31 protein-coding genes (1 of these 31 running past the window's edge) are annotated in these 57,671 nt (G+C 69.0%); 18 read left to right on the forward strand and 13 right to left on the reverse strand.

Annotated elements, in window-relative coordinates:
• From GH266_RS22550 to ileS, 3 genes are all read left to right on the forward strand, one after another.
• Positions 1–1,777: the final stretch of a beta strand repeat-containing protein gene (locus tag GH266_RS22550; protein ID WP_158195847.1), read on the forward strand. Its footprint begins 2,819 nt before the window's first position; 1,777 of the gene's 4,596 nt are visible here — the last part of the coding sequence; the start codon falls outside the window, past its left edge; the stop codon is at positions 1,775–1,777.
• Between the two features lie 145 nt (positions 1,778–1,922).
• Complete coding sequence (locus GH266_RS22555; protein WP_158195848.1) at positions 1,923–3,248, forward strand: nucleotide sugar dehydrogenase; 1,326 nt, start codon at positions 1,923–1,925, stop codon at positions 3,246–3,248.
• Between the two features lie 143 nt (positions 3,249–3,391).
• Positions 3,392–6,529 (forward strand): isoleucine--tRNA ligase, encoded by a 3,138-nt coding sequence (gene ileS / locus GH266_RS22560; protein WP_158195849.1) that lies wholly within the window; start codon positions 3,392–3,394, stop codon positions 6,527–6,529.
• Between the two features lie 940 nt (positions 6,530–7,469).
• Here ileS and iolG read toward each other — a convergent pair.
• Complete coding sequence (iolG, locus tag GH266_RS22565; RefSeq protein WP_158195850.1) at positions 7,470–8,468, reverse strand: inositol 2-dehydrogenase; 999 nt, start codon at positions 8,466–8,468, stop codon at positions 7,470–7,472.
• 164 nt (positions 8,469–8,632) lie between these two features.
• On the opposite strand from iolG, the gene GH266_RS22570 reads away from it, so the two are divergent.
• Positions 8,633–9,760: a Gfo/Idh/MocA family protein gene (locus GH266_RS22570; RefSeq protein ID WP_158195851.1), complete on the forward strand. Its 1,128-nt coding sequence runs from the start codon at positions 8,633–8,635 to the stop codon at positions 9,758–9,760.
• On the opposite strand, the gene GH266_RS22575 is transcribed toward GH266_RS22570, so the two are convergent.
• A complete protein-coding gene (locus GH266_RS22575) occupies positions 9,761–11,158 on the reverse strand; it encodes an aminotransferase-like domain-containing protein (RefSeq protein ID WP_158195852.1) in 1,398 nt (465 codons plus the stop codon).
• A 120-nt stretch (positions 11,159–11,278) separates the two neighbouring features.
• Here GH266_RS22575 and GH266_RS22580 point away from each other — a divergent pair, with 120 nt between their 5' ends.
• The gene (locus GH266_RS22580) at positions 11,279–12,139 is read left to right on the forward strand and encodes a DMT family transporter (RefSeq protein WP_158195853.1); all 861 of its coding nucleotides are present in this window, start codon (positions 11,279–11,281) and stop codon (positions 12,137–12,139) included.
• An 18-nt stretch (positions 12,140–12,157) separates the two neighbouring features.
• Here GH266_RS22580 and GH266_RS22585 read toward each other — a convergent pair whose 3' ends face one another.
• Positions 12,158–13,039 (reverse strand): LysR family transcriptional regulator, encoded by an 882-nt coding sequence (locus GH266_RS22585; protein WP_158195854.1) that lies wholly within the window; start codon positions 13,037–13,039, stop codon positions 12,158–12,160.
• A 188-nt stretch (positions 13,040–13,227) separates the two neighbouring features.
• On the opposite strand from GH266_RS22585, the gene GH266_RS22590 reads away from it, so the two are divergent.
• From GH266_RS22590 to GH266_RS22600, 3 genes are all read left to right on the forward strand, one after another.
• The gene (locus GH266_RS22590) at positions 13,228–14,727 is read left to right on the forward strand and encodes a CoA-acylating methylmalonate-semialdehyde dehydrogenase (protein ID WP_158195855.1); all 1,500 of its coding nucleotides are present in this window, start codon (positions 13,228–13,230) and stop codon (positions 14,725–14,727) included.
• 468 nt (positions 14,728–15,195) lie between these two features.
• Positions 15,196–16,389 carry an acetyl-CoA C-acyltransferase family protein gene (locus GH266_RS22595; protein WP_158195856.1) on the forward strand — a complete coding sequence of 398 codons (1,194 nt, stop codon included), beginning with the start codon at positions 15,196–15,198 and terminating at the stop codon, positions 16,387–16,389.
• Positions 16,390–16,527: 138 nt separating this feature from the next.
• A complete protein-coding gene (locus tag GH266_RS22600) occupies positions 16,528–17,526 on the forward strand; it encodes a ChaN family lipoprotein (RefSeq protein WP_158195857.1) in 999 nt (332 codons plus the stop codon).
• 18 nt (positions 17,527–17,544) lie between these two features.
• Here GH266_RS22600 and GH266_RS22605 read toward each other — a convergent pair whose 3' ends face one another.
• The 4 genes from GH266_RS22605 to GH266_RS22620 all read right to left on the reverse strand — a co-directional run bounded on the left by GH266_RS22605 (position 17,545) and on the right by GH266_RS22620 (position 22,513).
• Complete coding sequence (locus GH266_RS22605) at positions 17,545–17,856, reverse strand: hypothetical protein (RefSeq protein WP_158195858.1); 312 nt, start codon at positions 17,854–17,856, stop codon at positions 17,545–17,547.
• A gap of 118 nt (positions 17,857–17,974) precedes the next feature.
• Positions 17,975–20,086 carry a potassium/proton antiporter gene (locus tag GH266_RS22610; RefSeq protein WP_158195859.1) on the reverse strand — a complete coding sequence of 704 codons (2,112 nt, stop codon included), beginning with the start codon at positions 20,084–20,086 and terminating at the stop codon, positions 17,975–17,977.
• A 177-nt stretch (positions 20,087–20,263) separates the two neighbouring features.
• Positions 20,264–21,394: a saccharopine dehydrogenase NADP-binding domain-containing protein gene (locus tag GH266_RS22615; protein ID WP_158195860.1), complete on the reverse strand. Its 1,131-nt coding sequence runs from the start codon at positions 21,392–21,394 to the stop codon at positions 20,264–20,266.
• A gap of 114 nt (positions 21,395–21,508) precedes the next feature.
• On the reverse strand, positions 21,509–22,513 hold the full coding sequence (locus tag GH266_RS22620) for a helix-turn-helix transcriptional regulator (RefSeq protein ID WP_158195861.1): 1,005 nt from the start codon (positions 22,511–22,513) through the stop codon (positions 21,509–21,511).
• 248 nt (positions 22,514–22,761) lie between these two features.
• Here GH266_RS22620 and GH266_RS22625 point away from each other — a divergent pair, with 248 nt between their 5' ends.
• The 10 genes from GH266_RS22625 (at position 22,762) to GH266_RS22670 (ending at position 51,013) form a co-directional block, all read left to right on the forward strand.
• Positions 22,762–35,334 (forward strand): non-ribosomal peptide synthetase/type I polyketide synthase, encoded by a 12,573-nt coding sequence (locus tag GH266_RS22625; protein ID WP_158195862.1) that lies wholly within the window; start codon positions 22,762–22,764, stop codon positions 35,332–35,334.
• Between the two features lie 35 nt (positions 35,335–35,369).
• Entirely contained in the window at positions 35,370–42,020 is a 6,651-nt protein-coding gene (locus GH266_RS22630; protein ID WP_158195863.1) for a beta-ketoacyl synthase N-terminal-like domain-containing protein, read from the forward strand.
• On the forward strand, positions 42,010–43,134 hold the full coding sequence (locus tag GH266_RS22635; protein WP_158195864.1) for a Gfo/Idh/MocA family oxidoreductase: 1,125 nt from the start codon (positions 42,010–42,012) through the stop codon (positions 43,132–43,134). Before GH266_RS22630 ends, GH266_RS22635 begins: the two co-directional genes overlap by 11 nt.
• Positions 43,124–44,764 carry a thioesterase domain-containing protein gene (locus GH266_RS22640; RefSeq protein WP_158195865.1) on the forward strand — a complete coding sequence of 547 codons (1,641 nt, stop codon included), beginning with the start codon at positions 43,124–43,126 and terminating at the stop codon, positions 44,762–44,764. Before GH266_RS22635 ends, GH266_RS22640 begins: the two co-directional genes overlap by 11 nt.
• Positions 44,764–45,534, forward strand: a complete 771-nt coding sequence (locus GH266_RS22645; RefSeq protein ID WP_158195866.1) for a thioesterase II family protein — start codon at positions 44,764–44,766, stop codon at positions 45,532–45,534. The genes GH266_RS22640 and GH266_RS22645 overlap by 1 nt, the downstream gene beginning before the upstream one ends.
• 125 nt (positions 45,535–45,659) lie before the next feature.
• Positions 45,660–46,925, forward strand: a complete 1,266-nt coding sequence (locus GH266_RS22650; protein ID WP_158195867.1) for an MFS transporter — start codon at positions 45,660–45,662, stop codon at positions 46,923–46,925.
• Positions 46,922–48,940 carry a TonB-dependent receptor gene (locus GH266_RS22655; RefSeq protein ID WP_158195868.1) on the forward strand — a complete coding sequence of 673 codons (2,019 nt, stop codon included), beginning with the start codon at positions 46,922–46,924 and terminating at the stop codon, positions 48,938–48,940. The genes GH266_RS22650 and GH266_RS22655 overlap by 4 nt, the downstream gene beginning before the upstream one ends.
• 10 nt (positions 48,941–48,950) lie before the next feature.
• Complete coding sequence (locus GH266_RS22660) at positions 48,951–50,105, forward strand: FAD-dependent monooxygenase (protein ID WP_158195869.1); 1,155 nt, start codon at positions 48,951–48,953, stop codon at positions 50,103–50,105.
• A 78-nt stretch (positions 50,106–50,183) separates the two neighbouring features.
• Complete coding sequence (cueR, locus tag GH266_RS22665; protein ID WP_158195870.1) at positions 50,184–50,597, forward strand: Cu(I)-responsive transcriptional regulator; 414 nt, start codon at positions 50,184–50,186, stop codon at positions 50,595–50,597.
• Complete coding sequence (locus tag GH266_RS22670) at positions 50,594–51,013, forward strand: c-type cytochrome (protein WP_342354284.1); 420 nt, start codon at positions 50,594–50,596, stop codon at positions 51,011–51,013. The genes cueR and GH266_RS22670 overlap by 4 nt, the downstream gene beginning before the upstream one ends.
• Before the next feature lie 13 nt (positions 51,014–51,026).
• Here GH266_RS22670 and GH266_RS22675 read toward each other — a convergent pair whose 3' ends face one another.
• The 6 genes from GH266_RS22675 to paaN all read right to left on the reverse strand — a co-directional run bounded on the left by GH266_RS22675 (position 51,027) and on the right by paaN (position 57,393).
• The gene (locus tag GH266_RS22675; RefSeq protein ID WP_158195871.1) at positions 51,027–51,749 is read right to left on the reverse strand and encodes an ABC transporter ATP-binding protein; all 723 of its coding nucleotides are present in this window, start codon (positions 51,747–51,749) and stop codon (positions 51,027–51,029) included.
• Complete coding sequence (locus tag GH266_RS22680; protein WP_158195872.1) at positions 51,736–52,536, reverse strand: ABC transporter ATP-binding protein; 801 nt, start codon at positions 52,534–52,536, stop codon at positions 51,736–51,738. Before GH266_RS22680 ends, GH266_RS22675 begins: the two co-directional genes overlap by 14 nt.
• Positions 52,533–53,480, reverse strand: coding sequence for a branched-chain amino acid ABC transporter permease (locus tag GH266_RS22685; protein WP_158195873.1), 948 nt, complete (start codon positions 53,478–53,480; stop codon positions 52,533–52,535). Before GH266_RS22685 ends, GH266_RS22680 begins: the two co-directional genes overlap by 4 nt.
• Before the next feature lie 2 nt (positions 53,481–53,482).
• Positions 53,483–54,355, reverse strand: coding sequence for a branched-chain amino acid ABC transporter permease (locus GH266_RS22690; protein ID WP_158195874.1), 873 nt, complete (start codon positions 54,353–54,355; stop codon positions 53,483–53,485).
• Positions 54,356–54,479: 124 nt separating this feature from the next.
• Positions 54,480–55,580, reverse strand: coding sequence for an ABC transporter substrate-binding protein (locus tag GH266_RS22695; protein ID WP_244953857.1), 1,101 nt, complete (start codon positions 55,578–55,580; stop codon positions 54,480–54,482).
• Between the two features lie 151 nt (positions 55,581–55,731).
• Complete coding sequence (gene paaN / locus GH266_RS22700; protein WP_158195876.1) at positions 55,732–57,393, reverse strand: phenylacetic acid degradation protein PaaN; 1,662 nt, start codon at positions 57,391–57,393, stop codon at positions 55,732–55,734.
• Positions 57,394–57,671 lie beyond the last annotated feature (278 nt).

The following is a 57,671-nucleotide window of genomic DNA, read 5'->3' on the forward strand; positions in this document are numbered from 1 at the left end:
GAATGTGACGCTCCAGGGTACGGGCGACCTTTTTGCCGTCGGCACGGTGCAGGCGAACGTGATGACGGGCAATTCCGGGAACAATGCGCTTGATGGCGCGTCGGGCGCTGACACGATGATCGGCGGCGCGGGCAACGACATCTACTACGTGGACAATGTTGGTGACACGGTCGTCGAGCTTGCCGGCGAGGGGATCGACTGGGTTCGCAGCTCGGTGAGCTTTGCGCTGAATGCGCATGGTCAGCACATCGAGAACCTTGTTCTGACGGGTTCGGGCAACATCAACGGCACGGGCAATGGCCAGAACAATCAGATCACGGGCAATTCCGGCGACAATGTGCTGGACGGTGGCAACGGCTGGGACGTCCTGATCGGCGGCGCGGGCAACGATACGTTCAACGACTTTGGTGGCGGCGACCGGATGGAAGGCGGCACTGGCAACGACACCTATTATGTCGACAATGCGGGTGACCGGATCGTCGAGCTTGCCGGCGAGGGGACGGACAGCGTGTTCAGCTCGATCTCGATCGAGCTTTGGCGTCACAGCCAGCATCTTGAGAATGTGACGCTTCAGGGTACGGGCGACCTTTTTGCCGTCGGCACGGTGCAGGCGAACGTGATGACGGGCAATTCCGGGAACAATGCGCTTGATGGCGCGTCGGGCGCTGACACGATGATCGGCGGCGCGGGCAACGACATCTACTACGTGGACAATGTTGGTGACACGGTCGTCGAGCTTGCCGGCGAGGGGATCGACTGGGTTCGCAGTTCGGTGAGCTTTGCGCTGAATGCGCATGGTCAGCACATCGAGAACCTTGTTCTGACGGGTTCGGGCAACATCAACGGCACGGGCAATGGCCAGAACAATCAGATCACGGGCAATTCCGGCGACAATGTGCTGGACGGTGGCAACGGCTGGGACGTCCTGATCGGCGGCGCGGGCAACGATACGTTCAACGACTTTGGTGGCGGCGACCGGATGGAAGGCGGCACTGGCAACGACACCTATTATGTCGACAATGCGGGTGACCGGATCGTCGAGCTTGCCGGCGAGGGGACGGACAGCGTGTTCAGCTCGATCTCGATCGAGCTTTGGCGTCACAGCCAGCATCTTGAGAATGTGACGCTTCAGGGTACGGGCGACCTTTTTGCCGTCGGCACGGTGCAGGCGAACGTGATGACGGGCAATTCCGGGAACAATGCGCTTGATGGCGCGTCGGGCGCTGACACGATGATCGGCGGCGCGGGCAACGACATCTACTACGTGGACAATGTTGGTGACACGGTCGTCGAGCTTGCCGGCGAGGGGATCGACTGGGTTCGCAGTTCGGTGAGCTTTGCGCTGAATGCGCATGGTCAGCACATCGAGAACCTTGTTCTGACGGGTTCGGGCAACATCAACGGCACGGGCAATGGCCAGAACAATCAGATCACGGGCAATTCCGGCGACAATGTGCTGGACGGCGGCAACGGCTGGGACGTCCTGATCGGCGGCGCGGGCAACGATACGTTCAACGATTGGGGCGGCAACGACATCTTCACCGGTGGAACGGGTGCCGATACCTTCGTTTTCCGCACTGCCGGTGAAACCGACACGATCACGGACTTCGAGGCGGGGATCGACACGATTGCAATCGGCCTCGGGGTGACGCAGTTCTCGCAAATCACCGTGACGGATGTGGGGGCGGACACGCACCTGACCTTCGGCAGCAACACCGTCATCCTGCAGAACTTCGACCACACGCTGGTGTCGGAGAGCGACTTCAGCTTCGTGTGACCGGGGGATAGGGCGAGCGCCCGGCGGAGGAGAACTCTCGCCGCCGGGGCTTGCCGCGCTGCGACGCCTGTGCGACACGAAACGGCATGCGGAAGCTCTTCCGCATGCCGTTTCTCTTTCATCGAACCCTACCAGAGATCCGATCATGGCCGCGGACACCAATCACTCCGATGCCCTTGCCAGCCTGTGCGCCCGCCTTGCCGACCGCTCCGCCGTCATCGGCGTCATCGGCCTCGGCTATGTCGGCCTGCCGCTCGCCTTGCGCTTTTCGCAGATCGGCCACCCCATCGTCGGCTTCGACGTGGATCCGGCGAAGATCGCTCGGCTCAACGCGGATCGCGGTTTTCCCCGCTATGTCGGCAACCGGCGCGAGGAGGTGCGGTTCGCCGGCCCCTTCGAAGCGACGACCGACTTCGCCCGCGCGGCCGACTGCGATGCGCTGATCATCTGCGTGCCGACGCCGCTCGGGCGCTTCCACGATCCGGACATCGGCTACATTCTCGATGCCGCCCGCGCCATCCGCCCCTACCTGCGGCCCGGCCAGGTGGTCGCGCTGGAATCGACCACTTATCCCGGCACCACCGAGGACGACATGCTGCCGGCGATGGCGCGCGAGGACCTGGTGGTCGGCCAGGACCTCTTCGTCGTCTACTCGCCCGAGCGCGAGGATCCGGGCAATGCCAGCTTCGGCATCCGCGAGATCCCCAAGGTGGTGAGCGGCGTCACCCCCGCCTGCCTTGCGGCGGCGCAGGCGCTCTACGGGTCCGCCGTCGACCAGCTCGTGCCGGTCTCCTCGACCCGCGTTGCCGAGATGACCAAGCTGCTGGAGAACATCCACCGCGCGGTCAATATCGGCCTCGTCAACGAGATGAAGACGCTCGCCGACCGCATGGGCATCGATATCTTCGAGGTTATCCGCGCCGCCGCCACCAAGCCCTTCGGCTTCACCGCCTTCTATCCCGGCCCCGGCGTCGGCGGTCACTGCATCCCGGTCGACCCGTTCTACCTGACCTGGAAGGCGCGCGAATACGGCCTGCACACCCGCTTCATCGAGCTGGCCGGCGAGATCAACCGCTACATGCCGGACTTCATCGTCGAGAAGCTGATGGACGCGCTCAACGGCCACCGCAAGGCGCTCAATGGCGCCAGGGTGCTGGTGCTCGGAGCCGCCTTCAAGAAGAACATCGACGACATCCGCGAGTCGCCGAGCCTGATGGTGATGGAGCGGATCGTCGCGCGGGGAGGGGAGCTCTCCTATGCCGATCCCTTCGTGCCGCAGCTGACGCTCGAAAGCGGCGGCGCCTTCGCGGCCGTGGAGGCCGATGCCGAGACCATCGCGCGCCAGGACGCCGTCGTCATCGCCACCGATCACGACGCCTTCGACTACGCGATGATCCTCGACAAGGCGAAGCTGGTGGTCGACACCCGCGGCCGCTACCCGGCGAGCGAGCCGAAAGTGACGCGCGCCTGAGGCCATACAAGACGCCGGCATGCCCGCCATGCCGGCCGTGACGATTGTATTTTTCTTGCCGGTCGGCTAACCCACGCAACGACATGTTGCGGGCGGCGCAGCGGTTCCTCGCCCGGCGACCAATTCAGAACGGGACATCTGTGATGTACGAAGCCATCGATCCGAATCCCAATTTTCCCAAGCTCGAGGAAGACATCCTCAAGTTCTGGCAGGAAAACCGGATTTTCGAGATTTCGGTGGAGAGCCGCCGCAACCAGGACGGGGCGGGCGAATACATCTTCTACGACGGCCCTCCCTTCGCCAACGGCTTGCCGCATTACGGGCACCTGGCCACCGGCTTCGTCAAGGACCTGATCCCGCGTTACCGCACCATGCGCGGCGACTGCGTCGAGCGCCGCTTCGGCTGGGACTGCCACGGCCTGCCGGCGGAGCTGACCTCGGAGAAGGAACTCGGCATCTCGGGCCGCAACGAGATCCTCGAATACGGCATCGGCAAGTTCAACGAGCACTGCTCGGTCTCGGTCATGCGCTTCACCAACGAGTGGCGCTACTATGTCGAGCGGCAGGGCCGCTGGGTCGACTTCGAGAACGATTACAAGACCATGAACCTCTCCTTCATGGAGAGCGTGATCTGGGGCTTCAAGCAGCTCTGGGACAAGGGGCTGGTCTATCGCGGCTACCGCGTCGTGCCCTATTCCTGGGCTGTGCAGACGCCGCTGTCGAACTTCGAGACGCGCCTCGACAACTCCTATCGCGAGCGCCAGGACCCGGCGCTGACCGTCGGCTTCCTGCTCAAGGGCGAGCGCTTCGCCGCCGTGCCGACGCGCCTGCTCGCCTGGACGACGACGCCCTGGACCCTGCCGTCCAACCTTGCGCTGGCCGTGTCGCCGGATCTCGACTACGCGATCCTGGAAAAGGACGGCGTGCGGGTGATCCTCGCCGAGGCGGCGCTGGAGCGCTACGAGCGCGAGTTCGGCGAGTGGCAGAAGGTCGGCGCGCTGACGGGCGCGGAGCTGGCCGGCACCGCCTACGAGCCGCTCTTCCCCTATTTCAAGGGCACCGAGAACGCCTTCGCCGTGCTTGCCGCCGGTTTCGTCGAGGCGGGCGACGGCACGGGCTGCGTGCACATCGCGCCGGGCTTCGGCGAGGACGACTTCGAACTCGCGCGCGAGCGCGGCATCCCGCTGGTGGTGCCGGTGGACGAGGCGGGCAAGTTCACCGCCGAGGTCGCCGACTATGTCGGCCAGAACGTCATCGAGGCGAACAAGGACATCATCCGCGACCTCAAGGCGCGCGGCGATACCGTCTATCGCCACGAGACCTATCTGCACGATTATCCCCACTGCTGGCGCACGGACACGCCGCTGATCTACAAGGCGATCGACGCCTGGTACGTCGCCGTCTCGCAGTTCAAGGACCGGATGGTCGAGCTCAACCAGCAGATCGACTGGATCCCCTCGCATGTGCGCGACGGCCAGTTCGGCAAGTGGCTGGAAAACGCCCGCGACTGGAACATCTCGCGCAACCGCTTCTGGGGCTGCCCGATCCCGGTCTGGGTGAGCGACGACCCGAACCATCCGCGCATGGACGTCTACGGCTCGCTGGAGGAGCTGGAGCGCGACTTCGGCGTGAAGGTGGACAACCTGCACCGGCCGATGATCGACGAGCTGGTGCGGCCCAACCCGGACGATCCGACCGGCAAGGCGATGATGCGCCGCGTGCCGGAAGTGCTCGACGTGTGGTTCGATTCCGGCTCGATGCCCTTTGCCCAGCAGCACTATCCGTTTGAGAACAAGGAGCATTTCGAGCGGAATTTCCCGGCCGACTTCATCGTCGAATACGTCGCCCAGACCCGTGGCTGGTTCTACACCTTGATGGTGCTGTCGACGGCGATCTTCGACCGTGCGCCGTTCCGCAATGCGGTCTGCCACGGCGTGGTGCTGGACGAGAACAAGCAGAAGCTGTCCAAGCGGCTGCAGAACTATCCGGACCCGGTCGGCGTCTTCAACACCTACGGCGCCGACGCGCTGCGCTGGTACATGCTGTCCTCGCCGCTGCTGGTCGGCGGCGACCTGGCGGTGGCCAAGGACGGCCGCGGCATCGCCCAGGCGCTGCGCCAGGCGATCATCCCGATCTGGAGCGCCTATTACTTCTTCACGCTCTATGCCAATGCCGACCAGTACAAGGCGCAGGTCCGCTTCGACCAGAAGGGCCTCTTGGACCGCTATATCCTGGCCAAGACCCGCGAGCTGATCGAGCAGATCGAGGGCTCGCTCGATGCCTACGATATTCCCGCCGCCTATTCGCATGTGCCGGGCTATATCGACGCGCTCAACAACTGGTACATCCGCCGCTCGCGCGCCCGCTTCTGGGGCGAGGAGCTGAACGACGACAAGCGCGATGCGCTCGACACGCTCTACACGGTGCTGACGCACTTGATGCGCGTGCTGGCGCCGATGATGCCCTTCGTCAGCGAGCGCATCTACAAGGGCCTGACGGGCGAATTGTCCGTGCATCTGGCCGACTGGCCGGAGGCAGGCAAGATGCCGAGCGATCCGGATCTCGTGCGCCGCATGGACCTTATCCGCGACGTCTGCAACTCGGTCATGTCGCTGCGCGAGGCCAAGCGCCTGCGCGCCCGCCTGCCGCTGAAGACGCTGACCGTCGCCCATGCGGACATTGAGGACCTGCGCCCGTATTCGCAGCTGATCGCCGACGAGGTGAACGTCAAGGAGCTGGTGCTGGAGGCCGATCCGCTGTCGGTCGGCGAGCACAGCCTTGTGGTCAAGCCGCAGATCGGCAAGCGCCTGGGCCAGAAGATGAAGGAGGTGATGACCGCCTCCAAGACCGGCAACTGGACGCTGCGGCCCGACGGCATCGTCGAGCTGGCCGGCGTCGAGCTGCCGCCGGAAGACTACACCATGCGCGTCATGGCGCCGGAGGGCTCGGACACCGGCCTCTTCGATGCCAGCCGCGGCGTGGTGGTGATGGACACGCGGATCTATCCGGAGCTGGAGCGCGAAGGCTATGCCCGCGACGTGGTCCGCCTGATCCAGCAGACCCGCAAGGACGGCGGGCTGCAGGTGACCGACCGCATCCGCCTCAACCTGGTCCTGCCGGAGGCGCTGGTCCAGGCGGTGGAGGAGCACCGCGCCCGCATCGCCCAGGACACGCTGGCGCTGGAGCTGACCATCGGCGGCACGCTGGACGGCGCCTACCGCGCCACGCATGAGGTCGGCGGCAGCGAGATCGCCATCGAGCTCGTCAAGGCCGAGGCCTGATCGCGGGGACAGCACTGACGAGGCCACGGGGACAAGTGCCCCGCGGCCTTGAGCCTGGCGCAGTCCGAGGGCGGACCGCGAAAGCGGGGATAGACGGCGCAACGGGATCGAGAGCGGTTTCTCGAAATTTCGCCGAGCTGGTTGGGCTTTTTATTTTAAGTATTTGAAATAATTTTGTTATTCGGCGCGATGTGCTTGTGCAAATTTCGAGACGGATTTTGCAAAAACCGCTCTCGAAATCCGCTGAAATCGAGACGGCGAAGCAAATCGGCCGGATGGCTTGAGTTGCGGGCGATTGGCCTGCCCGGCGATTGACCTGCCCGCATCGGGTTCTCCCTTGCGCAAACCTCCCCGGCGTCTTCCCGGGCAAGGCGAAGCCGCGACCCGGGATCGGGGAGGCACGGCGGTCGTGGCATGGTTCCGGAGCGCACCTCATTTGCCCTCGGCTCGCCGATCCCGCATCGCCGCTGCGCTGCGTGCGGGATGACGCCGACGAGGGGCTGGAGCGCAGCGCTGGCGATGACCCGCCGACGCGACCCCACCTCTCGGCTGTCGTCCCGGTTTCGGCGAAGCCGAAGACCGGGAACCAGTAACCCCAGTCGCGCGGGTCGAGCCGAGGCGGGCGCCGGAAGGCCGCAGGCTGCCGCTTTCGCACAACCGCGCGACCCGGCGGATACTGGATACCCGCCTTCGCGGGTATGACAGCAGTGGGGGAGGCGACGCCGTCCCGCCTCAAGCCTGCCTCACTCACGCCCCTCTTTTCGTCCTCCCGGACGCAGGCAAAGCCGGAGATCCGGGATCGGAGAGCCGAGGGCCTGTCGGAGGCGCCCGGCCGTCCCCTCGAACGCTTGTGCCTCTCCGGTTCCGGCTCGCGCTTCGCTTGGCCGGAATGACGAAAAGAGAGGCTGGCGCAAAGTCGCCGGCCTCTTACGCCCCCCTCCTAAAGCCGGACCGGCTGGCCGCTTTGCGCGGAGAGCGTTGCCGCGTCGGCGAGCCGCTGCGCCATCAGCCCGTCATGGCCGCTCGGCGAGGGGGCGGTGGTGCCGCGCGCGCAGTCGATGAAGGCGGCAAGCTGCAGCCGGTAGGCCTGGGCGTAGCGCTCCAGGAAGAAGTTCTGCACCGGGTCGGCGGTGAAGCCCGAGGCGGTCGCCAGTTCCACGGTGGTCTCGTGCTGGTTGCCGGCGCGCAGCAGGCCGAGCGAGCCGTGCACCTCCACCCGCTGGTCGTAGCCATAGGTGGCGCGGCGCGAGTTGGAGATCTGGCAGATCTTGCCGCGCGCGGTCTTCAGCAGCACCGCCGCCGTGTCGACATCGCCCGCCTTGCCGATCTCAGGGTCGACAAGGGCGGAGCCGACCGCGTGCACCTCCACCGGCTCGTCGCCGAGCAGGAAGCGCGCCATGTCGAAGTCGTGGATCATCATGTCGCGGAACAGGCCGCCCGAGCGCTCGATATAGGAGACCGGCGGCGGGGAGGGATCGCGCGACAGGATCGTCACCAGTTCGACCTCGCCGATCCGCCCTTCGGCGATGCGGGCGCGCAGCGAGGCGAAATTCGGGTCGAAACGACGGTTGAAGCCGATGAACAGCGGCACGCCGGCCGCCTCGACCACCTCGAGCACGCCCTCGATGCGCTGCGCCGACATGTCGACGGGCTTTTCGCAGAAGATCGCCTTGCCGGCCCTGGCGGCGCGCTCGATGAAATCCGAGTGTGTGTCGGTCGGCGAGGCGATCAGCACCGCGTTCGAGCCTTTGCCCTCCAGCGCCTCGTCCAGCGAGATCACCGGCGCGCCGAGGCGCGTTGCAAGGGTCGCGGCGGCCACCTCCATCGCATCGCAGATGCCGGCCAGTTTGACGTCGTTGGTCTGTGCCGCGCGCGCGGCCAGATTGGCGGCATGGATCTGGCCGATCCGCCCCGCACCGATGACTGCTACAGACAGCAAGGCTCTCATCCTTTCAGGGAACGTTTATTCCATATTGACGCAATCATAGAATTTGCGTTTCATCCTTGCAAGATCATGCAAGGGCTGACCGCAGGGGATGCCGGGCGTTACGCACCGGTTTTTGCCCCTCGGGTCGGCAGGCACTGTCGCAGGGAGACGATGCGATGACCAGTCCGGACGGGTCCCTCGGTGTCGGCCTTATCGGCACCGGGTACATGGGCAAGTGCCACGCGCTGGCCTGGAATGCGGTGCGGGCCGTCTTCGGCGATGTCGCCCGCCCGAGGCTCGAAATGCTGGCCGAGGTCAGCGAGGACCTGGCCCGCCAGCGGGCCTCGGCCTTCGGCTTTGCCCGCGCAACGTCCGACTGGCGGGCGCTGGTGAACGATCCGGCGGTCGATGTGGTGTCGATCACGACGCCGAACGCGTTTCATCCCGAAATGGCGATCACCGCGCTGCAGGCCGGCAAGCATGTGTGGTGCGAAAAGCCGATGGCGCCGGCCCTTGCCGATGCGCAAGGGATGCTGGCGGCGGCGCGGGCGAGCGGGCGCATCGCGGCGCTCGGCTACAACTACATCCAGAACCCGGCCTTTCGCGAGATCGCCCGCATGATCGCGGACGGCGCCATCGGCGAGCCCATCCAGTTCCGCGCCGAGATGGACGAGGACTTCATGGCCGACCCGGAGCAGGCCTTCTATTGGAAGAGCGAGGCGAGTTCCGGCTACGGCGCGCTCGACGATTTCGCCGTGCATCCGCTGTCGCTGGCGCACCGGCTGTTCGGCAAGGCGGAGCGCGTGTTCTGCGACATGGCGAAACCCTATGCCACCCGGCCGCTGGCCGAGGGCGGCCGCCGCGCGGTGGAAACCCACGACATGGCCAATGTCCTGCTGCGCTTTCCCGGTGGGCTGCAGGCGAGCCTGCTGGTCAACCGTTCGGCCTGGGGGCGCAAGGGCCGCATCGCGCTGCAGGTCTTCGGCTCGAAGGGCTCGATCCTCTACGACCAGGAGCGGATGAACGAGATCGAGCTGTACAGCGCGACCGGCGATCCGGCCCGCCAGGGCTTCACCCGCATTCTCGCCGGGCCCGCGCACCCGCCCTATGGCAGCTTCGTGCCGGCGCCGGGCCATGGCCTCGGCTTCAACGATCTCAAGGTGATCGAATGCCGCGAGCTGATCCGCCTCATCAAGGGCGAGCCGGCGAGCCTGATCACCTTCGAGGAGGGGATCGAGATCGAGCGCACGGTCCATGCCGCCGCCCGCTCCTTTGCCAGCGGCGGCTGGGAGGAGGTCGGCTGATCAGTTGATCCCGCGGGCCTCGCTCAAGGCCTCTGCCAGCACGGCATCGACCTGCGGCCCGCCCATCTGGCTGACGTTGAAGCGCATGAAGGCAGGTTGCGTCTGCGCCGCGCTGAAGGCATTGCCGGGCGCCAGCACGATGCCCCGCTTCAGCGCGGCGCGGGCGACATCGGCCGCATCCAGCTCCTCCGGCAGCCGGCACCACAGGTAGAAGCCGCCGCGCGGCTCCAGCCAGGGGGTGATGCCGAGCGCGCCGAGCCGCAGGGCCGCCTGCCGCCGCGCCCGCGCAAGGCGCGTCTGCAGGGCGGCGACATGCTTGCGGTAGCCGCCATCGGCGAGCACTACGCGCAGCAGCTCGGCTGCCATCGGGCTCGGCCCGCCGAAATTCGTCGCCACCTGCAGGTCGATCAGCGCCGAGATCCAGTCGGGCCGGGCGGCGATATAGCCGCAGCGCGCCGAGGCCGACAGCGTCTTGGAAAAGCTGCCGATGCGGATCACCCGCTCCAGCCCGTCGAGCGCGGCAAGGCGGGGGGAGGGCTCCGGCTCGAAGGCGGCGAAGATGTCGTCCTCGATGATGGTGAGATCGTGCTGCGCGGCGAGCACCAGCAGCCGGTGCGCCACGGGAGCCGAGATGGTCGCGCCGGTCGGGTTGTGCAGGGCCGAGTTGGTCAGGTAAAGCCGCGGCCGCGCGCTCGCCAGCACTTGCGCGAACCGCTCCGTGTCCGGCCCCTGCGGCGTATAGGGAACACTGATGATCCGCACCTGATGCGCCCGCAGCAAGGCCTGGAAGTTGAAGTAGCAGGGATCGTCGACCAGCACCGTGTCGCCGGGGCGCAGCAGCAGCCGGCAGATCAGGTCCATTCCTTGCGTCCCCGAACCGGCCAGCAGGATGCGGTCGGGCGGCACCTCCAGCCCCTGCTCGGCAAGATCGCGGGCGATCAGCCGGCGCAGCTCGCCCTGTCCCTGCGCGCTGCCATAGTCGGCGAGCGTTTCCGCCTCCACCCGCGACAGGGCGCGCAGGGCCCGCCGGAGAGCATCGGTCGGCATCCACTCGGCCGGCAGCCAGCCGCAGCCGGGCTTGGGCAGGGCGGGATCGGCGTCCAGCGCCTGCCGCGAGATCCAGAACGGATCGATGGCCCGGTCGAGCCGTGCTCCCGTGGCGGAGATCTGCAGCGGCTGCGGCGTGTCCAGCACGAAGAAGCCGGAGCCGCGCCGGGCTGTGATCAGCCCGTCGGCGGCCAGCCGGTCGTAGGCCTCCACCACGGTGGACGGCGAGACCTGCATGGAGGCGGCGAGACCGCGGATCGAGGGAAGCCGCTCGCCCGGCGCCAGCGCCCGCGTCTCGATCCGCCGGCGGATCGCTGCCATCACGGTCTGCGTGCGGGTGCCGCGGGTCATCCTGTCGCCATCTGTATGGTTCGTTGCATCGATACAGTTTGGAGTGATTGTACTGGTCTGTACCTGTCTCCGCCAGCGCTCCTGCGCCACACATTGCGGATGACGGACAGGAACAGTGGCATGCACTCACCTCTCGCCGCCTGGGGCAACGGCCTTCTCGGCGTTCTGATCTTCAGCGGCTCGCTGCCGGCCACCCGCGTTGCGGTCGGCGGGTTCAGCCCGCTGTTCCTCACCTCGGCTCGCGCGGTGCTGGCGGCGCTGCTGGCCGGGGCGATCCTGCTTGCGTTCCGTCAAAGGCGCCCGGCGGCGAGCGATGTGGTGCCGCTGGTGCTGGTGGCGCTCGGCGTCGTCGTCGGCTTCCCGCTGCTCACCGCGATGGCGCTGGAGCATGTCACGGCGGCCCATTCCATCGTCTTCATCGGGTTGTTGCCACTGGCGACGGCGATCTTCGGCGTGTTGCGCGGCGGAGAAAACCCGCGCCCGCTGTTCTGGGCCTTTTCCGGCGCCGGTGCGCTGGCCGTCGCCCTCTTCGCCTTGCAGGGCAATGGCGAGATCTCGCTGGTCGGCGATCTGCTGATGCTCGCCGCGATCCTCGTCTGCGGCTTCGGGTATGCGGAAGGGGCGCGGCTGGCGCGCCGTCTCGGCGGCTGGCAGGTGATCTGCTGGGCGCTGGTGTTCTCGCTGCCGCCGATGCTGGCGCTGGCTCTGCTGGTCCATCCGCAGACCCTTGCCGGCATCGCGCTGCCCGCCTGGATCGGCCTTGCCTATGTCTCGGTCTTCTCGATGCTGGTCGGTTTCTTCTTCTGGTATCGCGGGCTGGCGCTCGGCGGCATTGCCGGCGTCGGCCAGTTGCAGCTGCTGCAGCCGTTTTTCGGCCTGCTGCTGGCCGGGCTGCTGCTCGGCGAGCCGGTCGCCCCGTCGATGATCGCCGTCACCGTCTTCGTGGTGGCCTGCGTCGTCGGCGCCCGCCGCCAGGCCTGAGGCCAGGCCTAAGGGAGGTCAGGAGAAGATCCCGCGCTCGCTCGCCACCGCCTCGGAAATGAAGTCGGCGACCACGCGCACGCGCCCAAGGTCGCGGACGCTCTCATGCAGCACCAGCCAGTAGCCGCGCGAGATCGTGCGCTCGGGCAGCACCTGCACCAGGTCGGGGTCGCTCCGGGCGATGAAGGCATGCAGGATGCCGATGCCCGCACCGGAGCGCACCGCCTCGGTCTGGCCGAGCGCGGAGGCGATCTCGAAGCGCGGCTGGAAGGCGCGGTCGATCTCCTCGGCATAGGCGAGCGCGCCGGAATAGACGAGATCCTCCACATAGCCGACCAGCGCGTGCGACTTGAGCTCGGCGGCGGTCTGCGGCGTGCCGGCCCGGGCGAGATAGTCGCGCGAGGCGTAGAGGCCGAGCGTGTAGTCGACCAGCTTGCGCGCCACCAGCCGGCCATGGTCCGGCCGCTCCACGGTGATGGCGATGTCCGCCTCGCGCCGCGACAGCGAGACCGCGCGGGGAACGGGGACGAGCTGCAGCGTCAGGGCCGGATGGCGCTCGGTCAAGGTGCCGAGACGCGGGGCGAGGAAGGCGACGCCGAAACCGTCGGGCGCGCCGATCCGCACGGTGCCGGAAACGGCGACATCCGCATCGCCGATCTCGGCGCGGGCCTCCAGCATCTCCGCCTCGATCCGCTCGGCGGTGGCGAGAAACCGCTCGCCGGCCGTCGTCAGCGCCGAACCGGTGGTGCGCCGGTCGACCAGCTTGACGCCGAGATCCTCCTCCAGCGCGCTGAGGCGGCGTGCGACCGTCGCATGGTTGACGCCGAGCGCCCTTGCGGCGGCGAGCAATTGTCCGCTGCGCGCCACGGCGAGGAAAATGCGTGTATCGTCCCAGTTCATGCGCGCTCTCCGAAAACCCTGGCTCAGGGCTAGCACGACTATAAATTTCGCACAACGGATGCGGCTTTCCGCCTATTGCGCGCAACAAAAAACGAAGGCATGACAGTGTCAGCCTCGAACGTGGCATCTGGCCGCGAAAAGGTGCGCGCTCCATCGTGCGGGCTGCGCCAAAAGGGAGAGAACGACCCATGAACACAATCGGACATTTCATCGGCGGCAAGCATGTCGAGGGCACCTCGGGCCGCTTCGCCGACGTCTACAATCCGGCCACCGGCGAGGTTCAGGCCAAGGTGGCGCTCGCCTCGCAGGCAGAGCTGCGCGCCGCGGTCGAGAACGCCGCCGCCGCCCAGCCGGCATGGGCCGCCCAGAACCCGCAGAAGCGCGCCCGCGTGCTGATGAAGTTCGTCGATCTGCTGCATCGCGACATGGACAAGCTCGCCGAGGCGCTGTCGCGCGAGCACGGCAAGACCATTCCGGACGCCAAGGGCGACGTCATCCGCGGTCTCGAGGTTGCCGAGTTCTGCATCGGCGCCCCGCACCTGCTGAAGGGCGAGTTCACGGAAGGCGCCGGCCCCGGCATCGACATGTATTCGATGCGCCAGCCGCTGGGCGTCGTTGCCGGCATCACGCCGTTCAACTTCCCGGCGATGATCCCGATGTGGAAGTTCTGCCCGGCGATTGCCGCCGGCAACGCCTTCATCCTGAAGCCGTCGGAGCGCGATCCGTCCGTGCCGATGATGCTGGCCGAGCTGATGATCGAGGCGGGCCTGCCGGCCGGCATCCTCAACGTCGTCAACGGCGACAAGGAAGCGGTCGACGGCGTTCTGGACGATCCGGACATCATGGCGGTCGGCTTCGTCGGCTCCACCTCCATCGCGGCCTATGTCTATTCGCGTGCCACCGCCAACGGCAAGCGCGCGCAGTGCTTCGGCGGCGCCAAGAACCACATGATCATCATGCCGGATGCCGACATGGACCAGGCGGCCGATGCGCTGATCGGCGCCGGCTATGGTGCTGCCGGCGAGCGCTGCATGGCGATCTCGGTTGCCGTCCCGGTCGGCGAGGAAGCCGCCAACGCGCTGATGCAGCGCCTGATCCCGCGCGTCGAGGCGCTGAAGATCGGGCCTTACACGGCCGGTAACGATGTCGACTTCGGCCCGCTCGTCACCGCCCAGGCGCTGGCCCGCGTCAAGGGTCTGGTCGACCAGGGCGTGAAGGAAGGCGCGACGCTTGCCGTCGACGGCCGCAACTTCACCATGCAGGGCTACGAGAACGGCTACTTCATGGGCGGCTGCCTGTTCGACAACGTCACCAAGGACATGTCGATCTACAAGGAAGAGATCTTCGGCCCGGTGCTCTGCGTCGTGCGCGCCAACGACTATGACGAGGCGCTCGACCTGCCGATGAGCCACGAATACGGCAACGGCACCGCGATCTTCACCCGCGACGGCGACACGGCCCGCGACTTCGCCAGCCGCATCAACATCGGCATGGTCGGCATCAACGTGCCGATCCCGGTGCCGCTCGCCTATCACACGTTCGGCGGCTGGAAGAAGTCGGGCTTCGGCGATCTCAACCAGCACGGCCCGGATGCGTTCCGCTTCTACACGCGGACCAAGACGGTGACCTCGCGCTGGCCGTCGGGCCTGAAGGACGGCGCCGAGTTCGTTATTCCGACGATGAAGTGAGCCCCGGTCGGGCGCAGCCCGAGCCATCGCCCCAGTGGGGCGATGGCAGGGGCGAACGCGGTCGAGTGTAAGCGGGCGTCAGCCCGCGTCGAGACCGCAACCCGGTCCGGCCCTTCGGGGCCGGATCGATCGTGCCGGTGGCATGATCGCGAGTGCACGCGGGCGCCAACCTGCGCCACGACCGCCACCCGGAAATATTGCGAAACCCGCTTCGGCCTGGCCGGGGCGGGTTTTTGTTTGCGCGAGGAGGGGAGCCGGCTGGCATGGCGCGGGAGCTTGAAAACGCTTCCTGATCCACCTGTCCGCCCGGCCTTCGGCGACACGTCCGCCTTGCTAAATATGCCGTGGCTTGTTTACCTGTCGCCCAGGGGCAAACTGGGCTGGCATCGGGGTCGGGAGGCACTCTCCTCGTCGTCGGCGACTGGACGGAAAATTCACAGGTCGGGCAATACGGAAGCGAGTAGATTGATGTCGAAGCGTGAAGTGGTGTTCCTGTCGGGTGTGCGTACGGCCATCGGGTCGTTCGGCGGTGCCTTGAAAACCGTGCCGCCGACGGAGCTCGGAGCCAAGGTCGCAGCCGAAGCGCTGCGCCGCTCTGGCGTTGCGCCGCAGGAAATCGGCCATGTCGTCTTCGGCCATGTCATCAACACCGAGCCGCGCGACATGTATCTGGCGCGCGTTGCGGCGGTGGATGCCGGCATTCCGGTGGAGACCCCGGCGCTGACGCTGAACCGGCTCTGCGGCTCGGGCGCGCAGGCCATCGTCTCGGCGGCCCAGTCGATTCTGCTCGGCGATGCCGACTATGCGCTGGCGGGCGGGGCCGAATCCATGAGCCGTGCCCCGTTCTCCAGCCCCGGCGCCCGCTTCGGCGTGAAGATGGGCGATGCGGTGATGCACGACATGATGCTCGGCGCCCTCAACGATCCCTTCGGCGGCGGCCATATGGGGATCACGGCGGAGAATGTCGCCGCCCGCTACAATATCAGCCGCGAGGCGCAGGATTCGCTCGCCGTGGAGAGCCAGCACCGGGCGGGGCTCGCCATCCGCGACGGGCGCTTCAAGGAGCAGATCCTGCCCATCGAGGTGCAGGCCGGGCGCACGGCCGTCACCTTCGACACGGACGAGCATGTGCGGGCCGACACCTCGCCCTCGACGCTCAGCGGCCTGCGCCCGGTCTTCCGCAAGGACGGCTCGGTGACCGCCGGCAACTCGTCGGGCCTCAACGACGGTGCGGCGGCCGTGGTGCTGGCCGACCGGGCGCTGGCGGAAGCGCGCGGACTGAAGCCGATGGCGCGGCTGGTCGGCTATGCCCATGCCGGCGTCGAGCCGGACGTGATGGGCATCGGTCCTGTCCCGGCGGTGCAGAAGCTGTTCGAGAAGACCGGCCTCACGGCGGCCGATTTCGACCTCGTCGAATCGAACGAGGCCTTCGCGGCGCAGGCCTGTGCGGTCATGCGCGAGCTCGGCTTCCCCTCCGACCGGGTCAACCCCAATGGCGGGGCCATCGCGCTCGGCCATCCGGTCGGCGCCACGGGCTGCATCATCACGGTCAAGGCGCTTTACGAGCTGGAGCGCACCGGCGGCCGCTACGGCCTCGTCACCATGTGCATCGGCGGCGGCCAGGGCATTGCGCTGGCGATCGAGAACCTCAACGCCGACTGATCGCACACCCTCTCGTGCCGGGGGCCTTTCCCTTTCCCTGAGAAGGCCCCATCTGCCCGTCAGACCCTATGTGTCGGTTCCTGCCCGCCGCGCCCATGGCGGGCAGGCCGATCATTGCCCGGCGATGGAAGCGAAGACATGACCCTGTCGGCCCTGCGGCTTGCCGCCGCCCTGTTGTTCGTTCCGCTTGGCGGCCTTTCGCCGGCGGGCGCCCAATCTACCGGTGCGCCGGCGGGCGGGTTCACCCTTGACGAGGGGGCGGACCATCCGCTGGCCGGTCGGGTCTGGTCGGTCTCAAGGTCCGCCTTCGTGCCGCCGGCCGAGGTGGAGACGGCGGTGGCCCGCGCACGCTTCGTCCTGCTCGGCGAGATCCACGACAACCCGGACCATCACGCGCTGCAGGCGCAGCTGTTGGCGGCGGCGACGGGGGAGGGCGGGCGCAAGCCCGCGGTGGTGCTGGAGATGCTGCCGCGCGACCGACAGGGCGATGTCGAGGCCTATCTCGCCAGCGGAACGGCAACGGCGGCAGGGTTCGGCGAGGCGCTCGGCTGGGCGGAGAGCGGCTGGCCGGACTATGCGATCTATCGGCCGGTGATCGAGGTCGCCTTCGAACTGGGGCTGCCCGTCATTGCCGGCGACACGCCGCGCGAGGAGCGCCGCAAGGTCGCAGCCGAAGGGGCGGAGGCTCTGGGCGCGGAGCGGATCGCGGCGCTGCGCCTTGCCGAGCCGCTGGGCGAGGCGGCCGATGCGGTGCTGCTCGACACCCTGTTCGACGGACATTGCGCGATGATGCCGCGCGAGGCGCTGACCCCGCTCGTCGCCGTGCAGCGGCTGCGCGATGCAACGCTTGCCGATGCGATGATCTCGGCCGGAGACGACGGGGCTGTCCTGATCGCCGGCAGCGGCCATGTCCGCAAGGATCTCGGCGTGCCGCGCTATCTCGAATGGCGGGAGCCGGATGCGGCTGTCGTTGCCGTCGGCTTCGTCGAGGTGACGGAGGGCGAGAGCGCGCCGTTGCTTTATGCCGGCGGGACGGCGGACGTGCCGCCGCCTTACGACTATCTCTGGTTCACGCCCCGCAAGGATCGCGGGGATCCTTGCGAGGGATTGAAAGAGCGCTTCGGCGGCAAGAACTGACGGCCGCCGGCGAAAGGCTCAGGGGGCCGGGGCCGTTGCTGCTCCGCTGGCGACCTTCGCGTCGTAGCACTGGCGAACTGCTTCCTTTTCGGCGTCGGTCATTTCGCGCTCGCCGAGCGCAAAGCTGTCGAACCCGAAGGGTGCGGCAACGCCGTTCGTGACGCTCACTCTCTGCCGGATCGTGGAGAAGCCCTCCAGCTTCGCCTCCTTGGTGCAATCCGAGAAGATGAAAAACTCGGGAGGAGGCCCCTGCCGCTTGGGTGCGGAGCCGCAGGCGGCAACCAGGGAGGCCGAGGCGATGACGAGGGCAAGCGTAGTCAATCGGTGCATGCTGAATGGTCCATGACATGAAATGAAAGACACTGTGACGGGCGCACCATAAGGGAGCGCTTCCACGATGTCTTTTCCCCAGTTCATGTTTTTTGCCCGCCTTCAGGCGACGGCTCGCTCAGCGGGACTGGTCGCTGCCGGCGGCGGCAAGGCGCGGCGGCGCGTCGGGCTCGTCGTCCCGGTCATCGCTCTTGCGCTTGGCCGGGGCCTCGTCCTCGTCGTCGTCCTGGATGCTCGCCTTCGTCGTCGCGCGCGCTGCCGCGGGCGGCGGGGCGACCGGTGTCGAGGCCGGTGTCGAGGCAGGTGTCGAGGCTGGGGACTTGGCGGTGTCCGCTGGCGGCGCGTCGGACGCAGGGACCTCCGTCGCCGCCGGCCGGTCATAGGCGTTCTTGCGCCGCGCGATCACCTTGGCGCGCGCCCGTTTGCGCCGGATGCGGCCGGTCACCCGGCGGGTGGCCTTGTAGATGTCCTCGCGCGAGAAGAAGAAGGGCAGGGTCGGTTCCGCCGGCTCGACATGTTCCACGGCAAGGCCGACGGCGGTGATGACGTGGTCGTCGTCGATCGCGCGCACCACCAGGTCGATGTCGCCATAGGCGACGCGGTCGGTCGGCTCCACGTCGTCGCCGAGCTCGCGCATCATGAAGGCGCGCAAGGTCAGGTCCGCATCGCCCTTGTTGACATGGAAGCCGTAGAGCGCACCGAGTTCCGCCAGCCGGGTCTCCGGGTCGAGGTCGAAGTCGCCGAACAGCGCCGGGTCGTTCTCCTCCTGCGTCGCGGCGGCGAACAGCGTGTCGAGCACCGGCACCTGGCGCGGGTTGGCGAGGATGTAGAGCCGGTCGCCGGGCTGCGGCTTGCCGGCCTTCTGCAGGCGGATGTTGCGGCCCTCGCGCAGGATCAGCACCGGCCGCGCCCAGCGGGGAATGCGCTCGCCTCTCGCGACCGGGCTCGCCGGATGGACGGTGTAGCCGACCAGCTCCAGGTCCTGTCCGCCGGGCAGCTCCAGCTCGATCCGGTCGACCGGTCCCATGCGCGCCGGCACGGTCAGCTTCAGCCAGCGCGCCATCGGGCGGATCGTCCAGCCCTGCAGCACCAGCGAGGTCAGCACGATCAGGAAGGTGACGTTGAAGATCTCCTGCGCGTTCGGCAGGCCGGAGATCAGCGGCAGGATGGCGAGCAGGATCGACACCGCACCGCGCAGGCCCACCCAGGACACGAAGGCGATCTCGCTGCGGGAAAAGCCGAAGGGCATCAGGCAGAGCCAGACCGCGAAGGGCCGGGCGAGGAAGATCAGCACCGCGGCAAGGCCGAAGCCCTGCACCGCCACGTCGCCGAACTGCGAGGGCGCGGCGAGCAGGCCGAGCGTGACGAACATGCCGATCTGGCTGAGCCAGGTCGTGCCGCCCTGGAACTTCTTGAGCGAAGGCTGCTGGCGCATGCGCACGTTGCCGCACAGGATGCCGGCGACATAGACCGCCAGGAAGCCGCTGCCGCCGACCAGGGTGGTCACGGTCATCAGGACCAGCGCCAGCGCCAGCACCAGGATGGGGTAGAGCGCGGCCTCGAGCTTGATGCGATTGACGATCTGCACGATGGCATAGCCGCCGGAAAGGCCGGCCAGCAGGCCGAGACCCATCTGGCGGACGAATTCCAGGATCATCTCGGCGCCGGCCGCCGCATCCGCTTCCACCGAGCCGGCGGTGATCATGCCGATCAAGGTCACCGTGAGGAAGATGGCCATCGGGTCGTTCGAGCCGGATTCGACCTCCAGCGTCGCGGAGATCATTTCGCGCAGGTTCACCCCGCCGACCCGCAGCAGGAAGAACACCGCGGCCGCGTCGGTCGAACCGACGATGGCGCCGAGCAGCAGGCCGTCCGTCCAGGCCCATCCGAACAGGTAATGCGCCGCCGCGCCGACGACGCCCGCGGTCAGGGCAACGCCGACGGTCGCCAGCGCCAAGGCCGGCGCGGCCGCCAGGCGGAACGTCGCCAGCCGGGTGCGGAACCCGCTGTCGAACAGGATGAAGGTGAGGGCGATGGAGCCGATGAAATAGGCGGCCCTGGTGTCGGAGAAGGCGATGCCGCCCGGCCCGTCCTCGCCGGCGGCCAGACCCACCACCAGGAACACCAGCAGCAACGGTGCGCCGATGCGGAAGCTCACCAGCGACGTGAACACCGAAAGGGCGACGAGCCCGGCGGCGATCAGGATCAGCAGGTTGAGCGTTTCGAACATCGGCAGGTATTCTCCGGGCGCGGTGCGATCGCGCCGTGTCTGGACCGTGACGACCTCTCGGTTATCGGCAAATCGCGCCCGAAGCGGGGCGGAACATGGATATTGTATTGATATGAGTTAAAAAAATGGCGGTGCCAGGCACCGCCAAGGGGTTTTCTTCGGCAAAATGTCCTGCCGTCACGCCGCCGCGCGTTGCGCCCCCGCCGGTGCGGCGCCGAGCGCGCCGCTGTCCTGTCCGTAGGCGCGGCCGAAACGGTTGGCGAGGAAGGCACTGAGCGGGATCGCCTCCTGCGTGACGAAGCCGCGTGCCGGCAGCGTTCCGTCGCGCAGCATGTCCAGCGTCGCGCAGATGCCCGATGCGGTGGTGATCTGGATCGCGCTCCAGGTCTCGCCGGCCACGTCCTGCGCGGTCACCCGGTACACCGCCGACATCTGCTCGCGCTGGTCGCCGCGCCGGCCCGAGGCGGTGATGAACACCAGCACCACGTCCTGCCGGGTGATCGGCACCGCCGTCTCCAGCACGTCGCGCATCAGGTCGCGGCGGTCCTTCAGGCCGAGATCGGTGAGCAGCAGCCGCATGATGTCGCGGTGGCCGGGATAGCGCACGGTGAGGTAGCGCAGGTTGCGCACCCGCCCCGCCAGCGTCTCGGCCAGCGAGCCGAGCCCCCCGGAAGTGTTGAACGCCTCGTAGTCGACGCCGTCCAGCGAGAAGGTCTCGTAGCCTTCCAGCGGCTGCAGCAGCGTCCGCTCGCCGTCGAGCACCGCTTCGCAGGGGTTGCAGTATTCGTTGATCAACCCGTCCGTCGACCAGGTGAGATTGTATTTCAGCGCATTGGTCGGGTAGCGGGGCAGGGCGCCGACCCGCAGGGTCAGGTTCTCCAGCGCGTCGAAGCGGCCGGCAAGGTCGTGCGCGGCGATGGAGACGAAGCCCGGCGCCAGGCCGCATTGCGGCGCAAACGCCGTCTGCGCGCCCTCGGCCAGCGCCTTCACGGCCTTGGTCGAGGCGACGTCCTCGGTCAGGTCGAGATAATGCGCGCCGGCGCGCTTTGCCGCGCGGGCAATGGTCTGGGTGAGAAAGAACGGGGCGGCCGACAGCACCGCGCGGTGGCCGGCGAGTGCCGCTACCAGCGCCTCCTCGTCGGCGACATCCACCTGCGCCACGGCAATGTCCGGGCGCCGTGCGGCGGCGAGCGCGGCCGCGTCCCGGTCGGCGATGGTCACGCGGTAGTCGCCGGTTGCGGCGAGCAGGGCGGCGATGGTGCGGCCGATCTTTCCCGCACCGACGATGAGCACTGGCCAGACAGTCATGTCGAAATCTCCTCTGGATGGTGTTTCCACGAGGATATCCCGGCCCATGTCCGGATATCAGGACACAGTGCGCCGAAGATGGCGCGGCTTCCGGTAATATGACGGAGTATCCGACTAAACGCCGGAGGCTTCCATCCGGTTGCGGCGCACGAAGTCGGAGGGCGTCATGCCGTATTCGCGCAGGAACAGCTGCGAGAAGCGGCTGGGATTCGCATAGCCGACCGCCAGCGCCGTCTCGGTCACCGTCGCCCCGTCGCGCGCCAGCAGCGTGCGCGCCTCCTCCATCCGCGACTTCTGCAGGAAGCTGTAGACCGGCAGGCCGAACTGCTGGCGGAACCCGTCCTTCAGCCGCTTTTCGCTGAGGCCGACGCAGGTCGCGAGGTCGTGGATCGTCCAGCTGCGGTCGAGCTGGCGCAGGAGCGTGTTCTTCGCCTCGTTGAGCTTGCGCGAGTCGCGCAGGATCTTGGTCTTCTGGCAGAACAGCGGCTCGCGCATCATCGAGATCGCGGCGGTGAGCAGGTCGAGGCAGCGCGCCTCGATGGCCAGGTCCTCGCAGCCGCGGTCGAGCCCGCTGGCGACCAGCCCGGCGGCCAGCGCGTCGATCATCTCCGTCGCCGGGAACCGGCCGACCCAGAACGAGCCGGTGGCGGCCACCGTCAGCGGATGCCCGCTCAAGGCCTGCTCGAACAGCGCCGTCGCGTCGAGCCGGCGCAGGAAGGCCTCGCTGGCGCGGATCTCGATGCCGCGGAAGCGCGTGTCCGCCGGCACGTCGTAGCCGCCGCTGAGCGGCGTCCTGGAAAAGATCATCAGCGCCGAGCGCGGATCGTAGTCCAGCCGCACGGCGCGCGGATCGCCGTCCAGCGCCCGCAGCATGCTGCTGCCGGTGGCGTGTTGCAGGATGACGATGGTCAGGCCCGGCGCCATGTTGGCTGTGCGGCGGAAACGGTCCTGCAGCTGCAGGTCGTAGACGGACAGTTCCAGCCCGAGGCGGATGCCGAAGCGACGGAATTCTCCGTCGACCGCCATCTCCGTCAGGCCGCTGTGGCTTGGCTGCCGCACCGCGAGGTCGAACTCGCTGGCAGCCTGGCTCAAAGGGCGCTCTTCGATGTTCAGAGCCATTCGAACCTCTCCCGGGGCTGTGCACCAGAAAAGTGCCTAGAGGGACTAGTGCACGCAAAAATAAGTATCGATTGGGGCCTTGCCGGCCCGGATCGGGGTAGCGGGCACGTCCATGATCTCCAATTCTTGACTGAAAAAGTCAACATTTAATCGCGCTCCCCCGAAACCCGCCTGTTCCTCGAAATGCGCCATTCGCCACGGGAAAACAGACGGTTATCGCACTGCGACAGGTTAGCTGGAGTTCATGCATGTCCGTTGTCTCGCCTGAGGTTCCTGCCGTCGAAACGCTGGTCGATGCCATTGCGCACTGGGCCGGGAAGCGGGGGGAGGAGATCGCGCTCGACTTCCGCGCCCGTACCGGCGCCGAGCCGGTGACGCTCACCTATGCGCAGCTTTCGGCGAGCGCCCGCGCGCTGGCTGCACGTCTGGCGCGCGAAGGGCATCGCGGCGACCGGGTGCTGATCCTGCTGCCCTCCGGCATCGACTATGTGGTCGCGCTTCTGGGCTGCATGCAGGCCGGCTTCATCGGCGTGCCCGTCAACCTGCCGGGTCCCTCGCGCGTCCGGCGGGTGCTCGGCAAGGTCGGGCCGATCGCCGCCGACTGCAAGCCCCGCTTCATCGTCACCACCGACGAGATCCGCCGCCAGTCGCAGGCCGACCTCGACGCCTTCGCGCAGCAGGCCGGCGCCCGCGTCCTCATCCTCGATGCGCCTTGCGAGCGGTGCGCGTGGCAGGGCGATCCCCTTCGCGGCACCGACACCGCCTTCCTGCAATACACCTCCGGCTCGACCGGCGAGCCCAAGGGCGTGATCAACGGCCACGCCCCCCTGATGCGCAACCTGCGCTTCATCTCCCGCCTGCTGGCACCGAAAGAGCGGCCCGTCGTCGTCAGCTGGCTGCCGCTCTATCACGACATGGGGCTGATCATGGGCGTCTTCGCGCCTCTGGTCGCCGGCGGCAAGGCGGTCGTCCTGTCGCCGACCTCCTTCGTCGCCGATCCGCTCCACTGGCTGGAGGTGGCCTCGGCGGAAGGGGCGGGCATGATGCCGTGCCCGGCCTTCTCCATGGATGCCTGCGTCGAGCGCTACGACGCGGCGCGCTGCGCTGCTCTCGACCTCAGCCGCCTGGAGAGTTTCATTCCCGCCGCAGAGCCGGTGCTGCCGCGCCAGGTCGCGGCCTTCCAGCAGACCTTCGCGCCGCACGGGCTGAGGCCGGAGGCGATCCGCCCGGCCTATGGCCTTGCCGAGGCGACGCTGCTGGTCACGACCGGCTTTGCGCCGGCCGGCCCGCGGCATCTTTCCATCGAGGCCGCCGCGCTGGAGGAGGGGCGGGCTGTTCCGGTCGAGGCGGGCGCTGCCGGTGCGCGCACCTATGTCTCCAACGGCGCCGAGACCGACGGCCAGGACGTGCGCATCGTCGACCCGGAAACGCTCCAGACCCTGCCCGAGGGCCGGGTCGGCGAGATCTGGGTCGGCGGCGACGAGATCGCCTGGGGCTATTGGGGCAACGAGGCGGCGACCGCCGCCACCTTCCGCGCCGTTCCCGCCGACGGGTCGGGAGAGGCCGCTCGGGGAGGGCCGTTCCTGCGCACCGGCGATCTCGGCTTCCTGCAGGACGGCCATCTCTATGTGACGGGCCGGCTCAAGGACATGATGATCCTGCGCGGCCAGTGCCACTATCCCAACGACCTGGAGGCAAGTCTCGTCGGCGCGCATCCGGCCATCGTCGGCGGCGCGGCGGCGGCCTTTGCCATCGATGACGCACAGGGGCGCGAGGCGGTCGTGCTGGTGCAGGAGGTGCGCCGCGACGGGTCGCTCGATGCGGGCGAGGTCGAAAGCGCGATCCGCGAGGTGATCGCGCGCGAACACGGGCTGGCGCTCGCCGATGTCGTGCTCATCCGCAAGGGCACGTTGAAGCGCACCACCAGCGGCAAGGTCCGGCGGGCGGAGATGCGCCGCGCCTATCTTGCCGGCGACCTGGTCCTCGCGGTAGCGCCCGTGGCCGAGGAGCCTGCTTCCCGACTGGCGCCGGCGGCCGACGGCTATCGTGCGCTGGTGGCGGAGATCGCCGCCGCAGCGCTCGGCCTCGGCTCGGCACGCCGGATCGACCCGCAGGCGAGCCTGTTCGCCCTCGGCTTCGATTCCCTGGCGGCGACGCAGGCGATTGCCGCCCTCGAGGGCCGGCTCGGCCGCCAGCTGCCCGAAGGACTGCTCTTCGACCATCCGACGGTCGCCTCGCTCGCCGACTGGCTGACCCGCAGCGAACAGGCAAGCGGCGAGGCGGCGGAAACGGCGGCTCCGTCCCGCGCCGATGCCCGAGCCGCATCCGGTTCCGCCCCGCGCGCCGAGCCGCTGGCGATCATCGGCCTGTCCTGCCTGTTTCCCGGCGGCGACGAGGACTTCGACGATCCCGCGCGCTTCTGGTCCTTCCTGATGCAGGGCGGCGATGCGGTGCGTCCGCTCAGCCCTGCGCGCTTTGCGCCGGAACCGGAGATCCCCGGCTTCGGCGCCTGCCTCACGCGCGTCGACGGGTTCGACGCCGCCTTCTTCGGCATGGGCGCCCGCGAGGCGATCAACACCGATCCGCAGCAGCGCCTGTTGATGGAGGCCGCCTGGCACGCGCTGGAGGATGCCGGGATTCCGCCCTCCCGCCTTGCCGGCACGGATACCGGCGTCTTCATCGGCATCGGCACCGGCGACTACGGCCACATTCCCTTCGCCACCGGCGACCGCTCCCATCTCGACCCCTATTACGGCACCGGCACGGCCTTCGCCGCCGCCGCCGGCCGGCTCTCCTTCTTCTTCGACTGGCACGGGCCGAGCCTTGCCGTCGACACCGCCTGCTCCGCCTCTCACGCGGCGGTTCACAACGCCTGCCAGGCGCTGCGCCTTGGCGAATGCGGGGTGGCGCTGGCCGGCGGCGTCAAGCTGCAGATGCTGACCGAGATCGACCTGGTGCTGGCGCGCGCCGGCATGCTGGCCGCCGACGGGCGGTGCAAGACCTTCGATGCCTCGGCCGACGGCTATGTGCGCGGCGAGGGGCTCGGCATGGTCGTGCTCAAGCGCCTGTCCGACGCGCTGCGCGACGGCGACCCGATCCGCGCCGTGGTGCTGGAGAGCGTGCTGGCGCAGGACGGCGCCAGCGCCGGCCTCTCCGCGCCGAATGCCGCCGCGCAGCGCCGGATGATCGACACCGCCTTGAGGCGTGCCGGCCTGACGCCGGGCGACATCGACTATCTGGAGCTGCACGGCACCGGCACCCGGCTCGGCGATCCCATCGAATATCGCGCCGTGCGCGACGTCTTCGCCGGCCGGCCGAAGGACGACCCGCTCTATCTCGGCTCGGTGAAGACCAATATCGGCCATCTGGAAGCCGGCGCCGGCATCGCCGGCCTGATCAAGGCGGTGCTGGCGGTGGAGGCGGGGCAGGTGCCGCCGCATCTCCATCTCAATGAGGTCAATCCGGAGATCGGCCTGGGCGAGATCCCCGCCGTGGTGCCGGACCGGGCGACCGACTGGCCGCGCCGGGGCTCCCTCCGGCGGGCCGGCGTCACGTCCTTCGGCTTTGCCGGCACCATCGGCCATATCCTGCTGGAACAGGCGCCAGAACAGGCGCCAGAACAGGCCGCCGGGCAGGCGGCCGATGGCCCGCCGCCGCCGCTGCTGCTCGCCTTCTCCGCCCGCAGCCGCGAGGCGGCGGACAGCCTGTGCCGCGCCTTCGCCGAGCGCCTGTCGCAGCCGGGCACGGATGCCCGCGCGCTGGTCAATGCGGCCGCCCATCACCGCGACCATGAGGCCGGGCACCGGGTTGCGGTTGCTGCCGGCGATGCGGCGGGGCTCGTTGCCGAGCTGGAGCGGGCGGTCTGCGAGGACCGTCCGGCCAAGCCTGCCCGCATCGCCTTCCTCTTCACCGGGCAGGGCGCGCAATATCCGGCCATGTGCCGGGGGCTCTACGACGCCGAGCCGGTGTTCCGCGAGGCCTTCGACCGCGCCGACGCGGCGCTGCTGCCGCATCTCGGCCGATCCATCCGCGATCTCGTCTTTAATGCCGGCGAAGAGGAGCTGCGGCGCACGGAATTCGCCCAGCCGGCGCTCTTCGCGGTGCAGTTCGCGCTGGCGCGGCTGTGGCGCGCCTTCGGCGTTGAGCCCGCCGCCGTCATCGGTCATTCCATCGGCGAGTTCGCCGCCTTCGTCCATGCCGGCATGCTGGAGCTCGATGATGCGGCCCGCGTCATCGCCCGCCGCGGCCGCTTGATGCAGGAACTCCCCGAGGCCGGCGCGATGCTCGCCGTCCGCCTGCCGCAGGACGAGGCGGAGGCGCTGGCCGATCAGCACGGCCTGTCGCTCGCCGCCGTCAACTCCTCCGCCGATGCGGTGCTGGCCGGCAGCGAGGACAAGGTGGAGCGGCTCGCCGCGCTGCTGGAGCGGCAGGGCGTCAGCGCCCGCCGCCTGCATGTCTCGCACGCCTTCCACTCGGCCCTGATGGAGCCGATGCTGGCGCCCTTCGCAGAGGTGACCGCGGATATCGCGCTTACCGAGCCGCGGCTTGCGGTCTTCTCGACCGTCACCGGCGCGCAGCTTCGCCAAGCGCCCGGCGCCGACTACTGGGGCAACCAGGCCCGCCGCACCGTCCGCTACGCCGAGGCGCTGGGGCGCGCCTTCGAGGCCGGCTGCGACACCTTCGTCGAGATCGGCCCGCGGCCGGTGCTCACGATGCTCTCCCAGCGCGAGGCCCAGCACCGCGATCTGACCGGCGCGCTGTTCCTGGCGAGCGCCGCGCCGGACGATGCGGGCGGCCTGATGCTGCGCCGCAGCCTTGCCGCGCTCTACCGGCGCGGCGTCGACGCCAATCGCGCGGCCGTGTTCCGGGGCGAGCGCGCGCGTCCCTCGCAGCTGCCGCTCTACCCCTTCGTGCACACGTCCTACTGGCTCGACTACGGCGCCTCGCAGCCGGCCCGCGCCGCCTTGCCGGCCCCTGGTCGCGACAGCTCCGGCGTGCTGCCGCTCTACCGCGTCGAGTGGGATGAGGTCGAGCTGCCCCCCGTGGCCCCGGCATCCGCATCTGTCCCCGCCACGCCCCTGATCACCGTCGGCGGGTCGCCGGACCTTGTCCGCGCCCTTCGCGAGGCCGCGCCGGGGCGGGAGATCGCCGCTTGCGGCAGCGATGAGCAATTCATCGGAAATCCCGAACAGCCGATCGTCTGGCTCGATGGGTTCGAAGCCGAAGGGGAGGACGCAGCGCCGAATGTCTCGGTCTTGTGGAGATTGATACGCCTTTCCCAAAAGTTGCAGTCGCGTTCGCAAAAATTCCGCATCCTGCTCCCCACCCGTGGCGCGCAGGGCGAGAACGGCACGGATGCGCCATTTCAGGCCGCGTTCTGGGGCGCGGCGCGTTCGCTTTCGATCGAATGCCCGGACCTGCAGATCCTGCTCGTCGACATCGCTCCGGACTGCGATCCGGCCGGGATATTCACGGAGCTGCTGCCGCGGCTGGAGGCCGTTTTCGAAGAGCAGGACATGTTGCAGGCGCGCGCCGACGGCTGGTTCTCGCCGCGCATAACCGCACTGGAAGCACCGGCTCCGCAAGAGGCTGCGAGCCTGCCGGTCGACGGGGCATATCTCGTATGCGGCGGAGCCGGCGCGACCGGTGCGCATGTGGTCGAGTGGCTGGCCGCAAAGGGCGTCCGGCATATCGTCGTCACCGCCCGCAGCGCGCCGGGGCCGAGGGCGCGCGCCGCCCATGAGCGCTTGCGGCTTGCGGGCGTCGACATTCGCCATGTCGAGGCGGATGTCGCCGACGAGGCGGCGATGGCCGCCGTCCTTGCCGGCATCGACGGGGAGAACGTGCCGCTGCGCGGCGTCTTCCATTGCGCCGGCATCGGCCTTTTCGACACGCTGGAGGAGCTGGGTGAGGAGAATTTCTCGGCCGTGCTGCGCTCCAAGCTGCAGGGCTCTGCAGTGCTGCACCGCCTGACCGAGCACCGCACCGACCTTGCCGCCTTCGTGCTGTTCTCCTCCATCTCCGGCGTCTGGGGTTCGCGGCTGCAGATCCATTACGGCGCCGCCAATGCCTACCAGGATGCGCTCGTGCGCTCGCGTCGCGCCCGCGGTCTGCCGGGGTTATCCATCGCCTGGGGGCCATGGGGTGGCAAGGGCGGGCTCTCCGACCTGGAGGATAACCTCCTCGACCTGCTGCGCCGCGCCCGCATCCACAAGTTCGAGCCGGCGCGCGGCATTGCCACGTTGGACCGGCTCGTGACGGGACCCGGCGGCACTGTCGTCGCCGTCGATGTGGAGTGGCCGGCCTTCGCGCCGCTCTACCGCGCCTTCGGGCGCAGCGACCTGCTGGCCCGTGTCGCGCCGGCGCTCGCCGGGCCTGTCGAGGGCGAGCGTCCGGACTGGTCCCGCCTGTCGGAAGACGAGCGCCGCCAGACGGTCGGCGCCTTCGTCGACGCGGCGCTGCGCGAGGTTCTGAAGGTCGATGCCGGCGTGTTGAGCGACGAGGCGGACCTCATCGGTCTCGGCCTCGATTCCATCCTGGTGATGGATCTCGCCCGCGTCATCGCCCGCGATCTCGGCCTTGCCTGCCCGCTGCGGGCGATCTTCGAGAATGCGACGCCCGGACGCCTGCGCGCCCATCTGGTCGCGCTCGCCGGCGAGGCCGAGCCTTCGGAAAGGAGCGGGGATATTTCGGCCGGCAGCGGCGGGCAGGGCCTGATCCTTGCCGATGCCAATGCCCGCCACGAGCCGTTCCCGCTCACCGAACTGCAATACGCCTACTGGGTCGGCCGCGATCCCCGACATGTCCTCGGGGGCATCGCCTGCCACGCCTATCTTGAGACCGAGCCGGATACCCCCTTCGACATCGCCCGTCTGGAGGAGGCCTGGAACCTGCTGATCGCCCGCCACGACGCGCTGCGGCTGGTCGTCGACGATACGGGCCGCCAGCGCATCCTCGCCGAGGTGCCGCGCTACCGCATTGACGTGACGGACCTTTCCGAGGCGGATGCGGACCGCATCGCTTATCACCTGCTGGAGATGCGCGACACCCTCTCGCATCAGGTGCTCGATCCCTCGGTCTGGCCGATGTTCGACATCCGCCTGACGCGCATGCCCGGCGGCCGCGACCGCCTGCACATTTCCATCGACATGCTCATCAACGATGCGATGAGCAGCCAGATCCTCTGGCAGGAATGGCAGGCGATCTACCTTTCCGGCTCGGCAGAGGCCGCCGGCCTGCCGCCCTTCACGATCTCCTTCCGCGACTATGTCCTGGCCAAATCGGCCCCGGATGCGGAGCGCCAACGCCGCTTCGAGACCGACCGAACCTACTGGCTGGCGCAGCTCGACGAGCTGCCGCAGGGACCGCAGCTGCCGCTGGCGCGTGCGCCGGAACATATTGGTGCACCGCGCTTTTCGCGGCTGCAGGCCGGTCTCGACGCAGCTCGCTGGGAGGCGTTGAAGGCGCAGGCCCGCAAGGTCGGAGTGACGCCTGCCGGCCTGCTGGTCGGCGTCTTCGGCGAGGTGCTCGCCGCCTGGAGCGATCAGGCGCGCTTCTCGCTCAACCTGACGATCTTCGACCGCCTCGCCCTGCATGAGGACGTGCCCCGGCTGGTCGGCGACTTCACCTGCCTGACCCTGCTCGCCCTCGATTTCGAGGCGGCGATGCCGCTCGGCGAGCGCCTGCGCGACGTGCAGGGACGCATGTTCGAGGCGCTGGAGCACCGGACCTTCAGCGCGGTCGACGTGTTGCGCGAGTTGAACCGCGGCGAGGCCGGCCGGCAGTTCGCAGCGCCGGTGGTCTTCACCAGCCAGCTCGGCATGCAGGACCCCACCAAGGGGACCTCGGAGGGCGATGTGCTCGGGCGGCTTGTCCACGGCATCACCCAGACGCCGCAGGTCTGGCTCGATCATCAGGCGGGCGAGCAGGACGGGGCGCTCGTCTACAACTGGGATGTGGTCGACGGCCTGTTCCCCGCCGGCCTCGTCGAGGGGATGTTCACGGCCTACGGCGCCCTGCTGGAGCGGCTGGCCGATGAAGCCAAGACGTGGCACGAACCGGTCGGCGATCTGCGGCCGGAGAGCCAGAGAAAGGTGCGCCGCGCGGTCAACGAGACGGCACGGGAGCTGCCGCTCGACCTGCTCGATGCGCCGTTCTTCCGCAAGGCGCAGGCGATGCCGCAAGCCTTGGCGCTGGTTGCCGGGGGGAGGTCCTACTCCTACGGCGAACTGGCCGGCTGGGTCCGGCGTCTTGCAGGCGGGCTGCGGCAGGCCGGCATCCGCCGCGGCGAGCGTGTCGCCGTGCTGATGGAAAAGGGCGCGGAGCAGGCCGCCGCCTGCCTCGCCATCCTGTCGCAGGGCGGCGTGTATGTCCCCGTCGATCCGGCGATCCCCTCGCAGCGCTTTGCCAGCATCGTCGAGACGAGCGGCATCCGGCTGGGACTGACACAGGCGCGGCTGACGGAGCGGCTGCCGGAGTTTTCCGGAAAGCTTGTCCTTGCCGACGAGGAGGCCTGCGACGGCTATGAGGAGGCGGGGCCGGCGAGCGGACGGGCACTCTCCGACGAGGCCTATGTCATCTACACCTCCGGCTCGACCGGAACGCCGAAGGGTGTGCTGATCGACCATCGCGGGGCGTCGAACACGGTCCTCGACATCAACGCCCGCTTCGATGTGGATGAAAACGACCGCATCTTCGGTTTCTCGGCGCTCGGCTTCGACCTGTCGGTCTACGACCTCTTCGGTAGTTTCGCGGCCGGGGCGGCGCTCGTGCTGCCCGATCCGGAGGGAACGCACGATCCCTCGCACTGGGCGGAGCTGATCGCCCGCCTCCGTGCCACGGTCTGGAACTCGGTGCCGGCGGTCTGCGATCTGCTGCTCGGGGAGACGGAGGCCGATCTCTCCAGCCTGCGCCTCGTCCTGCTGTCGGGCGACTGGGTGCCGCTGAAACTGCCGGCGATCCTGCGCGAGCGGGTGCCGGGGGCGCGGCTCATCGCCATGGGCGGGGCGACCGAGGCCTCGATCTGGTCCAACTGGTTCGAGGTGGAGGAGGTGCAGCCCGGCTGGACCTCGATCCCCTATGGCACGCCGCTGTCCAACCAGAGCTACCGGGTGCTGGATGCGCGCCTGCGCGACCGGCCCGACTGGGTGATCGGCGACCTGCATATCGGCGGCGTCGGCCTGGCCCTCGGCTATGAGGGGGACAAGGAGCGGACCGAAGCCGCGTTCGTCCGGCATCCGGACGGCGAACGGCTTTACCGGACCGGGGACATGGCGCGCTACTGGCCGGACGGGATCATCGAGTTCCTGGGCCGCCGGGACACCCAGGTGAAGATTGCCGGCCACCGGATCGAACTGGGGGATATCGAGGCGGCACTGGCCGGCCATGCGGGGATACGCGACGCGGTGGTCGATGTCGTGGGCTCGCAGGAGCGGGGCCGGCGCCTGGTCGCCTGGCTGCGCCTTGAGGGCAGCCATCCCGACTTCCACGAGACGCTTGCCGCCGATCCGGCGGAGGCCGCAGCCATTGCTGCCTCGCTCGGGGACACGCTTGCCGGCGGCATGCAGGCCATCGCCCTGCCGCAGGGGAGGGCCGATGCCTATGCGGCCTGGCAAGCAGGGCTTGCGGCGCGCACCCTGGCGGACCTGTTCGCCGAAGCGGGACTGCCCGTGGAGGGGGACAAGACCTTCGACCCGCAGGACGCGGTTGCCGCCCTCGGTCTCGTCTCCGACTTCCGGCCGCAGCTCCCGCGCTGGCTGGCCCATCTGGAACGGCAGGGCGTGCTGAGGCGCGCCGGAGACCGCTTCCGCTTCGGTGCCTTGCCGTCCTCCTGGGAGGAGATGGAAGACGGAGCGCGCGAGGCGGGACAAGCCCGCGACCTCGTCGTCCGCCTCAAGGGACTGGTGCCGGAGATCGCGGTCGTGCTGCGCGGCGAGATGGATCCGCTGGAACTCTTCTATGCCGACGGGGCCGATCTCAGCCCGGAACGGCTGGCCCGGCTGCATCCTTGCGCGGTCGACGCTCATCGCCGGATCGGCGAAGCGCTCGCGGAGATGGCGAAGGCGGCCGGCCGGCCTCTGCGTGTCCTGGAGCTCGGCGCCCGCGGCGGCGTCGCCACCCGCGACTGGCTGAGCGGCCTGACAGAGGCGGCCGCAGGAGAGCCCGCCCGGACGCTCATTGATCTGGTGCTGGCCGATCCCTCGCCCTTGCTGCTGGCCGAGGCGACGCGCGACCTGCCGGGCGGTGTGAACGCGGCAACCGTGGTGCTCGATCCCGAAGGCACCCTGCCGGCGGAACTTGATCCCAACAGCTTCGACGTCGTCCTTGCCTTCAATGCCCTGCACCGGGCGCGCGACGTCGGCGACCTTCTGGCGAATGCCCGCTCGCTGCTGAAGCCGGCCGGGCACCTTCTGGCGGTGGAACTGACCGTCAACGGTCCGATGATCGACCTGACGGCCGGGTTGATCGAGCGCGGCTTTGCCGGGCTTGCCGACCAGCGGAAGGAGAGCGGTCTGCCGTTGATGGCCGCCCCGGCCTGGATGCAGAGCCTCGGATCGGCCGGTTTCGACGCGGCCATGGCTCTCGATCCTGCCGACAATGGCGATCTTGCGGTCCTGGTCGCCCGCAATGTCGACCCGGCCGTGCGCTTCCGTTCCGAGCGGGTGATCCGTCATCTGGAACGGGTGCTGCCGGCCTATATGGTGCCGCGCCAAGTGGTGCCGCTGGCGGCGCTGCCGCTGTCGGCAAACGGCAAGGTGGACCGCAAGCGCCTGCCGATGCCGGGGGAGGCGGCCCCGGAACAGCAGGCGATGGCCGCCCCGCGCAGCGAGAGCGAACGCCGGCTGGCCGCGATCTGGAGCGAACTGCTCGGCCACGAGGTCGGGCGGGATGCCAATTTCTTCGCGGCCGGCGGCGACAGCCTGATTGCCGTGCGGATGACCGAGCGCATCCGCGCGGTCTTCGGGCGCAAGGTGAAGCTGCGGAGCATTTTCGCGATGCAGGACCTTGCCGAACTCGCCGCCCATCTCGACGACCTGGGCCGGGAGGGGCAGGAGGCTTCCGGCGAGGCGCCGGTGCAACTTTCTGTCGATCCGCACGCGCAGTTCGAGCCGTTCCCGCTCACGGATGTGCAGCAGGCCTATTTCATCGGCCGCCAGCCGCTGTTTCCGCTGGGAGGGGTGTCGACGCACATCTTTGCGGAGATCGACGTCACCGATCTTTCCGCCGAGGCGCTGGGCTGGGCGTGGAACCGGCTGGTGCAGCGACACGGCATGTTGCGGGCGGTAATCGACGAGGAGGGCAACCAGCGGATCCTGCCGCAAGTGCCGGTCTTCTCGGCGATGACCGCGGACCTCACGGAGGGCGACGAGGCGGCGCTGGAGCACTGGCTGGAGCGCCAGCGCCGGGAGATGAGCCACCGGGTCTACGACACGGCGCAATGGCCGCTGTTCGACGTGCGCATGGCCAAGCATGCAGGCGGCGTCCGGCTGCTGGTCAGTCTCGACAATCTGGTTTGCGACGGGCGCAGCATGGTCATGATCCTGTCCGAATGGGCAGCGCTCGCCCGTGACCGCGAGACTGTGCTGCCGCCGCTGGACCTGTCCTTCCGCGATGTGGTGCTGCACTGGGAGAGCGAGGAAGCCTCGCCCGCCCATGCGGCGAGCCTGGAGCACTGGTTCGCCCGCCTGCCGGATTTGCCGCCGGCACCAAACCTGCCCTTGCGGCGCAAGCCCGAGGACCTGACGCCGCCGCGTTTCGCACGTCTTGCCGGAACGTTGTCGCACGCCGAGTGGGCAGCCTTCCGCGCCCATGCAGCGGCTGCCGGCCTGTCGCCTAACGCGGCGCTGCTCTCCGCCTATGCGGCGAGCCTTCGCGGCGGCGGGGGCGGCGACCGCTTCAGCCTCAACCTGACGCTGTTCCGCCGCGATCCGATCCATCCGCAGATCGACCTTCTGGTCGGCGACTTCACCTCGCTGCTGCTGGTGCCGTTCGAGGCGCGCGAAGGGGAGGGCTTCGCCGCCGCCGCACGCCGCCTGCAGGATCGGCTGATGGAGGATCTCGAGCATGCCCGCGTTTCGGCGGTGCGGGTGATGCGCGAGGCCGCAAGGCGCGGCACGGATGCACAGGCGCTCGCCGTTCCCGTGGTCTTCACCAGCGGTGTCGGCGTCGACAACACGGCGTCCGACGGCCGCACCGCAGACTGGCTGGGCCGGTTCACCGGCGGCATCACCCAGACGCCGCAGGTCTGGATCGATCATCAGGTCGTCGACCGGGACGGCGAGCTTGCCTTCAACTGGGACCATGTCGAAGGCCTGTTCGACGGCGAGTGGATCGAAGGCGTGTTCAACGCCTATTGCCGGATGCTGTCGGACCTGGCGGCGGATGCGAACGCATGGCAGGCCCTGCTTGCCGCGGTCGAGCCCGCGGCTGCCGGCGCGTTGCCGGACACCGATGGCGTCGAGACCAGCGAGGACGCAGAGGCCGACGAGACCCGGAGCGGACCCGTCGACGGGGCGATTGCCGAGCTGATCGCCGACCTGCTGGCTCAGGAACTCGGCACCGGGCCGGTGGACCGGAGCGCCAGCTTCTTCGAGCTGGGGGCGACGTCGCTGACCTTGCTGCGGCTGCACCAGAAGCTGCGCAAGGCTCTGGGGCGCAACTTCCCCGTCGTCGCCATGTTCGCGCACCCCAGCGTTCAGGCGCTTGCCGGCCATCTGGGAGCGCCCGAGCCCGTGCTGGCCGGAGAGGCCGGGCATGCCGGCACACGCCGTGCGGCGGGGCGGGCCAATGCCGAGCGCCGGCGCCGTGTGCGCGAGCTGTGAACCGCCATCTCCCTTCACTTCATTCAGGACGTCCCATGCGCGCTTTCGACATGAGCCTTTTCACCGAGATCTATCAGGACGTGGAACCGGTCGCGATCATCGGGGCGGGATGCCGCTTCATGGGCGCGGCGGATCCCTTCACCTTCTGGCGGCGGCTTGCCGATGGCGAGGAACTCTCGCGCCGGGTCACCGCGCAGGATCTCGCCGCTGCCGGTCTCGATCCCGCGCTGCTGGAACGGGACGACTTCGTTCCCGTCGCCAGCGTCGTCGACGAAGCCGAGCATTTCGACGCAGGCCTCTTCGGCTATTCGCCGGCGGAGGCCGCGACCATCGACCCGCAGCAGCGCCTGTTCCTCGCCTGCTCGCGCGAGGCGCTGGACATGGCAGGGCTGGCAGGCTCGGTCGCCGGCATGCGCATCGGGGTCTTCGGCTCCGCGCGCATGAGCACTTTCGTCATGCCGCAGCCGGAGGACGTGCTGTCGGCCGGCCAGTCGCGGACCTTCCAGCGGCTGATCGGCAACGACAAGGACTATCTGGCAACGCGCACGGCCTACAAGCTGGGTCTGACGGGGCCGGCGCTGACGGTCCAGACGGCGTGCTCCAGTTCGCTGGTGGCGGTGCATGTGGCCTGCGAACAGCTGCGCAGCGGCGAATGCGATCTGGCGCTGGCCGGGGGCGCGGCGCTGACCTTCCCGATGGCCGCCGGCTATTTCCACCAGCCGGGCATGATCTTCTCGCCCGACGGAACCTGCCGGCCCTTCGATGCGGAGGCGTCCGGCACCTTCATCGGCAATGGTGTCGGCGTCGTGCTGCTGAAGCCGCTCCGCCGGGCGCTGGAAGACGGCGACGGCATCCTTGCGGTCATCCGCGGATCGGCGGTCAACAACGACGGCACCGACAAGGCCGGCTTCACCGCGCCTTCGCTTGCCGGGCAACGGGCGGTGATCGAGGAGGCGATGGCGCTGGCCGGCGTCACCTCGGATCGCATCGGCATGGTGGAGACGCACGGGACCGCCACGCCGCTCGGCGACCCGATCGAGCTCAATGCGCTGGCCGAGGCCTTCGGCCGCGACACGCCGCGCCGCCACCCTTGCGCGCTCGGCGCGCTGAAGGCGAATACCGGGCATCTCGACACCGCCGCCGGCATCGGTGCGCTGATCAAGGCCGCCTTCAGCGTGCGCACCGGACTGATCGCGCCCTGCCTGCATTTTCGCAAGCCCAATCCGGCGCTGGAAATCGATGCGACGCCCTTCATCGTGCCGCAGGCGCTGCAGGCCTGGCCGGAGGGACCGCGGATCGCCGGCGTCAGCTCCTTCGGCATCGGCGGGACCAATTGCCACGTGATCGTCGAGGACCTGCCGGAGCCGCTGAAGCCGGCGCCGCGGACGGGCGAGGGTCCCTTGCGGCTCGCCCTCGCGGCGCCGGACCTGCCGGCGCTGCGCGCCCTGTCGCAGGCCCATGCGGACTTGCTGCTGGACGGCGCCTATCAGGGCGAGCTGCCGCGCTATTGCGACACGCTGGTGCGTCAGCATCGCGGCGCAGACGGCATGCGGCTGGAGATCGGCGGCGGAGACGGGCTGGATCTTGCCCGCACACTGTCGCTGTTCGCCCGGACCGGCGGCGAGGACGAGGCCTTCGTGCAGGACAAGGACGAGGCGGCGCCGTTCTGGCGTGCCGGCGTGGCGGAGACTGAGCTGCCCGCCGGCCCTGCGGGACCGCGCGTGGTCGCGCCGGTCGCCCCGCGCATCGGCAGCCGCATTGCCCGGCCGGGCGCGCAAGGTCAAAGGGGGGACGGCTGGCGCGAACTGGTCGCGAGTCTCGGCGAGGCGTCGCGGCTGCGCGCGGCCGAGCACGACTGGTCGTCGCTGGATGCGGAAGGCGCGGCCGTCGCCCGGCTGCACGCGATCCATGTCGCCCATGCCTTCGACAGGCTCGGCGTCTTTGCCGGCGGTGCCTGGCGCACGGTCGAGGAGGCGATGGCGGCGGGCGGCATCCTTCCGCACTACGCCCAGCTTACCGCCCGTCTGTTGCGCGATCTCGTGGACGAAGGCGTTCTGCAACGGGAGGGGGACAGGTTCGGTGCCCTGATCGTGCCGCCGATGGGCGAGGCGGAGCCGCTGCTCGCGGACATGGCCGGGCGCGGCTATCGCCGCCTGACCGGCATGGTCGCCCGCGTCGGACCGCAGCTTGCGCAGATGCTGACCGGCGCGGTGGATGCGGTTTCGCTGGTGTTCCCGTCCGCCGCCATGGACGACGTGGAGGACATGTACGAGCGCCAGCGCGACAGCGTCTTCCTCAACGATCTCGCCGCCGACGCGGTTGCGGCGCTCATTGAGGAACTGCCGGCCGACAAGCCCCTGCGCGTGCTGGAAGTCGGCGCAGGAACCGGCGGCACCACGTCCGCGCTGCTGCCGGTCCTGCCGACGCGGCGGACCCGCTACACCTTCACCGATATCGGGCCGCTGTTCCTGCGCAAGGCGCGCGACAAGTTCGCCGCCTTTCCGTTCCTCGACTTCGCGACGCTGGACATCGAGAAGGACCTTGTCGCCCAGGGCTTCGAGCCGGGCGGCTACGATCTCGTGGTGGCGGCCAACGTGCTGCATAACGGCCGCGACCTGACACGGGTTCTCGCCGACGTGCGCCGCCTGCTGGCGCCGGGCGGGGTTCTCCTGATGCGTGAGATTTCTGAGCCAAAGCCCCTGTTCGACTTCATTTTCGGTCCCTTGGTGCCCGTGCTCGACGACATCGAGGCGCGCGGCGGCGAGCTGTTTCCCTCGCTTGCCCGCTGGGGGACGTTCCTCACCGAGGCCGGATGGTCCGACTGGTCGTCCTTCCCGCCGCCGGAGCAGAAGGACGGCGCCATCGGCGAGAGCATTCTTCTTGCCCGCAACGGAACGCCCCCTGCGCATTCAGCGTCGGCGCTCGCCGGGCGCCAGCTCGAGACGGCGCCTGTCACCGATGCCGCAGGCCTGCTTGCCGGCCTTGCCGGACGGGCCGGCGACGGGTTCTGGCGGTTCGAAGGCGTGCAGCTTGCGCCGGCCGCAACACCGCAGCCCGCGCATTGGATCACTGCCGCCGACGAACTCGCCCTTGCGACGGACGAGGGGGAGCGTCTGATCGCGGCAAGGCCCGTCCCGTTTGCCGGTGCTGCGCTGCCGCCCCTGCCTCAAGAGGGCGCGGCAGCCGTTTCCGGCCCGCTTGCCGATCTCTTGCGCCCGGTGCTTGCGGAACTGCCCGGAAAGGGCCCGCTTGTCGCCGATGCGGTCAGCGGTACGTGCGGACACCTGTCGGACGCGCGCCTTGCCGTCAGGACGCGCCAGGACGGCGGGCTGGACCTCGCCGTCTTCGACCAAGCGGACTGGCCGGCTCTGTGGATCGACAATCTCCGCAAGGGTCGGCCGGCCACTGCCGCGACGCGCCCCCAGCTCTGCCATTGGCGCTGGGAGGCTGCCAACTTCCGCGCGTCCGGCGGGCGCGTCGCGGCGGTGATCTCGCGTGCCTCCGGGTTTTTCGTGCCGCCGGGCCTGTCTGCCGGCGATACGTGCCTCGTCGATCTCGCGGATGTCGACGACGGGCTGTCTCACGCGATCCTTCATGCGGGCCTTGCCGAACTCGTTCGCGAGGCCTCGCAAGCGGGGTGCCGGCTCGTGCTGCTGACGCGCGGAGCGCTGGCCGTTGTCCCCTGGGACCGGCCGAAAGCGCCGTTTCTCGCGGGCATTGCAGGCCTCGTGCGGGTTGCCGCCCAGGAATATCCGGGCCTGGCATTGCGGCTCGTCGACGACGACGGCAGCCATGGCGAGGACGCGCTGCATCGGGCGTGCCTTGTCGAGGACGGCGAGGCGGTCGTCGCCTTGCGCCGCGGGCGGCGCTTCGTGCCCCGTCTGGTAGCGGAGGATAATGCAGCCGTGCCGCTCGGCATGGAACGGGACGGCGTCCACCTTCTGCTCGGCGGCCTCGCGCCCATGGCCCTGGCGACGGCCGAATGGCTCGCAGGAAAAGGCGCGCGCAGCCTCCGCCTCGTCGCACGCCGCGCGCCGTCGGACGTCGAGGCCGCCCGGCTCGCCGCGCTGACCGCTGCCGGGGTTGAGGTGACCGTGGACAGCGAGGTGGACCTGACGGACGAGAACGATCTCGACCGTCTGTTCGCCGGCATCGAGGGGCGAAGCCTTGCCTCCGTCTTCCACTTCGCCGGCCATCTGGAGGACATGCCGCTCGCGGCTCTCGATGCGGCGGCGCTGGAGCGGGTGCTGGCACCGAAGCTGCGCCCGGCCGAGGCCCTGCGCCGGCATCTTGCGCGCCTTGCGCCTGCGCGTGTGGTCTTTGCCTCCTCGGCTGCGACCGTCTTCGGCCCGGCGGGGCAGGCGGCCCATGCAATTGCCAATGCCGCCCTGGAGGGGCTGGCGGCAGCCTTGCGCGCGGACGGTGTGCCCGCGACCGCCCTTGCCTGGGGATACTGGCAGGATGGGCGCGCGGAGCGGGTGAGGCTCGCCCAGGACCTCGCCGGCCGGGGCATGCTGACGCTCGCGCCGGCCGACGCGTTGGCGCTGATGGAGACGGCGCTGCAGCGGGGGCATGCGGTGGCAAGCCCGCTGCATGTCGATTGGCAGGCGCTGACGAAGGCTGCGGGCGGACGCCTGCCGCCGGCCCTGTCGCGAATGGCGCCGGCCGCACCGGCCCGCGAGCCGGCACTTGCGCATGGGGATACTGTCGAACCTCTCGGCGTCGAGACCTGGCTTGTCGACCGTCTGGCGAGCCTGCTCGCTCTTCCGCGCGAGCGGATCGACATGCAGGCAAGCCTGCTGTCGCTGGGCGTCGATTCCCTGATGATGTTGGAACTGGCGCAGGCGGTGAAGGGCGAGCTCGGGCTCGAGCTTTCCGGCGGCTTCGCCCTGCAGGATCATACGCCGGCCTCGCTCGCGAAGCATTTGCGCGAGGCGGGCGGCCAGATGCCGGCGGCGGCCGGAGCGGATCTCGAGGGCACCGTCAGGACGCTTGTCGCGGACCTTCTGTCGCTTCCTTCGGATGCGGTGCGCCCCGAGAGCCGGCTGATCGACCTGGGGCTCGATTCCCTGCTGTTCCTCGATCTGGCGGAGCGGCTTGCCGCCGAGACCGGGCTGCGGCTGTCGGGCGAGGCGGCCATGCGCTTCGACACGGTCGCCGCGCTGGTCGAGGGGATCCGGGCGCAAGGCGGTACGCAGGGGGATGCGGAGGCGGGATCGCTGCGCGCGGCGCTTGATGAGCTGGCGGCAAGCCGGCCCGGCCTGTTGCTTGCCAATGGTGATCTCGCGCCGGTGCTCGCGCGCCCGGGCATGACCTGGCCGCTGTCGCCGCTCCAGCGGGCATGGTGGCTGGGCCGACGGGCAGGCGCACCGCTCGGCGGCACCGCCCGGCACATGTATGTGGAATACGACAAGGAGACGGCGAGCTTCGACCTCGACGCCTTCGAGCAGGCCTGGGCCCGGTTCGTGCAGCGCCACCCGGCCCTGCGCATGACCGTCGACGCCGAGGGCAGGGCGGTGCCGGCCGATGTCGAGACGGTTCCTGCGATCGTCCGTGAGGACCTTTCCGGCCTGCCCGACGCGGAGCGGGAGGAGCGGCTTGACGAAACCCGCCGGCGCATGAGCGCACAGGCCTTCGACCTGTCCGCCTGGCCGTTCTTCGAATGGCGCGCCTCGCTGCTGCCGGAAGGGCGCATTCGCCTGCATTTCGATATCGACACGACCTTCCTCGATATCGAGAGCTTCCAGGTGATGCTGCGCGAACTGGGACGGCATGTGGCCGATCCCGAGCGGGAACTGCCGCGGCTCGGCTTTTCGGCCACCGACTACATGCGCGGGATGGCGCTGCTGGGCGAGACGAAGGCCGCTGCCGTGGCGCGCAAGGCGGCCGGCGAGCGCCTTGCCGCCCTGCCGCCGGCGCCCGACCTGCCGCTTGCCGCGCTGCCCGAAACACTGCCGCCGCGGTTCGCCATCGAGCGCCGGGCGCTGGACCGCGCCTCCTGGCTTTCGGTCCGTGATGCGGCCGCCAGCCGGGGTGTTTCCGGCACGGCGCTGGTGCTTGCGGCCTTCGCCGCCGGCTTGCGCGAATGGTCGGCGGACACGGGGCGGTTCTCCCTGCAACTCGCCTATCCCGACCGCAAGCCGCTGCATGCGGAGGCGATGAACATCGCCTGCGAGGCGAGCGCGGCGATGGCGGTGCCGTTCGATTTCGCCGGGGCGCCGAGTTTCGGGGACCTCATGCAGCGCACCGAGGCAGCGATCCGCGAGAACCTGTCGCCGCTGCTGTGCGGAGGGCTTGCCGAGGCGAATGCGGCACGCGACCTGCCGACGCTGGTGCTCCCGGTGGCGATGACATCGCTGCTCGGCGTGCGGCAGGCCTATGCGCTGCCGGAAAGCGCCGATCCGCTGCTCGGCATGCCGGCCTACGAATACGCCGCCCAGCCGCAGGTCGCCTTGCATTTCCAGGTGCTGGAGGAGGAGCGCGAGCTCCTGTGCAACATCGACGAGATCGCCGGCCTGTTCCCGCAAGGGCTCGCTGCCTCCGTCTTCGACACCGTGCTGGCGATCCTCTCACGGGGCGAGGAGGCGTGGTCGCTGCCGCTTGCGGATCTGGTCGGCACCAGAACGCCACCGGCTGGCGAGCTCGGCCTGCGCGCCTGGCTGGGAGGCCTCGGCCATGGCGGGTGAAGTGCTGAACGTCGTCGTCTGCGGCACCTGCTTCGGCGAGCACTACCTTGCCGCCATCGCCCGGCTCGGCGGCGATGTCCGCCTGGCCGGCATTCTGGCGCGCGGCGGGGCGCGGTCGCGCGCGCTTGCCGCTCATCTGGACGTGCCGCTCTACCGGGACGTTGCGGATCTGCCGGCCGACATCGACGTGGCCTGCGTCGTGGTCCGCACCACGCTGTTCGGCGGCGACGGCACCCGCCTTGCCGAAGCGCTGCTGAAACGCGGCATCCACGTGCTGCAGGAGCACCCCGTCCATCCCGGAGAGGTGGCATCCTTGCGCCGGCAGGCGGAAGCGGCAGGCGTGCGCTACCACGTCAACAGCTTCTATCCACATCTGCCGGCTTTCCGGCACTTCATCGCCTATGCGAGCGCGGCGGGCGAACGGGCGCCGGCGGCCTTTGCCGAAGTCACCACCAGTCCGCAGCTGCTCTATTCGGCGCTCGACAGCCTTGGGCGCAGCCTCGGCTCGCTGGCCGGGCTCGACTGCGTCGGGCCGCTGGTTCCGCCGTCCGACGGGTTGCCGTTCCATGCCTTCCAGGGGCGGGTCGGCGGCGTTCCCTTCTCCCTGATGCTGCAATCCTGGCTCGACCCGTCCGATCCCGATCACCATTCGCTGGTCATGCATCGCATGGCGGTCGGCTGGCCGGAGGGGACCGTCAATCTGGTCAACAGTTTCGGCCCCGTCGTGTGGAGCCACTCGCTCTATGCGCCCGACTATCGGCAGGACGGCGAGGCGAGCTCCTACCTGCTGTCGCCGGAGCGCCATGCCGGCTGCCGCCATTTCACGCAGCCGAGCGCCCATGCGCTGGGTTCGCCCGCGGGCGCGCCGTTCTGGGACGTGGTGCATGCCGAGTTCCCCGAGGCGATCGGCCATGCGCTCGCCGAGCTGCGCCGCGCCATCGAGGCGCCAGGCAGCGTGCCCTGGCAGTCGGACGCCTATCTCGCCGATCTCGGCAAGGCCTGGCTGACCGTTCTGCGCCAGGCCGGGCCGCCGCGCGAACGCGCCATGCCGGTGCCGCCGCCGCCCCACCCCGATCCCGTCGAATTCGCAAGGACCCTCACCGATGCCGACTGAACCGGTCGCAGAGCGCACCCGCAGCGCCTATTCCGCCCTCGACGAGGCTTTCGTGCAGGCCGGGCTCGACGGGCACGCGCATTTCCTCAACTGGGGCTACGAGCCGATTGCCGGCCTTGCCGACGGGGCCGTGCCCGGTCTTGCGCAGCCGGGTGCCAACGAGGCCTGCGAGCGTCTCGTCGCCGAGCTGCTGGGACCCGTTGCGCTCGATGGACTGAGGGTCGCGGACATCGGCTGCGGCCGCGGCGGCGCGCTGGACATCGTCACGCGGCGGTACCATCCGCTTGCCGCGATCGGCCTCGATCTCAGCGCCGACAACATCGCGGGGGCCCGCCGTCTGCTGGCCGGACGACGGGTTCGCCTGCAACTGGCCGATGCCTGCGCCCTGCCGCTTGCGGATGGCAGCCAGGAGGTTGTGCTCAATCTGGAATCCTCCGGCGCCTATCCGGACATGGGCGCCTTCCTGCGTCATGTCCGCCGCGTGCTGGCACCCGGCGGGCTGTTCCTGCATGGCGATCTCTGGCCGTCGGAGCTGGTCGGCCCGTTCCTCGAGACGATGGAGGAGATGGGTTTCGTCCTGGAAAGCCTGCGCGACGTGACGCGGCAGGTCTGCCGCGCCCGCGACCGGATGCCCGCCGGGCTGATGGCGCGCCTTGCCGGTGCCAGGCGGGCGGCGGACGTGCAGGACTATTTCGCCGCGCCCGGATCGGCCATGTACGACTGCCTCGACCGCGGCGCGATCACCTATCTGCTCGGCCGCTGGCGGCGAAGCGCAGAAGCGGCCGGGGCGGCGGACACGGCGCTGCTGGAAACCCGCGCGGCGCGGATCGAGGCGCTGCTGGGCGAGGCGCGCGCCTCGCTTGCCGAGCGTGCCGACTGGTTCCCGTTCGGCGGGCCGAGACGTGGTGCGGATGTCAACATCCTCGCCTTTCCCCATGCGGTGGCCGGCGCTTCGGCCTTCAAGGCCTGGCAGGGCCAGTTCCCGCGCGACTGGCAGGTCTCGCCGGTGCAGCTTCCCGGCCGGGAGGGACGGATCGCCGAGCCGCCGTTCACCACGCTGTCGGCGGCCGTCGAGGCCTTGCTGCCGAAGGTGAGGCCCTACCGCGACACGCCGCTGGTCCTCCTCGGCTGGAGCCTCGGCAGCAAGATCGCGTTCGAGCTGGCGCACCGGCTGGAGCAGGAGGGCACCTGCCGGCCACTGCTGGTGGTCGCGGGCGTGTGTCCCGGCCCGCACGAGCCCTTGCCGGACCTGCGCAGTTTCTTCGGCGAGGACGGCATGGAAACGCGGCTGCGCCTGCTCGGCGGGACGCCGGAAAACATCCTGGCGAGCGGCGAGATGCTGTCGGCGCTGCAGACGACGATGGAGGGCGACACGGCGATGGCCGCCAGCTATCGCAGCGAGGCGGTGATCCGCGCGCCGATGCTGGCGCTGTCCGCCACGCAGGACGACCTCGTCTCAAAGGAGGCGGTGGAAAGCTGGCGGCCGCGCACGGCGGGAGGCTTCACCCATCGCCGGCTCGAAGGCGGGCATTTCATGGCCCGCGACGACGCACCTGCCGTCGCCGGCGTGGTGAAGGACGCGGTCGCAGAGCGCCTGCGCCAGGGCGACCGGCAGGCGGAGGTTGCCTGATGAACGCGCCCGTTCGAGCCGTTTCGCCCTGGTTCCCTTTCGGCCGTCCGGCCGGACGGGGCAGGGCGGTGCTTTTCGCCTTCCACCATGCCGGCGGGGCGGCGTCCTTCTTCCATGGCTGGCGGGATCATCCGCTGCTGGCCGATCTGGATGTCTGCCCGGTCGAGCTGCCCGGCCGCGGCCGCCGCTTCCTGGAGCCGGCTTGCCGCGCTTTCGGCGAGGTTCTGGCCGGGCTCGTGCCGGCCCTGTGCGGCGCTGTTCCCGCCGGGCGGCCCGTCATCCTGTTCGGCCACAGCCTCGGGGCGCTTGTCGCGTTCGAAGCCGCGCTGGCGTTGCAGGCGCGGGGGCTGCCGCCGGCCGCCTTCATCGCCTCGGCCCGCCGCGCCCCGCAGCTGCCGACACCGCAGCCCTGGCGCCATGCCATGCCCGACGCGGCGTTGATCGGTGAATTGCGCCGTCTCGGCGGCACGCGCGACGAGGTGTTGGAGAGCGAAGAACTCCTCGAGCTGTTCCTGCCGGCGATCCGGGCGGACTTCGCCCTGACCGAGACCTATGCGCTGCGGACCGGGGCGAGGCTGGACTGCCCGGTTCTGGCCTTGCGCGGGACTGGAGACCTGGAGGTGTCGGCGGCCGACGTCGACGCCTGGGACGCGGTCTGCGGATCGCGCGTCGCGCGGGCGGACCTGCCGGGCGATCACTTCTACCTCTCCGAGCCGTCGGTGCTTGCCGACATTCTCGTTCGCCTGCGTCGCCACGCGGGGCTGGCGTGACATGCGGGCAACGGTGCGCAAGAGGGGGCACGAAAGGCCCCGATCGGGACTGAAGCGGGTCCGATCCGGGTGGCAGACCTTGCGAGGGCCAATTAAGGCCGGAATGTGATCGGGGTAAGCATTTCATGACATCGAATCCAGGCGCGTCGGGCGCCTTCACCTTCAGGATCCTGAGCCTGTTCATCGGGCTCTACGCGGCGCAGGCCATCACCGGCAGCCTCGTGCAGACCGGTCTCCCGACCGTGCTGCGCGAGGAGGGGATGGGGCTCGACCGTATCGGCCTCCTGTCGCTGCTGTTCCTGCCCTGGGCGCTGAAGTTCCTGTGGGCGCCGCTGGTCGATCGGTTCTGCGTCGTCCGCCTCGGCCGGAGGCGATCCTGGCTGCTCGTGTGCCAGGCGCTGATCGCATTGAGCTTCGCGGTCCTGTCGCTGCTGTCGCCGGCCGGGCACTTCGAACTGATGCTCTGCATGCTGCTGGCTGTATCCGTCTTTGCCGCGACCCAGGACATCGCCACAGATGCGCTGGCCGTCGAGGTGGTCGACGAACACCGCCGCGCGGCCGTCAGCAGCGCCGGTGTCTTCGGCGGGTATGTCGGGTTCCTGCTGGGCGTCGGCGCGTGGTTGCCGGTCTACGCCGCTTTCGGCTGGCAGGCCTCGATGCTGTTCATGGCGGGCGTCGTCGCGGTGCTGACGATCCCGGCCGTCGCCGCGCGCGGGATCGAGGACGGCGCACCGGTTCCATTGAGCGAAGCAGCGTTTCGCCCGCGCCTTTCGGCGTCGTTCCACAGGGTCGAGTATCGCCGCGGCCTCGGCTTCATGCTGGTCTACCAGTCGGGCCTGCGTCTCGGCATCGCGCTGATCGGGCCGTTCCTGGTCGATACGGGACTGACGCTTTCCGATATCGGCTGGCTCAAGGGAGCGGGCGGTGCGGCCGCCGGTCTGGTCGCCGCGCTCGCCATGCTGGCCGTGCTGCGGCGCCCTTCCGCGCGTGCCCTGATGCTCGCCGCCCTCGCCAACGCAGCCCTGTTCCTGGCGCTGGCGGGCGTGTGGGCCGGTATCGTCCCCCGCGACCTCGTCGCGCCGCTGATCCTTGCCCAGTCCGCCGCCGCGGCCACGTCGATGATCGCGCTCTATGCGGTGATGATCGGCTGGTGCTCGCCGCATCAGGCCGGCACCGATTTCGCCCTGCTGCAAAGCGCCGACGCGGTGATGGCCATCGCCTTCGGTATCGCCGCCGGCTTCATCGGCCAGGCCTTCGGACATGCTGCGGTCTTTGCCCTTGCCGCTCTTCTGCTCGTCGCCGGCGCAGTTCTCGCCCGGCGCCTCCCGATTGCTTCGGAATCGCCTCTGTCTGTCGACGGGGCGTTGGAAATACAAGGAAATCAACAATGAGAAGCCGTGCTCTGCTGGGTGTTTCCCTCGTCGCGATGATCGCCGTGCTGCGTCCGTTCCCCTCGCAGGCGCAGGACGCCATCGCGTCCGAGGAGCCGACCGTGCTTCCCCGCATTATCGTCTCCGCCACAAAGCGCCTGCAGGATGCGTTCGAGGCGATCGGCGAGGTTGCGACCGTCGAGGCGGACGAGCTGGAGCAGCGCGGCTTTTCCACCATCGACCGTATCGACCGGGTGTTCCCGGACGTGTTGATCCGCCAGCGCTCGAGCCGTGCCTATTCCGGGATTACCGTGCGCGGCCAGTCGTCGGTCGACTTCTACAACCCGGCGACCCAGCTCTATGTCGACGGCCTGCCGCAGGACCAGGCGCTGTTCAGCCAGTTGCTGCCGCAGACGCTGGAGCGGGTCGAGCTGCTGTACGGGCCGCAGGGCACGCTCTACGGCCGCAACGCCATCGGCGGCGTGATCAACGTCGTCACCCACAAGCCGGAGAACGAATATTTCCTCAGCCCCGTCATCGACGTGAACAGCCTCGGCGCTCTGGGCGGCGTGGCCTTCGGCGGCGCGCTGATCAAGGACGTGCTCTACGGCGATGCGTGGTTCAGCGCCGAGCGTGAGGACGGCGAGATGCGCGACATGATCACCGGTGAGCGCACCGGCGACAGCGAGACGATGGCCGGCCAGGCCCGCCTGCGCTACGCGCCCGTCGGCAGCCCCCTCGACATCATGTTCTCCTATGGCCGCAGCGAACGGACCTCGGACGAGGAACGCTTCGTGATGCAGTCGATGCTGGACAGCCGCATCTCGCTGCCCGTTCCGTCCCACTACGAGCTGACGACCGACAGCTACGGCCTCACCGCCTCCTACGATCTCGGCCCGGCGACGATCACATCGCTGACCGGCTATCAGGACCGCTCGCTGCTGCGCACGATCTTCGGCTCCTACACGCCCGAATGGCAGAAGACGTTCAACCAGGAACTGCGCATCGCCTCCAATCCGCAGGAGGGCGCGATGTTCGACTACGTCGCCGGCCTCTATTTCCAGGATCTGGATTTCCGCCGCGAGGTGCCGGCCGCGACGCTGGCCTCGCATCAGGAGATCCGCTCCTACGCGGCCTTCGGCGAAGTCACCTGGCATGCGACCGACCGGATCGACCTGACCGGTGGCCTGCGGTTCGACTACGAGGAGGTGGATGCGGCGACGACCCTTGCCGGTTTGCGCCAGACGAACAGTGCGGATTTCTCCGCGCTCTCGCCCAAGGTGGGCGCCAGCTACAAGGTCACGGAGGACGTGCTCGTCTACGCGCTGTTCAGCACCGGCTTCAAGGCCGGCGGCTTCACCCGCGCGGTGACCCCGGCCAATATCGGCTTCTCCTACCAGCCGCAGCACAGCTACAACTATGAGGCCGGCATCAAGGCCAGCCTGTTCGACGACACGCTGGAGCTCGGTTCCTCCGTCTACTTCACGATGACGGACGACTACCAGCTCTCGGTCGGCCCGGTGACCGGCCAGTACCTGCAGAATGTCGGCGAGGTGGAGAGCAAGGGCATCAGCCTGACGGCCCGCTGGCAGCCGGTCGATCCCTTCATGCTGTCGGGCGGCATCGCCTTCAACGACAGCTATTTCAGCAGCTACAACAATCCCGCCAATCCGGGCGTCAACCTGACCGGAAACACGGTTCCCTACGCCCCGGATGTCACGGCCAACCTGACCGCGGCCTACACGTTCGGCCTGCCGGGCGAGTTCGGCGACCTGACCGCCCGGGCCGGCGTCACCTATGTCGGCAAGACCTGGTTCGACGAGGCGAACACCGTCGGACAGGGCGCCTATGCGCTGCTCGACGCGGGACTGTCCTGGAAGCATGGCGAGCATGTCGTCGCGGACTTCTACGTCGACAACATCACCGACGAAACCTATGCGGTCTACGGTTTCGACTCCGCCGGCGCCGGCTTCGGCAATGTCTACCAGCTCGGCCAGGGGCGCACGATCGGCGGCCGCCTCAAGATCACGTTCTGAGGCGGAGGGCATGCGGATCCTGATCTCGGGCGCGGGGCCTGCCGGTCTTGCGCTCGCCAACTGCCTGCTCGATGCGGGCCTGTCGCCGGTGGTGGTGGAGAAGGCGCCGACTTTGCGCACGGCCGGCTATGCGGTCGGCCTGCATCTCGGCGGCTGGGAGGTCGCCGAGCGCCTCGGCCTGATCGAGGCGCTGAAAGCGCGGGCGATATCGATCCAGCGGGCCGACTATCGCGACGCGCAGGGTCGCAAGCTGTTCTCCTACAATTATCGGCACCTTTCGGCAGCCTGCGGCGACCGCATGCTGGTGATCATGCGCGATGCGTTGCAGGAGGTTCTGGTCGAGCGGCTGGCGGGGCGGGTGCCGATCCGGTACGGGACCACCGTCACCGCCCTTGCCGATGAGGGCAAGGCGGTGGAGGTCGAACTTTCGGACGGGTCGCGCGAGCGCTTCGATCTGGTGGTTGCGGCCGATGGCTATCGCAGCGGCGTCCGGGACCTGCATTTCGGCCCGCATTCGGCGTTTCTGAAACCGCTCGGCTATCGCAGCGCCGCCTGGCGCATGCCATCCTCGCAGGCGATGGACTGCGACTACGCAGCCTTCATGGATATCGACCTGCAGGCCGGCCTCTACCGGGTCGGCGACGGCACGGTGGCGACGCTGTTCTGCTGGCGCGACGACGACATGTCCCGCGTGCCGGCGGATCAGCGCACGGCCGAACTCGTCAGCCGGTTCTCGCACTGGCCGGCGCTGATTTCGGACACGTTCCGGGACGGCGTCGAGTGGTCGGACGGCTTCTTCGACACGATCTGCCAGGTCGAGGTGCCGCAGTGGTCGCGTGGGCGGGTCGTCCTCTTGGGCGATGCGGCGCATTGCATGACGTTCCTGTCGGGGCAGGGCACCTCGACGGCGGTCGTCGGGGCGCATGTGCTGGCGTCCGAGCTCGCGGCGCGGCCGCTGGACGAGGCGCTTGCCGCCTACGAGGCGCGGCTTCGGCCCGTGGCTTTGAGGCTCCAGAAACAGTCGGAGAAGATCGGCGGGCACTATGTGCCGCGCAGCCGCTTCGGCCTTGCGGTCCAGTCCTGGATCATTCCGGCGTTGATGCGTCCACCGCTGGTCCGCCTGATGGCGCGCAAGATGGAGGCCTCCTCGCCGTCCATCGGGTGAGCGTTTGTCCGTGCTTGACCTTCCACTTGCTGGAAGGTCCACTATGTCCGAGATGACAACCAACATCCCGGATGCGCCATGAACATCGGAGAGGCTGCGGCTCTCGCCAACCTGCCGCCCAAGACGATCCGCTATTACGAGGACATCGCGCTGCTCCGCCCGGCGCGTGCCGGCAACGGCTATCGCGACTATTCGGAGACGGACATCCACCGTCTGCAGTTCCTGCAGCGCGCACGCAGCCTCGGCTTCACCATCGAGGAGTGCCGCGTGCTGCTGTCGCTCTACGACGACGAGCACCGCGCCAGCGCCGATGTGCGCGCCGTCGCGATGGAGAAGATCGGCGAGGTGGAACGCAAGATCGTGGAACTGCGCTCGATGAAGGCGACGCTCACCCGCCTGGTCGAGTCCTGCCATGGCGATGCGCGGCCGGACTGCCCGATCCTTGAGGATCTCGCCAGGGGCAGCGGGCCGTCCTGCGGCGGCCACTCGTGATCTTGCGAAAGGGCCTGCTTCTCGGCGGCGGCGCGGTGCTGGTCGCCGTGCTCATCGTGGTCCTGCGGCCGCAGGATGCGCCGGATCACGAACCGGCGTCCGCCATGGTCGAGGTGACGGTGCCGGAGCTGTCGGGTCTTGCGGCCGAGGGCAGAACCGCCTTCGACGCCCTTTGCGCCAGTTGCCACGGCGAGAACGCGGCCGGACGGCAGGGGATCGCCCCGCCGCTGGTCCATGTCATCTACGAGCCGGGGCACCACGCCGACGGGGCGTTCCTGCTGGCGGCAACGCGCGGCGTTCGCCAGCACCACTGGACCTTCGGCGACATGCCGCCAGTGCCTGAGGCGAGCCCGCAGGACGTCGCCGCGATCACCGCCTATGTGCGGGAATTGCAGCGGGCCAACGGCATCTTCTGAGTCGGGTCCCGCCTCAAACGCCGAGATAGGCCTCGCGCACCCGCTCGTCGGCCAGCAGCGCGGCGCCCTTGCCCTCCATCGCGATCTCGCCGGTCTCGATGACATAGCCGCGCGTGGCGATGGACAGGGCCGCGAAGGCGTTCTGCTCCACCAGGAACACGGTGACGCCGTCCTCGCGGTTCAGCCGCTGGATGATCTCGAAGACCTGGTCGACCAGCACCGGCGCCAGGCCCATCGACGGCTCGTCGAGCAGCAGCAGCGTCGGCCGGCTCATCAGGGCGCGGCCGATGGCCAGCATCTGCTGCTGGCCGCCGGACAGGCCGCCGGCAGGGTTCTTGCGCCGCTCCTTCAGCACCGGGAAGAGGTCGTAGACCCGCTCAAGATCGGCGGCGATCTCCGCATCCTTGCGCAGATAGGCGCCGAGGCGGAGATTGTCCTCGATGGCGAGCGGCGCGAAGATCTGGCGCCCCTCCGGAACCTGGGCGATGCCGGCTGCGACCCGCGCATGCGGGCTGGCACGCGAGATGTCGCGTCCCTGGAACGACAGGCTGCCGCCGGTCATCGGCTGCACGCCGGAAATGGTGCGCAAAAGAGTGGTCTTGCCGGCGCCGTTGCCGCCGACCAGGGCGACGATCTCGCCGGACGCGACGCTCAGCGAGACGCCGTGCAGGGCCTCGATCCGTCCATAGGCGGAGCGCAGCGCCTCGACGCGCAGAAGCGGATCAGTCGAATGCAAGGTTGGCCTCCCGCGTGCCGTGGGTTCCAAGATAGGCCTCGATCACCTTCGGGTTCGAACGGATCTCGGTTGCCGAGCCCTCCGCCAGCACCCGGCCCTGGTCGAGCACCAGGATGCGGTCGGAGATGCGCATGACGAGCTTCATGTCGTGTTCGACCAGCACCACGGCGACGCCGTCGTCGGCGATCTTGCGGATCAGCTTCTCGATTTCCTCGGTCTCGACCGGATTGCACCCGGCGGCCGGCTCGTCGAGCAGCAGCGCCCTCGGCTCGGCGGCGAGCGCACGGGCGATCTCCAGGCGCTTCAGCGCGCCATAGGACAGGTTTGCAGCCGGAATGTCTGCCTGCGACGACAGCCCGACACGCTCCAGCAGGGCATCGGCGATCTCCGCGCTCTCCCGGTTCTGGCGGCCGGTGGAGGGGAGGGCAAGCAGGTGGGCGAGCAGCCCGCGCTTTTCGCGCAGGTGCCGGCCGACCATCACGTTCTCCCGCGCGGTCATGCGGAAGAAGACCTGCAGGTTCTGGAAGGTGCGCGACAACCCGCGCTCGGCCAGCCGGTTGGGCTCCAGCGCGGTGACGGGCTCGCCGGCCAGCCGGACGGATCCCCCCTTCGGCGTGTAGACGCCGGAGACCAGGTTGAACAGCGTGGTCTTGCCCGCGCCGTTGGGGCCGATGATCGAGAACACTTCGCCGGCGCGTGCCGAGAAGCTGACATTGTCGACGGCACGCACGCCGCCGAAGGAGATGCCGATCTCGCTGACCTCGAGAAGAGGCGTTGTCGTGGTCACTTGGTCCGCCTCCCCTGGAAGAATGCCGCGATGCTGGGCACGATGCCGGCGCGCAGCACGATCATGATCACCATCATGATGAGGCCGAGGATCATGTGTTCGTAGTCGTGGAAGCCGGTCAGCGCCTGCGGCAGCACGACGAGGATCGCAGCGCCTGCCAGCGAGCCGAGGATCGAGCCCATGCCCCCGAGCACGACCATTGTCACCAGCTCGATGGAGTGCAGGAAGTTGGCCTTGTCCGGCGTCACGAAGCCATTGACCAGGGCCAGCGTCGAGCCGGCCACCGAGGCATAGACCGCCGAGATGACGAAGACGGTGAGCTTGGCGCGGGCGACGTCGATGCCGGCGACGCGCGCGGCGACCTCGGAATCGTGCAGCGCTCTCAAGGCCCGGCCCGTCGGGCTGGCGACGAGATTGCAGGCGATCCAGGCGCCGATCACCAGCAGGCCGCCGCTGATCCAGTACCAGGTGTCGGCGCCGCGCACCCGCCAGCCGAACAGCGTCAGCCGCTCGACCGGCATGCCGTCCGGTCCGCCGGTCAGCCAGGCCTCGTTGGAGATCGTCATGGCGATCAGGATGCCGAAGCCGAGCGTCGCAACAGCGAGATAGTGGCCCTTGAGCCGCAGGATCGGCCGGCCGACCAGGAAGGCGATGGCGGCGGTGGCAACGGCACCGGCCAGCACCGCAAGCAGCGGGTGCAGGCCGAACTGCGGCGGCAGCACGGCCACCGCATAGGCGCCGATGCCGAAGAACCCGGCATGGCCGAGGCTCACCTGACCGGCATAGCCCATCAGCAGGTTGAGGCCGATGACGGCAAGGGCCGAGATCCAGACCAGCGCGGCGACGCGGTAGTAGAAGTTGGAGGGCATGGCGAAGGACAGCGCGACGACCAACAGGGCGATCACGAGCGGGACGGCAAGGCGATGGGAGAGAAGCTTGCCCATGGTCACACCCGCTCCACGCTGGCCTTGCCGAACAGGCCGCCCGGCAGGGCGAAGAGCACGACGAGGATGACGATGAAGGCGATGGCGTCCTTGTAGGTGGACGAGATGTAGCCCGCGCCGAGCGCTTCCAGCAGGCCGACGGCCAGTCCGCCGACCACCGCGCCGAGCGGATTGCCCATGCCGCCGAGCATGGCCGCGGCAAAGCCCTTGAGCGCCAGCAGCATGCCGACGTCGTAGCTGGTCAGGGTGATCGGGGTGACGAGGATGCCGGCAATGGCGCCGATGGCCGCCGACATGACGAAGGACAGGCCCATCACGAAGGAGGTGTTGATGCCGACGAGGCGGGCCGCCAGCCGGTTCGCTGCCGTCGCCAGCACGGCCTTGCCGGTCAGCGTGCGGTTGAAGAAGGCCCACAGCAGCACGACGATCACCGCCGCGCCGCCCAGCACCCAGAAGCTCTGGGGCAGGATCGCGGCGCCGCCGAAGCGGATCGGCGTGTCGCCGGAAAAGGCGGGAAGCGAATGGAACTGCTTGTCGAACACCACCTGGGCAAGGCCGCGCAGGAAGATTGAGGCGCCGATGGTGATGATGATCAAGGTCACGGGCGAGGCGCCGCGCGCCGGCTCGATGGCCAGCCGGTGCAGCAGCAGCCCGACCACCATGGCAACGAGGATGGCGCCGATCACGGCCAGCGGCAGCGGCACGCCGGCGGCGGTGGCGAAGACCGTGGTCATGCCGCCGATCATGACGAACTCGCCTTGCGCGAAGTTCACCACGTCGGAGGCGTTGTAGATGATGGTGAAACCGAGCGCGACCAGCGCGTAGACCGCGCCGACCGTCAGTCCGGAAACACAGAATTGCAGCAACTCGGGCATGGGTCCGCCGTCAGCTTGCCCGCGCGCTCGATGCGGCCGGGCCGGGGGCCTTCGATGTCGTGAGCAGGTGGCCCCCGCCGCGCGCCGGATCTCGTCGGGCACGCGGCGGGGGAGGGCTTGCGCCTTATTCGGCGAGCGTCCAGTCGCTAGCGCGGATTTCCAGCATGCGGAACGCGGTCAGGTCGAGGCCCATGTGGTCTTCCGGCGACATGTTCACGACACCGGCGGTGCCCATGAAGCCCGAGGTCTTCTCGATCTCGTCGCGGATTGCCTTGGGATCCTCGGAACCGGCGCGCTTCATCGCCTCGACCAGGATCATCAGGCCGTCATAGGCGTGGCCGCCGAAGGTCGACACCGGCAGGCCGGTCTTTTCCTCGTACATCGACTTGTAGCCGGTGACGACGGCCTTCTGCGGGTCGCTGTCCGGCAGCTTGTCGGCAACGAGCAGGGCCGAGGCCGGAAGCCGCACGCCCTCGGCGGCATCGCCGGCAAGGTCGATGAAGGACTTCGAGGCGACGCCGTGGCTCTGGTAGAGCGGCACCTCGATGCCGAGCTGCTTGTAGTTGCGCGTCACGATGGCCGGACCCTGGCCGAAGCCGGGGTTGATCACCGCCTGCACGCCGGCAGCATTCTTGATGTTGGTCAGCTGCGGCGTCATGTCGGAGTCGCTCGGACCGTAGGTCTCGTCGGCGACGATCTCGATGCCGTAGTTGCCGACCACCGCAAGGCACTGCTCGCGCATCGACTTGCCGAAGCCGCCGGTGCCCGAGATCATGCCGATCTTGGCAAGGCCCTTGGCCTGCATGTCCGCGAAGATCTTCTCGCAGGCCATGCGGTCGGTATGCGGGGTCTTGAAGGTGAACTCCTTCACCGGGTCGATGATGACCACGGCGCCGGCGAGCGAGATGAACGGAATGCCCGCATCCTCGAAGACCGGGATCATCGCCATCGTCGTGCCGGTGGTGGAGCCGCCGACCACCGCGACGACCTCGTCGTCTTCCACCAGGCGGGTGGCGAAGGTGCGCGCCTTGTTGGCATCGGCGCTGTCGTCATAGACGATCAGCTCCAGCTGCTTGCCGTTGACGCCGCCTTCGGCGTTGAGCTTCTCGACATACATTTCCAGCGTCTTGGCCTCGGGGTCGCCGAGGAAGGACGCAGGGCCCGTGACCGACAGCGAGGCGCCGATCTTGATGGTGTCGGCCGCCGCAGGGGCCGCCCAGACCATGGCGACACCGGCCAGCAGGGCCGCGCCACGGATGCATTTTCCGAAAACTGCCATTCTTGTTTCCTCCCACAGGTCCAGTGCAGTCTGTTTCCGGTCTCCCGTTCGGAAAGCAGGGGCCGGGGCGAACGTGTCGCCGCCGGCCCGTCCGTTCCTACGCCGCGACCGGGCGGCGCATGGCTGCCACGCGGAAGCGGTTGGCGACGAAGGCGCTGTCGCACAGACAGGCATTGCCGGCCGGGTTCGCTCCGGTGACGTGATAGTCGGAATAGGCGGCGGACTGGTTCACGAAGATGCCGCCGGTCAGGTTGACCGAAAGCGCGACGCCCGCATCGGCGAAGGCATCGGCCGCCTTGTCGATCAGGGTCTCGTCCGTCGCATAGAGCGCCGCGGTGATCGCGCCGCGCGTCTTGGCGGAGCCGGCCGCACGGGCGATCGCGTCCTCCGCGCTGTCGGTGGCGATCACGAAGCTGATCGGCCCGAAACGCTCCTCCAGATAGGCGGCTTCGTCCGCGGCATCGACCGCCAGAACGAGCGGGGTCGCCGAACGGGCGCCGTCCATGCCCTCGACCGGGGTGCTGTCGCGCAGCACCTTGCCGAGCTTGCGGGCCTCGGCGACACGCTCCAGCGTCGCCTCGCTCTGCACGGCGCCGAGCACGCCGGCCGCGCGCTGGGGATCGCCCAGCAGTTTGTCGACGGCGGTCGCGATGGCGCCGGCCACCTCGTCGAAGCTCTTGTGGCCCTCGTCCGTGCCGATGCCGCCGCGCGGCACGAAGATGTTCTGCGGCGCGGTGCACATCTGCCCGGAATAGAGCGAGAGCGAGAAGGCGATGTTGCCGGCCATGCCGCGCATCGACGGAGTGCCGGTGACGACGATGGAGTTGACGCCAGCTTCCTCGGTATAGACCAGCTTGCCCCTGGCGTTCTCGCGCACCCAGGCGCCGAAGGCCGGCGAGCCGGTGAAGTCGATGATCGCGACGTCCGGATGGGTGACCAGTTCCTTGGTCAGCGGCTTGGCGGCGGTGTCCGCGGCGAGCTGCAGCACGTTCGGGTCGAAGCCGGCCTCGGCGAGAACCTCGCGGCCGATCTTGACGGTCAGCGCCAGCGGCAGGATCGCGCCCGGATGCGGCTTGACGATCACCGGATTGCCGGTCGCAAGGCTGGCGAAGAGGCCCGGATAGCTGTTCCAGGTGGGGAAGGTGGCGCAGCCGATGACCAGCGCCGGACCGCGCGGCACGATGCGGAACTGCTTGTCCAGCACCAGCGGATCCTTCGGACCCTGCGGCTTTTCCCAGCGCACCGCGCTGGGGATGCGGCTCATCTCGTCATAGGCATAGGCGACGGCCTCGAGACCGCGATCCTGCGCATGCGGGCCGCCGGCCTGGAACGCCATCATGAAGGCCTGGCCGGACGTGTGCATCACCGCATTGGCGAACAGGAAGCTCAGCCGGTTGATGCGGTGCAGGATCTCCAGGCAGACGCCGGCGCGCGCTTCCGCGCTCGCCTTGCCCCAGCCGTCCATCGCGGCCCTGGCGGCGGCAACGGCCATGTCCGGCGTGGTTTCGGGATAGGTGATCCCAAGGTTGAGGCCGAAGGGGCTGACCTCGTGACCGACATGGCCGCCGGTCGTCGGCTGGTCCAGCTCGAACGGCTTGCCGAGCAGGGCCTTGAAGGTGGCCTCGCCGTCGTCCTTCGCGCTCTCGCCGTAGATCTTGCCGGAGGGCATCTCCGGATAGGCGGACCAGTAGCCGCGGCTATGGATGGTCTCCACCGCCTTGTCGAGGGTCGCCTTGTGCGTGTCGAAGAATGCGGCCATGACCGTCTCCCTGCGTGACGCGCTGGCCGGGACGCACGCCGGTCCGGTCCCGTCTTGCGGGTGCCGCTGGCGTTTTCCTCCCGGCGGACGCGCCGCCTGATGTCTTGCCCGCCTCTCCGGTCGCGTTCAGGCTGCGCCTGACTGCGATGCCACGGGGCGGGTCGGTTCGTTGGTCCGGACGCGATTGACAGCGCCCGATTGACGATCATAATAATTGACCGACCGGTTGGTCAGTCAAGTGAAAAATCACGAGGGCGACCGGTACGCATCGCGGCGAG

The sequence above is a fragment of the Stappia indica genome (assembly GCF_009789575.1).
GTDB classification, from domain to species: Bacteria; Pseudomonadota; Alphaproteobacteria; order Rhizobiales; family Stappiaceae; genus Stappia; species Stappia indica_A.

What these genes read in the sequence shown, in the direction of transcription:
- GH266_RS22620 (WP_158195861.1), bottom strand. Translation starts at nt 22,513, where the DNA reads ATGGCTCTGAACATCGAAGAGCGCCCTTTGAGCCAGGCTGCCAGCGAG.
- GH266_RS22590 (WP_158195855.1), top strand. Translation starts at nt 13,228, where the DNA reads ATGAACACAATCGGACATTTCATCGGCGGCAAGCATGTCGAGGGCACC.
- GH266_RS22555 (WP_158195848.1), top strand. Translation starts at nt 1,923, where the DNA reads ATGGCCGCGGACACCAATCACTCCGATGCCCTTGCCAGCCTGTGCGCC.
- GH266_RS22600 (WP_158195857.1), top strand. Translation starts at nt 16,528, where the DNA reads ATGACCCTGTCGGCCCTGCGGCTTGCCGCCGCCCTGTTGTTCGTTCCG.
- GH266_RS22605 (WP_158195858.1), bottom strand. Translation starts at nt 17,856, where the DNA reads ATGCACCGATTGACTACGCTTGCCCTCGTCATCGCCTCGGCCTCCCTG.
- cueR (WP_158195870.1), top strand. Translation starts at nt 50,184, where the DNA reads ATGAACATCGGAGAGGCTGCGGCTCTCGCCAACCTGCCGCCCAAGACG.
- GH266_RS22580 (WP_158195853.1), top strand. Translation starts at nt 11,279, where the DNA reads ATGCACTCACCTCTCGCCGCCTGGGGCAACGGCCTTCTCGGCGTTCTG.
- GH266_RS22685 (WP_158195873.1), bottom strand. Translation starts at nt 53,480, where the DNA reads ATGGGCAAGCTTCTCTCCCATCGCCTTGCCGTCCCGCTCGTGATCGCC.
- ileS (WP_158195849.1), top strand. Translation starts at nt 3,392, where the DNA reads ATGTACGAAGCCATCGATCCGAATCCCAATTTTCCCAAGCTCGAGGAA.
- GH266_RS22650 (WP_158195867.1), top strand. Translation starts at nt 45,660, where the DNA reads ATGACATCGAATCCAGGCGCGTCGGGCGCCTTCACCTTCAGGATCCTG.
- GH266_RS22630 (WP_158195863.1), top strand. Translation starts at nt 35,370, where the DNA reads ATGCGCGCTTTCGACATGAGCCTTTTCACCGAGATCTATCAGGACGTG.
- GH266_RS22610 (WP_158195859.1), bottom strand. Translation starts at nt 20,086, where the DNA reads ATGTTCGAAACGCTCAACCTGCTGATCCTGATCGCCGCCGGGCTCGTC.
- GH266_RS22640 (WP_158195865.1), top strand. Translation starts at nt 43,124, where the DNA reads ATGCCGACTGAACCGGTCGCAGAGCGCACCCGCAGCGCCTATTCCGCC.
- GH266_RS22585 (WP_158195854.1), bottom strand. Translation starts at nt 13,039, where the DNA reads ATGAACTGGGACGATACACGCATTTTCCTCGCCGTGGCGCGCAGCGGA.
- GH266_RS22645 (WP_158195866.1), top strand. Translation starts at nt 44,764, where the DNA reads ATGAACGCGCCCGTTCGAGCCGTTTCGCCCTGGTTCCCTTTCGGCCGT.
- GH266_RS22625 (WP_158195862.1), top strand. Translation starts at nt 22,762, where the DNA reads ATGTCCGTTGTCTCGCCTGAGGTTCCTGCCGTCGAAACGCTGGTCGAT.
- GH266_RS22695 (WP_244953857.1), bottom strand. Translation starts at nt 55,580, where the DNA reads ATGGTCTGGGCGGCCCCTGCGGCGGCCGACACCATCAAGATCGGCGCC.
- GH266_RS22635 (WP_158195864.1), top strand. Translation starts at nt 42,010, where the DNA reads ATGGCGGGTGAAGTGCTGAACGTCGTCGTCTGCGGCACCTGCTTCGGC.
- GH266_RS22595 (WP_158195856.1), top strand. Translation starts at nt 15,196, where the DNA reads ATGTCGAAGCGTGAAGTGGTGTTCCTGTCGGGTGTGCGTACGGCCATC.
- paaN (WP_158195876.1), bottom strand. Translation starts at nt 57,393, where the DNA reads ATGGCCGCATTCTTCGACACGCACAAGGCGACCCTCGACAAGGCGGTG.
- GH266_RS22660 (WP_158195869.1), top strand. Translation starts at nt 48,951, where the DNA reads ATGCGGATCCTGATCTCGGGCGCGGGGCCTGCCGGTCTTGCGCTCGCC.
- GH266_RS22690 (WP_158195874.1), bottom strand. Translation starts at nt 54,355, where the DNA reads ATGCCCGAGTTGCTGCAATTCTGTGTTTCCGGACTGACGGTCGGCGCG.
- GH266_RS22615 (WP_158195860.1), bottom strand. Translation starts at nt 21,394, where the DNA reads ATGACTGTCTGGCCAGTGCTCATCGTCGGTGCGGGAAAGATCGGCCGC.
- GH266_RS22570 (WP_158195851.1), top strand. Translation starts at nt 8,633, where the DNA reads ATGACCAGTCCGGACGGGTCCCTCGGTGTCGGCCTTATCGGCACCGGG.
- GH266_RS22655 (WP_158195868.1), top strand. Translation starts at nt 46,922, where the DNA reads ATGAGAAGCCGTGCTCTGCTGGGTGTTTCCCTCGTCGCGATGATCGCC.
- GH266_RS22575 (WP_158195852.1), bottom strand. Translation starts at nt 11,158, where the DNA reads ATGACCCGCGGCACCCGCACGCAGACCGTGATGGCAGCGATCCGCCGG.